45 protein-coding genes and 1 riboswitch (1 of these 46 running past the window's edge) are annotated in these 57,671 nt (G+C 39.8%); of the genes, 16 read left to right on the forward strand and 29 right to left on the reverse strand.

Going from position 1 to position 57,671, the window contains the following annotated elements:
• The 3 genes from CL42_RS04955 to CL42_RS04965 all read right to left on the reverse strand — a co-directional run.
• Positions 1 to 804: site-specific recombinase (locus CL42_RS04955; protein WP_035265761.1), on the reverse strand; the 804-nt coding region annotated here is incomplete at its 3' end.
• Positions 805 to 995: 191 nt separating this feature from the next.
• A complete protein-coding gene (locus CL42_RS04960) occupies positions 996 to 2,360 on the reverse strand; it encodes an MFS transporter (protein ID WP_035265762.1) in 1,365 nt (454 codons plus the stop codon).
• A gap of 173 nt (positions 2,361 to 2,533) precedes the next feature.
• Entirely contained in the window at positions 2,534 to 3,619 is a 1,086-nt protein-coding gene (locus CL42_RS04965; protein ID WP_035265763.1) for a DUF475 domain-containing protein, read from the reverse strand.
• A 316-nt stretch (positions 3,620 to 3,935) separates the two neighbouring features.
• On the opposite strand from CL42_RS04965, the gene tenA reads away from it, so the two are divergent.
• The 4 genes from tenA to CL42_RS04985 all read left to right on the forward strand — a co-directional run bounded on the left by tenA (position 3,936) and on the right by CL42_RS04985 (position 8,864).
• The gene (tenA, locus tag CL42_RS04970; RefSeq protein WP_035265765.1) at positions 3,936 to 4,610 is read left to right on the forward strand and encodes a thiaminase II; all 675 of its coding nucleotides are present in this window, start codon (positions 3,936 to 3,938) and stop codon (positions 4,608 to 4,610) included.
• 172 nt (positions 4,611 to 4,782) lie between these two features.
• Entirely contained in the window at positions 4,783 to 5,154 is a 372-nt protein-coding gene (locus tag CL42_RS04975; RefSeq protein ID WP_035265767.1) for a hypothetical protein, read from the forward strand.
• Positions 5,155 to 5,408: 254 nt separating this feature from the next.
• A complete protein-coding gene (gene uvrA, locus CL42_RS04980; RefSeq protein WP_035265769.1) occupies positions 5,409 to 8,240 on the forward strand; it encodes an excinuclease ABC subunit UvrA in 2,832 nt (943 codons plus the stop codon).
• Between the two features lie 111 nt (positions 8,241 to 8,351).
• Positions 8,352 to 8,864, forward strand: a complete 513-nt coding sequence (locus CL42_RS04985; protein ID WP_035265770.1) for a hypothetical protein — start codon at positions 8,352 to 8,354, stop codon at positions 8,862 to 8,864.
• A 194-nt stretch (positions 8,865 to 9,058) separates the two neighbouring features.
• Here the strand turns inward: CL42_RS04985 and CL42_RS04990 are convergent, their stop codons facing one another.
• Together CL42_RS04990 and blaOXA are read right to left on the reverse strand one after the other, a co-directional pair.
• The gene (locus CL42_RS04990; protein WP_035265771.1) at positions 9,059 to 10,765 is read right to left on the reverse strand and encodes a GGDEF domain-containing protein; all 1,707 of its coding nucleotides are present in this window, start codon (positions 10,763 to 10,765) and stop codon (positions 9,059 to 9,061) included.
• Between the two features lie 487 nt (positions 10,766 to 11,252).
• Positions 11,253 to 12,146 carry a class D beta-lactamase gene (blaOXA, locus tag CL42_RS04995; RefSeq protein ID WP_155756956.1) on the reverse strand — a complete coding sequence of 298 codons (894 nt, stop codon included), beginning with the start codon at positions 12,144 to 12,146 and terminating at the stop codon, positions 11,253 to 11,255.
• Between the two features lie 819 nt (positions 12,147 to 12,965).
• On the opposite strand from blaOXA, the gene omp33-36 reads away from it, so the two are divergent.
• Positions 12,966 to 13,913, forward strand: a complete 948-nt coding sequence (gene omp33-36 / locus CL42_RS05000; protein WP_035265773.1) for a porin Omp33-36 — start codon at positions 12,966 to 12,968, stop codon at positions 13,911 to 13,913.
• 63 nt (positions 13,914 to 13,976) lie between these two features.
• Here omp33-36 and CL42_RS05005 read toward each other — a convergent pair whose 3' ends face one another.
• The 4 genes from CL42_RS05005 to CL42_RS05020 all read right to left on the reverse strand — a co-directional run bounded on the left by CL42_RS05005 (position 13,977) and on the right by CL42_RS05020 (position 19,040).
• Complete coding sequence (locus tag CL42_RS05005; protein ID WP_035265775.1) at positions 13,977 to 15,947, reverse strand: BCCT family transporter; 1,971 nt, start codon at positions 15,945 to 15,947, stop codon at positions 13,977 to 13,979.
• A gap of 226 nt (positions 15,948 to 16,173) precedes the next feature.
• The gene (locus CL42_RS05010; RefSeq protein ID WP_051586527.1) at positions 16,174 to 16,863 is read right to left on the reverse strand and encodes an ion channel; all 690 of its coding nucleotides are present in this window, start codon (positions 16,861 to 16,863) and stop codon (positions 16,174 to 16,176) included.
• A gap of 136 nt (positions 16,864 to 16,999) precedes the next feature.
• Positions 17,000 to 18,706, reverse strand: coding sequence for a cation acetate symporter (locus tag CL42_RS05015; RefSeq protein ID WP_035265777.1), 1,707 nt, complete (start codon positions 18,704 to 18,706; stop codon positions 17,000 to 17,002).
• 1 nt (position 18,707) lies between these two features.
• On the reverse strand, positions 18,708 to 19,040 hold the full coding sequence (locus tag CL42_RS05020; RefSeq protein ID WP_035265779.1) for a DUF485 domain-containing protein: 333 nt from the start codon (positions 19,038 to 19,040) through the stop codon (positions 18,708 to 18,710).
• A 183-nt stretch (positions 19,041 to 19,223) separates the two neighbouring features.
• Here CL42_RS05020 and CL42_RS05025 point away from each other — a divergent pair, with 183 nt between their 5' ends.
• Positions 19,224 to 22,715 carry a PAS domain-containing hybrid sensor histidine kinase/response regulator gene (locus tag CL42_RS05025; RefSeq protein WP_035265782.1) on the forward strand — a complete coding sequence of 1,164 codons (3,492 nt, stop codon included), beginning with the start codon at positions 19,224 to 19,226 and terminating at the stop codon, positions 22,713 to 22,715.
• A 425-nt stretch (positions 22,716 to 23,140) separates the two neighbouring features.
• The gene (locus CL42_RS05035; RefSeq protein WP_035265786.1) at positions 23,141 to 23,908 is read left to right on the forward strand and encodes a hypothetical protein; all 768 of its coding nucleotides are present in this window, start codon (positions 23,141 to 23,143) and stop codon (positions 23,906 to 23,908) included.
• A gap of 61 nt (positions 23,909 to 23,969) precedes the next feature.
• Here CL42_RS05035 and CL42_RS05040 read toward each other — a convergent pair whose 3' ends face one another.
• On the reverse strand, positions 23,970 to 24,620 hold the full coding sequence (locus tag CL42_RS05040) for a response regulator (protein ID WP_035265788.1): 651 nt from the start codon (positions 24,618 to 24,620) through the stop codon (positions 23,970 to 23,972).
• Positions 24,621 to 24,996: 376 nt separating this feature from the next.
• Between CL42_RS05040 and msuE the strand changes: the two genes are divergently transcribed.
• The 4 genes from msuE (at position 24,997) to CL42_RS05060 (ending at position 29,023) form a co-directional block, all read left to right on the forward strand.
• On the forward strand, positions 24,997 to 25,734 hold the full coding sequence (gene msuE, locus CL42_RS05045) for an FMN reductase (protein ID WP_035265789.1): 738 nt from the start codon (positions 24,997 to 24,999) through the stop codon (positions 25,732 to 25,734).
• 29 nt (positions 25,735 to 25,763) lie between these two features.
• Positions 25,764 to 26,873, forward strand: a complete 1,110-nt coding sequence (gene sfnG / locus CL42_RS05050; protein WP_035265790.1) for a dimethylsulfone monooxygenase SfnG — start codon at positions 25,764 to 25,766, stop codon at positions 26,871 to 26,873.
• Between the two features lie 308 nt (positions 26,874 to 27,181).
• A complete protein-coding gene (locus CL42_RS05055) occupies positions 27,182 to 28,330 on the forward strand; it encodes an MFS transporter (RefSeq protein WP_322840068.1) in 1,149 nt (382 codons plus the stop codon).
• A 78-nt stretch (positions 28,331 to 28,408) separates the two neighbouring features.
• Complete coding sequence (locus tag CL42_RS05060) at positions 28,409 to 29,023, forward strand: riboflavin synthase (protein ID WP_035265791.1); 615 nt, start codon at positions 28,409 to 28,411, stop codon at positions 29,021 to 29,023.
• 44 nt (positions 29,024 to 29,067) lie between these two features.
• Here the strand turns inward: CL42_RS05060 and CL42_RS05065 are convergent, their stop codons facing one another.
• Together CL42_RS05065 and acs are read right to left on the reverse strand one after the other, a co-directional pair.
• Positions 29,068 to 30,249 carry an acyl-CoA dehydrogenase family protein gene (locus tag CL42_RS05065; protein WP_035265792.1) on the reverse strand — a complete coding sequence of 394 codons (1,182 nt, stop codon included), beginning with the start codon at positions 30,247 to 30,249 and terminating at the stop codon, positions 29,068 to 29,070.
• Between the two features lie 149 nt (positions 30,250 to 30,398).
• A complete protein-coding gene (acs, locus tag CL42_RS05070; RefSeq protein ID WP_035265794.1) occupies positions 30,399 to 32,342 on the reverse strand; it encodes an acetate--CoA ligase in 1,944 nt (647 codons plus the stop codon).
• Between the two features lie 454 nt (positions 32,343 to 32,796).
• Here acs and CL42_RS05075 point away from each other — a divergent pair, with 454 nt between their 5' ends.
• Positions 32,797 to 33,780, forward strand: a complete 984-nt coding sequence (locus CL42_RS05075; protein ID WP_035265796.1) for a mechanosensitive ion channel family protein — start codon at positions 32,797 to 32,799, stop codon at positions 33,778 to 33,780.
• Here CL42_RS05075 and CL42_RS05080 read toward each other — a convergent pair.
• The 5 genes from CL42_RS05080 to prfB form a co-directional block, all read right to left on the reverse strand.
• Positions 33,754 to 34,467, reverse strand: a complete 714-nt coding sequence (locus CL42_RS05080; protein WP_035265798.1) for a 16S rRNA (uracil(1498)-N(3))-methyltransferase — start codon at positions 34,465 to 34,467, stop codon at positions 33,754 to 33,756. The genes CL42_RS05075 and CL42_RS05080 overlap by 27 nt on opposite strands.
• 11 nt (positions 34,468 to 34,478) lie before the next feature.
• The gene (locus CL42_RS05085; protein ID WP_035265800.1) at positions 34,479 to 35,759 is read right to left on the reverse strand and encodes a 3-deoxy-D-manno-octulosonic acid transferase; all 1,281 of its coding nucleotides are present in this window, start codon (positions 35,757 to 35,759) and stop codon (positions 34,479 to 34,481) included.
• A 98-nt stretch (positions 35,760 to 35,857) separates the two neighbouring features.
• On the reverse strand, positions 35,858 to 36,922 hold the full coding sequence (locus CL42_RS05090; RefSeq protein ID WP_035265802.1) for an alkene reductase: 1,065 nt from the start codon (positions 36,920 to 36,922) through the stop codon (positions 35,858 to 35,860).
• Positions 36,923 to 36,948: 26 nt separating this feature from the next.
• Positions 36,949 to 37,251, reverse strand: coding sequence for an ArsR/SmtB family transcription factor (locus CL42_RS05095; protein WP_035265803.1), 303 nt, complete (start codon positions 37,249 to 37,251; stop codon positions 36,949 to 36,951).
• Positions 37,252 to 37,467: 216 nt separating this feature from the next.
• A protein-coding gene (prfB, locus tag CL42_RS05100; protein WP_143047395.1) for a peptide chain release factor 2 occupies positions 37,468 to 38,563 on the reverse strand; the annotation gives its coding sequence in 2 pieces (ribosomal slippage) (positions 37,468 to 38,490 and positions 38,492 to 38,563; 1,095 coding nt in all).
• 177 nt (positions 38,564 to 38,740) lie between these two features.
• Between prfB and CL42_RS05105 the strand changes: the two genes are divergently transcribed.
• The 3 genes from CL42_RS05105 (at position 38,741) to CL42_RS05115 (ending at position 41,599) form a co-directional block, all read left to right on the forward strand.
• On the forward strand, positions 38,741 to 39,592 hold the full coding sequence (locus tag CL42_RS05105) for a putative porin (RefSeq protein ID WP_051586529.1): 852 nt from the start codon (positions 38,741 to 38,743) through the stop codon (positions 39,590 to 39,592).
• 289 nt (positions 39,593 to 39,881) lie between these two features.
• A complete protein-coding gene (locus CL42_RS05110) occupies positions 39,882 to 40,664 on the forward strand; it encodes a putative porin (RefSeq protein WP_035265806.1) in 783 nt (260 codons plus the stop codon).
• Between the two features lie 173 nt (positions 40,665 to 40,837).
• The gene (locus CL42_RS05115; RefSeq protein WP_035265808.1) at positions 40,838 to 41,599 is read left to right on the forward strand and encodes a putative porin; all 762 of its coding nucleotides are present in this window, start codon (positions 40,838 to 40,840) and stop codon (positions 41,597 to 41,599) included.
• 38 nt (positions 41,600 to 41,637) lie between these two features.
• Here CL42_RS05115 and recJ read toward each other — a convergent pair whose 3' ends face one another.
• The 9 genes from recJ to CL42_RS05160 all read right to left on the reverse strand — a co-directional run bounded on the left by recJ (position 41,638) and on the right by CL42_RS05160 (position 54,275).
• On the reverse strand, positions 41,638 to 43,341 hold the full coding sequence (gene recJ / locus CL42_RS05120) for a single-stranded-DNA-specific exonuclease RecJ (RefSeq protein WP_035265810.1): 1,704 nt from the start codon (positions 43,339 to 43,341) through the stop codon (positions 41,638 to 41,640).
• A complete protein-coding gene (gene pdxH / locus CL42_RS05125; protein WP_035265812.1) occupies positions 43,342 to 43,998 on the reverse strand; it encodes a pyridoxamine 5'-phosphate oxidase in 657 nt (218 codons plus the stop codon). It abuts the gene before it with no gap.
• 14 nt (positions 43,999 to 44,012) lie between these two features.
• Positions 44,013 to 45,347 carry a phosphoglucosamine mutase gene (glmM, locus tag CL42_RS05130; RefSeq protein ID WP_035265813.1) on the reverse strand — a complete coding sequence of 445 codons (1,335 nt, stop codon included), beginning with the start codon at positions 45,345 to 45,347 and terminating at the stop codon, positions 44,013 to 44,015.
• Positions 45,348 to 45,473: 126 nt separating this feature from the next.
• Positions 45,474 to 46,940 carry an IMP dehydrogenase gene (guaB, locus tag CL42_RS05135; RefSeq protein ID WP_035265814.1) on the reverse strand — a complete coding sequence of 489 codons (1,467 nt, stop codon included), beginning with the start codon at positions 46,938 to 46,940 and terminating at the stop codon, positions 45,474 to 45,476.
• A gap of 177 nt (positions 46,941 to 47,117) precedes the next feature.
• Entirely contained in the window at positions 47,118 to 47,483 is a 366-nt protein-coding gene (locus CL42_RS05140) for a YkgJ family cysteine cluster protein (RefSeq protein ID WP_035265816.1), read from the reverse strand.
• A 212-nt stretch (positions 47,484 to 47,695) separates the two neighbouring features.
• A complete protein-coding gene (locus tag CL42_RS05145; protein ID WP_035265818.1) occupies positions 47,696 to 48,271 on the reverse strand; it encodes a TMEM165/GDT1 family protein in 576 nt (191 codons plus the stop codon).
• Positions 48,272 to 48,347: 76 nt separating this feature from the next.
• A riboswitch (yybP-ykoY riboswitch) is annotated at positions 48,348 to 48,489 on the reverse strand.
• An 88-nt stretch (positions 48,490 to 48,577) separates the two neighbouring features.
• Entirely contained in the window at positions 48,578 to 50,560 is a 1,983-nt protein-coding gene (locus CL42_RS05150) for a 2-oxo acid dehydrogenase subunit E2 (protein ID WP_035265819.1), read from the reverse strand.
• A gap of 2 nt (positions 50,561 to 50,562) precedes the next feature.
• On the reverse strand, positions 50,563 to 53,265 hold the full coding sequence (gene aceE / locus CL42_RS05155) for a pyruvate dehydrogenase (acetyl-transferring), homodimeric type (protein ID WP_035265822.1): 2,703 nt from the start codon (positions 53,263 to 53,265) through the stop codon (positions 50,563 to 50,565).
• 302 nt (positions 53,266 to 53,567) lie between these two features.
• Positions 53,568 to 54,275 (reverse strand): M23 family metallopeptidase, encoded by a 708-nt coding sequence (locus CL42_RS05160; RefSeq protein ID WP_035265824.1) that lies wholly within the window; start codon positions 54,273 to 54,275, stop codon positions 53,568 to 53,570.
• A 107-nt stretch (positions 54,276 to 54,382) separates the two neighbouring features.
• Here CL42_RS05160 and CL42_RS05165 point away from each other — a divergent pair, with 107 nt between their 5' ends.
• Complete coding sequence (locus CL42_RS05165) at positions 54,383 to 54,826, forward strand: hypothetical protein (protein WP_035265826.1); 444 nt, start codon at positions 54,383 to 54,385, stop codon at positions 54,824 to 54,826.
• A gap of 97 nt (positions 54,827 to 54,923) precedes the next feature.
• On the opposite strand, the gene lpxC is transcribed toward CL42_RS05165, so the two are convergent.
• From lpxC to ftsA, 3 genes are all read right to left on the reverse strand, one after another.
• On the reverse strand, positions 54,924 to 55,826 hold the full coding sequence (gene lpxC, locus CL42_RS05170; protein ID WP_035265828.1) for a UDP-3-O-acyl-N-acetylglucosamine deacetylase: 903 nt from the start codon (positions 55,824 to 55,826) through the stop codon (positions 54,924 to 54,926).
• A gap of 123 nt (positions 55,827 to 55,949) precedes the next feature.
• Positions 55,950 to 57,128 (reverse strand): cell division protein FtsZ, encoded by a 1,179-nt coding sequence (ftsZ, locus tag CL42_RS05175; protein WP_035265829.1) that lies wholly within the window; start codon positions 57,126 to 57,128, stop codon positions 55,950 to 55,952.
• Positions 57,129 to 57,291: 163 nt separating this feature from the next.
• On the reverse strand, positions 57,292 to 57,671 hold the end of the coding sequence (gene ftsA / locus CL42_RS05180; protein ID WP_035265831.1) for a cell division protein FtsA. The gene runs 883 nt beyond the window's last position; the window shows 380 of its 1,263 coding nt (coding positions 884–1,263); its start codon lies beyond the right edge, outside the window — the gene reads right to left on this strand; it ends in the stop codon at positions 57,292 to 57,294.

A 57,671-nucleotide genomic window follows, 5' to 3' on the forward strand; every position in this document is an offset into this window, starting at 1 on the left:
TTTCTTCTTAAAGTTTCTTATTAACTGAGTTCGTTCAGATTCAATATAATCCAGAGTTTGTTTTAATAAAATTCCACTTACTGGAATTCGTGCCTTCTTCATTCCTTTGGTTAATGTTAATTCAATAAAAGTATTCTTTTTCGCTATAATGCTTTGCTCCAGCGTCTCCCTTAACGGTATTTGATAAATGGTTAACTCACATATCTCATGTGCCCTTAATCCACAACTACGTCCCCATTCAACCATCAAGTTAAAGCGTTTTTCTAAATCTTTACAACTAAATTGCTCTTGGCTCAGTAATTTTTCTATCCATTCATCTCTAGGCGCTATTTTGGGAGGAGATTTCTGTTTTTCATAATATTTAATTAAATTATGAGTAAAACCGTTTTTAGTTTTAAAAACTTTTATTCTATAATTAGTATTAAACCCTATAAGATTACTAGAATACTTATTATTCTCACACCAAAATAAGAAATGAATCACAGTAGATAATAATTGTGATATGTACTTACCTCCTATTGATTTTACATTCCTGCTAGAAATATTGTATGCATAAGCATCTAACCAATTATCATTTATGTGATCAAATGTACATTCTTGATTCTCAACTTCTAACTGAGAAATAAAATCACATATATGTTTAGTATAAGTGTATAAAGTTCTATCACCCCACAATACTCTTTGAGACAGAAAATATTTGAGAGTAAGTCTATTTATATTATGATTATTATCTAAAATTATGGGAAATTTTTGATAAGATTTTCCAGCAAAGACTACCTTACTAGAATAATCAATATATGCCATATATCCACCTCAATTGTTTGAATCAACCATGTTTCATAACATAGCACCCAAACAATTCTAAGTGAACACATAGCATACTTAGAGTAAAACATTAGAGTAGTCTATTAGTGAGCAAGAATAACTTTATTCACGCCGCGCATGTGCTCTAATCTTCCTATTCGATTCTATGTTTTACTTTATAAGAGTTATGATTAAATGGCTACCTCTTTACCCAACAAGTGCGTTAAATGTTGTCGCGCAGTGTCATCTAACTGCTGCTTATCAACTTTGACATAGACCACTTGTTGATCAGTCATCACCACGACCTCTTCAATACCACGAATTGCCAGTAACTGAGAAGTCCATTCATCTGTTTCTTGGACTTTGGGCAAACTCAAAATCAGTGATGATAAATAACGTGGCTGCTTTAATCCAAAACTAATCAACAGCCAAAGAATGGCAATTCCTGTCAGTACCCCCCAGCCTAGAGCAGTGTTATTTAACATCAGCAATTGCCCACCCAGTATACCGCCAAAAAAAGCACCTAAGAATTGACCACTGGCATTCACACCCATTGCTGTCGCTTTGGATTGGATAGGTGCTGCCTTCGATAACCAAGATGGCAGTAGTGCTTCCATCACATTAAAGGCAATAAAGAAAAGACCTAAACCAAGCAACAAAATGTATTTCGATTCAAATCCAAAAATCATCACGATCAAACCGGCGATGATCCCAGCAATCGCAGTCAGAAAAATACCTCGCATTTTTCGATATTTTTCAGCAAGAATGATACTAGGAAAAGCAAAAAATAAACTGATTACCAATAAGGGAAGATAGATCAAACCATGCTGAGCTAAAGGAATATCTGCAAAGTCAATCAATTGAGAAGGCACATAGATGAACATCGCCGTCAGCAATAAATGCAAAGCAAACACAGAAACATGTAAGCGATTTAAATCGCCCATTTTCAAAACTTGTTTTAGCTGAGTGAGATAACCTTGCTGAAAATTTTTATGATGACGTGTTGTTTTGGGAACAAGAAATAGCATTGCAATGGCAAGTAATCCCATGAGTGTGGTCACCCAGAATAAGCCTGAAATACCCACCACGCTGGTCAACCATGGCCCTAAACTAAATGCAATAACGAAAGAGAGACCAATACTCATCCCCATCATTGCCATCGCCTTCATACGATTTTCTTCACGCGTAACATCTGCCAATAACGCCATGACGACAGCAGAGACAGCTCCACCCCCAGCTATTGCACGCCCTATAATCACACCATAGATTGTGTCTGACATTGCTGCGATTGCACCACCCAAGGCAAACAACAATAAACCCAATACGATCAGCGGCTTTCGGCTATAACGGTCTGCAATCAAACTAAAAGGAATTTGTAGTATTGCCTGAGTCAAACCATACACACCTACGGCCAAACCAATCAAAGCAGGTGTTGCATATTCATAAGCCTGTCCCGCAACAGAAAAGACCGGGACAATCATAAACAGACCTAACATTCGCAATGCAAAAATGCTGCTCAATGCAAATGTGGAACGGCGTTCTAAGGCATTCATCATAAAATTTAGGTAATCGCGTGATTTCTATGTCTACTTTGATTATAGAATATTCGGATGATGAACAGGCATGAATTTTATTTGAAATAAAGATCAACACCATCTGTTTTCCCTAGGGCAAAAGCCTTAAGCCAAAAAAAGCACAGCTTGTGCTGTGCTTTTTTCGATGTGTTCATCTAGCCTTGTAGCGCTTGACGCTTCTTATATTGAATAGATGCAATCACTGCCCAAACAATAAATGCTACACCAATCAGACCTGTAACCACTTCAGGAACATGTACGCCTGTACCACTCGCAATCATAATGAAAGCCAATGCACCAATTGCATAGTGCGCACCATGTTCTAAATAGATGTAAGCATCTAAAGTGCCTTTCTCAACGAGATAGATGGTAATAGAACGAACAAAGATAGCACCAATCGCAAGACCTAACATAATCACCACAACATCTGAGGTAATCGCAAAAGCACCAATCACACCATCAAAACTAAATGATGCATCCAATACTTCTAAATACAAGAACCCGCCGATACCTGCTTTGACTACGCCTGTTGGCACACCATTACTATCGTGACCAATTGCATTACCATTTTCATCAATTTCAGGCTCACCACCCAGCAAATGGCTCAGTACTTGTACCCCAATATAAATGACGATGCCCCAAATACCCGCCATAGTCACGACTAAGCGTTTAGCTTCATCAACATTAGCAGCCATGATCAGTAAAGCCACTAAAGCAACAAATACAGATAGTGCAGGTACAGATGCCAATTTCGCTAAACGACGCTCAATCCATTTGAACCAATGCGTGTCTTTACCATCATCCAAGAAAAAGTTAAGGAATACCATCAATAAGAATGCACCACCAAATGCTGCAATTTCAGGATGATGATTCATCAGTCGTGCCGAATATTCTTTAGGGTCATTTAATGCCAAATCGACAACTTCCATCATGCCCATATCCGCTGTGACCGCGACGATCACAATTGGGAAGATTAAACGCATACCAAATACTGCAATGAGAATACCTACAGTCAGGAAAAGCATTTTCCAAAAGTGATCCCAATGACGAAGCACTGAAGCATTCACGACAGCATTATCAAAAGAAAGTGAAACCTCCATCACAGCTAAAATTGCAGTGATGGTCAGTACGGTGAACATGGTCTTGAGGCCAGCTTCTGGACCATGGGTATAACCCCAATAGGCAGACAGCGCAAGACACACGATCGTGAATACGATTGAGAAACCAAAATGTTTCCACATAATCTAGCGACCTTATAAAAATGATGTGAATCAATAAAAATTTTACAAAACATAAACTTAGAGTTTTTATATGACGATTATTAAACGAAGTCTGTGCTTAGTGATTTGTAAAAATTCTAAAAATTGAATGTCTGATTTCTAGCGCTAAAAGACACTCAATTAAACTGTGCTAATTATGACGAGTTTTCAAAATTTATCCAAAGTTCTTCGTATGATTTTTTTGTTGAAGATGATGTATCGCTCAAGCTAGTTTTGTAACGACAAATTGATATGATCTTAGATGATACCTAGAGATGATTTTATTCAGGATGGATTTATGCGTTTTTCAGAAGCCGTTTGGCAACGAAACTACGATTTATATCAAAAAACATTAGCACTCCCTTTTAACCAAGAACTGGCGCTTGGAACACTGAATCAAGAAGCTTTTTGCCATTACGTCATTCAGGATGCGCATTATTTGGTTGCCTATGGTCGAGCATTGGCTATTTGTGGTGCTAAAGCATATGACTCCGATGCCATTATTCAATTTACGCAAGGTGCTAATGAAGCAATTGTGGTTGAGCGTGAACTGCACAATGGTTTTATGCACGAATTTGGCATCACTAAAGCTGATTTTGAAAATACACCTTTGACTGCTGCTTGCCATCATTACACCTCATTTCTGACAGCTACTGCATGGTCAGAGAGTTATCCTGTCGTTTTAGCTTCATTACTGCCGTGCTATTGGATTTATGCGGAAGTGGGCAAAGACATTCTTAAACGTAATATTGCAAATAATCCTTATCAAGCGTGGATTGACACTTATGCTGGCGAGCATTTCAACGAAGAAGTACGAAAAGTCATTGAAATTATTGACCGTGTTGCGGCAGAAAGCGATCAACATACCATTGAAAAAATGCATCAAGCTTACACACGGGGAGCTGAACTCGAATATTTATTCTGGGATAGTGCCTATCATCAACGTCAATGGTTAAGCCTAGATCACTCATGATGCTATTACCTGCATAACCAAATTAAAGGTCGGTGATCTAAACTGCATTGCCGACTTTCAGGCTCATTTCGATTTAAATGGATTTAAGACTGGATTTTAAAGCAAACTTCAAGCACAATTATTATTGATAATAATTATCATTATCATAAATAAAATTTACTTGAGGTTTTCTATGCAACATTCACTGGGAACAGAAGCAATCCGTGCATATTTCACTTTACAATGCTGTTGGTTAAATAATGAAGAAGTTTATTTAGACAAAGGATGTACACACTGTGGATCTGCTGCCACATATCTCATTTATTTTACCAATCATCATATTCAAAATTTAATGCTCGACTTCATTGCACAATACTCTTGTTCAAGCTCTATACGTTTTGATTTTCTAGATTTACAACATTTCGAAGCCGAATATAACGATTTTCTTCAACACTTAGAAAAAGAAGTAAATTTTTACGCACGTCAACATCATGCTATTGAAAGACATATATGTTTTGAACAGGTGGACTCTATTTTCGAACGTCACTATTCACGTGCTTGCTGATCAATATTCACCCGAAATTACTTATATTTAATATCCTATGGCTCATCATGACATCAAATTTGCGAATTGATTATGTCTTGTTCATCTATTTAAAATCAGATTACAGGAACTCTCAAAGCACTTTACATTGGACTTTTGCTGTTCAATGAAATTTTACCGACATAATTTGTCGTGTTTTATTTTTCATTTGTGCTTGAACAAAATTAAATCGCTATCATATATCACCTTCACTCAGCATATTTTCGAGATGTTTTATGAGCCAAAGTCATATCCGTATTCGAGGCGCACGCACCCATAACTTAAAAAATGTGAACCTTGATATTCCACGCGATAAGTTCGTGGTGATTACGGGACTTTCAGGTTCAGGTAAATCTTCACTGGCTTTCGACACCTTATATGCAGAAGGTCAACGTCGCTATGTGGAATCTTTATCTGCCTATGCACGCCAATTCCTATCCCAAATGGAAAAACCTGAAGTCGATTCGATTGAAGGTTTAAGCCCAGCTATTGCCATCGAGCAGAAATCAACCAGTCATAACCCACGTTCAACGGTCGGTACGATTACTGAAATTTATGACTATTTACGTTTGTTGTATGCTCGAGTGGGTACACCCTACTGCCCTGAGCATGACTTGCCGATGGTGGCACAAACCGTGTCGGAAATGGTTGATGCGGTTAAAGCACTTGAAGAAGGTACGGCTTTATTGTTACTTGCTCCTGTTGTACGTGAGCGCAAAGGTGAATACACCAATTTATTTGAGCAATTACAAAGCCAAGGTTTCGTCCGTGCACGTGTAGACGGTGAAATTATGGAAATTGATCCACCGCCTGAACTGGATAAGAAGAAAAAACATACCATTGAAGTCGTGGTCGACCGTTTTAAAGTCCGCGATGACCTAGGCAACCGTATTGCAGAAAGTTTTGAAACCGCACTGCGTTTAGGTGGCGATATTGCCATTTTGTCATGGATGAAAGGCGAACAATCTGATCGTGTGTTTTCAGCAAAACACTCATGTCCTGAATGTGACCGTGCCGTTGCCGAATTAGAACCTCGTCTGTTTTCTTTTAATAACCCATTTGGTGCTTGTCCGGTCTGTGATGGTTTAGGGACACGCAGCCATTTTAGTTCTGACAAACTCATTCCAAACCCTGAAGTCAGCATCAGTCAAGGAGCAATTCGTGGTTGGGATCGTCAGCGTCCATACTATTACAGCATGATTGAAAAAGTCGCTGCACATTTCGACTTTTCTCTTGATACGCCGTGGAATGAACTTGATGCGGAAACCAAAAAGAAATTCCTTTACGGTACAGGCAAAGAAAAAATTGATTTAAGCTATATCGATGAACGTGGTCGCCGTCATAACCGTGTGATGGCTTTCGAAGGGGTTTTACCACATTTAGAACGTCGTTACCGTGAAACTGAATCAAACTATGTACGTGATGATTTAGCTCAGTATTTATCGAATGCTGCATGTGACGCTTGTGGCGGTTCACGTCTCAATGAAATTTCACGTCATGTGCGTGTCAAAGACAAAACCATTGCCGAAATCACCAAAATGTCGATTGGCGATGCTGAAAGCTATTATCAAGATCTCAATCTTGAAGGCGCCAAAGGTGAAATTGCCGATAAGATTTTTAAAGAAATTCGTGAGCGTTTGCACTTCCTTGTATCAGTCGGCTTGAACTATTTAAGTCTATCTCGTTCAGCCGAAACCTTATCAGGCGGTGAAGCACAGCGTATTCGTTTAGCTTCGCAAATTGGTGCTGGCTTAATGGGCGTGATGTATGTGCTGGATGAGCCATCGATTGGTTTGCATCAACGTGACAATGACCGTTTGCTTGAGACTTTGGTTCGTTTACGTGATCTCGGCAATACCGTTTTAGTGGTTGAGCATGATGAAGATGCCATTCGCGCAGCGGATCATATTATTGATATTGGTCCTGGTGCAGGTGTGCATGGTGGTCATGTCATTGCCGAGGGGACTTATGATGAATTGGCAGCCAATGAGGATTCTCTGACAGGCAAATACCTTTCAGGTAAGTTAAAAATTGAGGTGCCGAAAACGCGTGTACAACCACCTAAACCTGATGAGCAAATTAAGCTGATGGGTGCATGTGGTCACAACTTAAAGAATGTTGATCTCACCATTCCTTTAGGTGTTATGACCTGTGTGACGGGTGTATCGGGTTCAGGTAAATCGACTTTAATTAACCGTACTTTATTGCCACTTGCTGCAACACAATTGAATGGTGCAACGACGTTAACGGCAGAAAAATTTGATTCGATTGATGGCTTACAATTCCTCGATAAAGTCGTGGATATTGACCAAAGCCCAATTGGACGTACACCGCGCTCAAACCCTGCAACCTATACAGGTTTGTTTACGCCAATTCGTGAACTCTTTGCTCAAACCCCAGAAGCCAAAGCACGTGGGTATGCCGCAGGTCGTTTCTCGTTTAACGTGAAAGGTGGTCGCTGTGAGGCTTGTGAAGGCGACGGTATGATTAAAGTGGCGATGCATTTCTTACCGGATATGTATGTGCCATGTGATGCCTGCCATGGCAAGCGTTATAACCGTGAAACTTTGGAAGTCGGCTATAAAGGCAAAAATATTTCTGACGTACTTGAGATGACCGTTGAAGATGCGATGCATTTCTTTGATGCGATTCCTGTCATTCATCGTCGTTTAGAAACTTTACATCAAGTTGGTTTAGGTTATATCCGTTTGGGTCAGTCGGCAACCACGCTTTCAGGTGGTGAAGCACAGCGTGTGAAACTTGCACGTGAGTTGGCGAAGCGTGATACAGGTAAAACCCTGTATGTGCTTGATGAGCCAACCACAGGTTTACATTTCCACGATATTGCGAAACTTTTGGATATTCTTCATGAGCTACGCAATAAAGGTAATACCATTGTGGTGATTGAGCATAACTTAGATGTGATTAAAACTGCCGACTGGATTGTGGACTTAGGTCCTGAAGGTGGTGCTGGTGGCGGTATGATTATTGCTGAAGGTACGCCTGAAGAAGTAGCGAAAAATAAGGTTTCGCATACTGCACGTTTCTTAAAACCAATGTTGAAATAATCTCCCCCTTACGGATTAATGCTCCTCATCTTTGAAAAGGAGGGTTAGGGAGGTTTCAAAATAATAATTTATTATGCTAAAACGGTGATTCATTCACCGTTTTTTATTCTTATGACTTTATTAGAAATATTAGATACAGCTATTAAAATTGGTTTAGGTGCGCTCATTACAGGGATCATTACTTATTTCAATCAAAAGGCAAATTTGAAGGCACAACAAAATAAGGAAAACAAAGAATTTAATCGTAATCTTTTAACAAAAATTTCTTCTGATATAGAGGAAATAAATCATTTAATTTTAAAAATTTGGGCTATATTTGATTTTGAAATTAAAAAGCCTGTATTAGATAAAGAAGTAATTAGCGACAGACTCTCTCCTCTGCGAGAAAACCTATTTGATGACTTTAATCTATTAAGTAAAAATGAAGGGCTTTTACTTTTATATGACTATAAAGATCAACAAGAAATATTGAGAAGATACGGTGAACTTGTAGGTGCTTTTAATTCCTATACATGTTTTCGTAAAGAATCTGTTTCAATTGAGAAAACTGCTGAATATAAAGCAAGTATATTAGAGACTAGAAAACAACTTTATCAAAGTTTAAATAAAGCCATTCCTAAATAATTTTTAACTGAAATCCAATCACATGAAAGCGACCTGGATGTCGCCCGTTTGATTAAGATATAAGGATGTATCCTCAATCAAACAAAAGCATTTTGCCTACTTTTTTCTTTCAAAAGTAGGAAACTACTACGCAAATTTAATAAAAAATCTAACTGACAATTGAGGACGTGATTACAGCCAATATTCACATAATCTTAGCTTGAAACCGTATTGCGTCCCTGCGCTTTCGCTCTAAATAATGCTTGGTCTGCCTTAGCAAATAAAGCTTTCCAAGAATCAGCACCTACCGTAACACCCACACTGATCGAAACCGTAAATGATTGACCTTGCTCATCTGTAAATTGTAAATCACCAATACCCTTACGCATCTTTTCTGCAGCACGTAACCCATGTTCAAGATCTAAATTTTCAATCAACACCAAAAATTCATCCCCACCAAAGCGAACGACTAAATCAGTTGATCGAACATTATGACTTAAACAATTTGCCACCTGCTGAATGACCTGATCCCCTGCCACATGACCATATTGATCATTGACCTGTTTAAAATAATCAATATCTACAATCATCAAACACGTTTGGGTAAACTTATTGGGCTGAGCTTCCATAAGTTTGGTATAGGCTTCTAAAGCAAAACGATTTGAAACACCTGTTAATTTATCGGTATTGGCAATATTCTTTAATTCAAACTCAAATTCATCACGTTGATGCAACATTTTCTGAAGTTTTTGCATCGCTTCATGTAATGAATGTACTTGCTTCTGCTGATCTTCTATAAAATGACTATCGACCAAAGCATTGGCATACGACAATTCAACTAATTTATCTCTCACCATAATAAGCGGCGAAATAACTTTACGTTGAACATAAATCATCGTAAATAAAGCAGCCAATAGTGAAATTAAAGAGACAATCAATGTGAGTATAAAATTGAGTTGATTCGCATCTTTTTCTGACTTTGCGATTTCAACGCTCTTATTGAGCAAATAGTCTTGTAAATCGATAACTGTTAAGAATTTACCAGATACAGCTACACTTAATTCAGTCCCTGATAAAAAATAAGGTTGTCCCTTTCGGCTTTCATCAATTAATCGCATGATGATAGGTAAACCTTGATCAATAAACTGAGTTTTCACTTCTTGGTGTAAGCGAGCGAATTCAGCTGTACGATGGCGTTCGGGTTGGATGGTATTCACTAAATCCCACAAATAGCGAACTTGTTTTTGCGTTTGTAATGCGCGTGCAATATTGTCACTTGGTAACGGCTGCTGAAATGTCACATGTGCAGTTACATTTGAAGCAACACGTCCAGCCTGATCTCGCAAATCAGCCAACACCAAAATCATGGTGTAATAATGCCCCATCGAACTGTCTTTACTTTTAGACTGCATTACCAGTTTTTTCAGTAAATCATGGCTGCTATCCCACGCATTAAACATTGTAAGAATAGCTTGATCTAAAGCTTCAGGCGTACGCTCTGCAAATGGCAACGAAATATAGTGATCGACTTGTTTGCGACCTTCCGCTAATTTTGGATTTAGGTATTGAGCGACGTACTCTTCTAACCCATCATATCCAGACTGATCTAATCGATGAATCGAGACCTTAATTTGTTCATCTACTCCCGCGCGATACTCAATAAGCGCTTGTTTATTTTTTTCAAACTCTTCTTGTGAACTCGACATTGCCATGTTCGCAGGGCCACGCTCGCGTGAAATACGATTCGCTAGAGCAGCAACGGCACGAAGATTTTCTATTTCAATCAATGCTGTTTGTGATTTCTGATATTCGCGATAATGGCTAATGACCAATGGGATTGAAATACAGAGGATAGATAAGACGATAATTATCACGAACACAAATAGGCGGCGACCAATTTGCTCGGAATGTGATTTTAACATCCAAACTACCTCTAAAATAAAAGACCGTATGAAGCGGTGAGATTTATAAAATTTCTTTGAACTTGGTTATATTTTACAATATAACCATGCTTAAAAAGCACTTAAAGCACAAGTTTTTATTTAAGAAACAACGTGATAAATATCACACTATTGTAATGCCGTAAATTTTTTTGTTTAATATTTAAATTATTTTTCCACCAATATACAAGTGATATATTTCGCAGTATTTACTTTTTTTGAATTAAAATCAGATGATTATTTTGATCACTTAATCAGCATCGAAAAAATAGATCACGCGCATAATATTTAATCATTATACAAACTTCATCCTTTAAACCATAATACTTACATCGCAAAGACACTGATTCATATCAGATTTGCTTAATGAATTTTGCTCTACCCTCGGATGTTTCTCCCACATATAGAACATCCTTTTTCAGCCCAGCCATCCCAATCGGCTGGGTTTTTTTTATCTTTTATATGACTTTTAACGTAAATAATGAAATAAACCGAGTCGATCTAAAATATCTAAAGTGATTTCCTTCCGTTGCTGAATTTTATCACCATTTTTCATTTCTAAATTTAATGTAAAGGCAGTGACTTGACCGCTGGCTTGTTCTACAAAACCCACATACCAGCCCACCTGAGGCTCAATATCCATTCCCCAACCACTTTTGGCATATAACTTATTCGCACCACGTGATTCGACATACATCATGTCTCTTACATCTTGTTGTACATCTCTACGAAACGGCAATGACAACTGCGCCAATCTATAAAAAAATTTAACTTGTTGATCAGGTGTAATCTCTATAGGACCTTTTAACCAAAATTGATCTATCTCATCCCCGACTTTTGCATTTCCATACTGAATTCGACTTAATTCCTGCTGCATCAATGTTGGTCCAATACGGTGTGCTAAGGCTTGATACACAGGTACAACAGATGCTTGTAAGGCCTCACCAAGCGTAAAATCACGTTGCCAACTATCAAATGAACGTTTATTTCCATCCCATTTAAACACTTCATACCGAGTTGATTTATGATGTTCTAATCCAATCAAAGCATTCACTATTTTAAAAGTAGATGCAGGGATAAAATTTTCTTTTGCTCTTGTTCGATCAGAACCATAGGTTTTAACGTGTTCGCCATCATAGGTGATCAATACACCTTGAATATTTTGCTGATTAAATAGGGTCTCAATATGATGCTGATTCTTTGATTCACTGCTATTCAGCATTGAATCATCTTTTAAATCGTATGCTTTTGTTCTCGGATTAATATGATCTAAGGCCTGGCAGGCAGATAAAAAAACAGACGTTAAAACAAGTGCAACAACGTAGATTCCTTTCAATTCAATGTTCCAACTTGACCAATACATTTAATTCAATTTTGACAGATTATTTCCAATTTTTTTGTCTATTTTTACCACTTTTTTTAAAAATATTATTTACATGTGCAATATGCTGGTGCATAATGCCCCACATTAGGGCGAGATAGAAATATACCTCAGCAGAATTTCTGTATTTCCCTCAAGTTTTGGCGAAAAAACCTAGTTTTCTATGAAAACTAGGTTTTTTTTTGCTCAATATTGATAAAGAATACACCCAATTATGCACTATAATAGTGCAATAAATATAAGTTAAAAAAAACCCAGCCTTGGGGAAAGCTGGGTATATAAGAGAAATAACCACTATAATATTTAGTAAATCTAAAAGGTAAAACTCAATTTATTTAAATATAAAAAAAAACTTAGTTAACGAGCATGTAATTATGTGAAAATTAACTTAAATTGCAAACATCGTAACCCTTTGAAATTCCGAATCGACCTAACACTTTACAGCCAAGTAGGTGAAAAAAGTCACATTATTTATTTTCAAATGAGTTAAAATTAAACGAAAATCTTAAATTTCATGTAAATTAACATTTTCTTTATACGTTTTATCCGATTCTAATAATCTTTTTTTTGTATAATTTCGATGCAATTTTTTAGCTTAATCGACCTTGAAAATCTCCTTATCACATTGTTATTTTTGAATAAAATGTTCAAAAATTCATGTTCTTAATCTTCTTGTATCAAGACATAACACACAAAATAAATTTAGACCAGCAGACTATTACCTTAAAGATCATTGACTTAATACATTGTTACAATACAATATTTACTGCATATTCATTCGACATTTATTTGGTAACTATTATGAAAAAAATTAGTTTAGCCACTGCTTTATTAGTAGCAATGACTGGGGCACACGCATATCAAGTTGAAGTACAAGGGGCTGCTGAGTACTTTGATGACTCATTGAACAATGATAACTACACTGGTTCTGTACAAGGTACTTATTACTTCAAGAATGTAGACTCAACTAAAGGTCCTTTAGCTGAAGCGGCTTTCTTAAATCAAGCATCTAATGTTTCTGTTGCTTATAACTTCGGTGAATATTCTGCTGATGTTAAAGTACCTGCTTACGGTATTAATGAAGAAGTTAAAGCAGAACAACATAACTACGGTGCTAAAGCTGAAGCTTACATCCCAACTAAACTTATTCCTTTATATGCAAGCGCGTCATATAGCCATTCAAAAACTGATGCTAAAAATGACTTCACTGCAAACAACCCATTAAACCACCCACAAGTTGCTAAATTAGCAGATGGTAACGGCGATCGTTATGCTTTAGAACTTGGTGCAATGTTACTTCCAAACTTCTTAGTTGCTGTAGGTTATACAAGCGTTGCTGATCAATACTCTTTTGATGTCTTTAAAGCAATCAACAACGGCAGCGTATTCTCAGCACTTGAAACAGGTACTATTGCTGAAGATCAAGATGCGATCACAGCTCGTACTAAATATGTAGGCGGCATCACTGATACAAATATGTCTGTTGGCTTTGAAGCTGGTTTAGTATACGGTGAAGATACACTTTACCAATTAAAATCTGACCTTTACTTCAATCCACAGTTAAGCGCAGGCGTTTCTTATACTGAATCAAGCTTTAATGACACTCCAAGCTCAGCTATCGGTGCTAACGTAAACTACTTCATCACTCCAGCTGTAGCTGTTGGTGCAAGTTATGTAAATGCTAACGCTGAAAATGGTTCTAGCCGTGATACTGAAACTGTTGGCTTAAATGCTAAATTCCGTTTCTAATAAATTATTAGATACAGAATCAAAAAAGGACGCATAATGCGTCCTTTTTTAATCATTCACTATTTACTCAGGGCTACGAATTACACTTAAGAAATGTAAATGTCTTTCGTATTGATCAATAACATCTTGAATTAAGTCTTCTTGTGTCCAGTCCATTACATCATAGGCCTGTCCACCCTCTCTTAAAAACACTTCGGCCTGATAATAATCCTGCTCAGTCACCATTGTATCTGGCATAAAGCTCGGTGGCGTTGTTCTTTGTGACATCACTTGATATACAAAATTCAACTCGTCATGGTGATCTACCCTCAACTCTACCCCTTCACCCAATCGATTTACACTAACCTTAAACTGTCTTCTCTTGAACTCTTTCTGCACTTGCTCTAATGCTTGAGATACTTGAGATTCAATAAATACATCAACCTCTTCCTTAGAATGAGGATAGTGCATAATCAATCCTAAGCGTTTTTGCCAACTCCGTGGTTGATGAATTGCTCGAGGTGTAATTCTCGCCTCTTGCAGAGCATTCATTTTAATTAAATCTACTTTTAAGGCTTTGAGTAATCCCCAACAAATAAAAAGCATAATGACGGAGAATGGCAACGCACTCATGATGGTCGCAGATTGTAAAGCACCAAGCCCACCGACCAATAATAATACAATTGCCAATACCGCCATAAGCACAGTCCAAAAGAGTCGTTGCCATGTCGGTGAACCTTCACCTTTAGCCGTCAAATAGTCTGTAACTAATGCACCTGAATCCGCTGAAGTGACAAAGAATAAAATAACCAGCGATGTTGCTACTACACTCATGATTGAAGCGAGTGGTAAGCTATTTAAAAATTCGAATAATGCAACGGAAGAATCCTTCTGTACGGCTAGCATCAGTGCTTCATTGCCTTCTTGCATAATACTGAAGAGCGCAGCATTCCCCATAAAGCCCATCCAAATGAGTGTAAATCCAGTAGGAATCAACATAACTCCAACGATAAACTCTCGAATAGTTCTTCCATGTGACACACGTGCGATAAACATCCCGACAAATGGTGACCATGAGATCCACCATGCCCAATACATAATCGTCCAACCACCAATCCAACCATTCGGTTGATAAGCATATAAATTAAATGTCATGGTAAAGAGATTAGAAACATACTGACCCATGTTCTGAATTGTGGTTTGCAAAAGATAAATGGTAGAACTCGCGAAGAATACAAAGAGCAATAAACTTATTGCCAATACCAAATTCAACTCAGACAACCGTTTAATTCCTTTTTCTAAACCTAGAAAAACGGACAATGATGCCAATGAACTGACGATAATGATCAGTATCACTTGAGTACTTGCTGATTGAGGAACATCAAATAAATAATTCAAGCCTGAGTTAATTTGCGTTACACCAAAACCCAACGTTGTCGCCACACCAAATACTGTTCCAATCGTGGCAAATGTGTCTACGGCATCCCCCATGGGACCATGAATTTTTTTTCCAATGATCGGATAAAGCGCGGAACGTACTTTTAAAGGCAATTGATGTCGATAAGCAAAATACGCCAAAGACAATCCAATCAATGCATAGATTCCCCATGCATGAAGTCCCCAGTGGAAGAAAGTCACTCGCATCGCTTGCTGCGCTGCCAAAACCGTTTCTCCATCACCGACTGGCGGAGAGACATAATGCATTACAGGTTCTGCTACCCCAAAAAACATCAGGCCAATCCCCATACCTGCGGTAAAGAGCATTGCAAACCAAGAGCCATTACTGTAACTCGGTTGGCTATGATCTGGACCGAGCCTGATTTTGCCGTAGTCAGAAATTGCGATATAAGCCAGCACGATCAGAAATATGGCAACTGCTAAAACATAAAACCAACTAAAAGAATCCGTAATCCATTGGTTCAGTTGCTGAGTAACTAATTCAAAACCATGAGGAGATAACACCACAGTGGCCAAAAATACAAAAATAATGAGTACCGTGCTGATAAAAACACGTGGATTCACATTTGAATACCATGAAGGATGCTGAGAAGACATAATTCCCCTATATATTTATTTTTCGGTGAAACGCTTCAAACTGGATAAAACGCTATATGAAATGAGATCATTTATCCTCAACCTCATACAAAGCCGAGTTAGTTTCATCAAAGACGGAATAGAAAAATCGGCTCAATATAGAGCATCGGAGACTGTTTTTTGATCTAAGTACTTATTATTCATGATTTTGCAGATGAATGCCGTTAGCAAGATGTAACGTTCTGTTTTAATCATCCTGATGCTTTGGCAAATGAGCAATGTATTGCAATGCAATTAAGCGCGAAACAATCAAAGCCAGATACATGACTCCACTAAACATTTGAATCATAGCAATCAGTCTCGCCAGCGGACTCAAGGGCATAATATCTGAAAGACCTGTTGCCGACTGAATACTAAAACTGAGAAACAACAAATCTAACCAACTATGTTGAATAGATTGTTCAGGCGTTATGCTAAAACTCAGTGGGTCATATAGCTGGCAGATGCTATATAAAAATGCGAAGCTCCATGCAATTAAAGTAAAAACAGCTGCTGCCGCAAATAATTCATCTTTGGTCAAATAGCGGTCTTCGAACATATATCGAATCAAACCATAAGCCGCTGTCGTATACGCGATAACTTCAAATATATGCGCTGTAATTTGAATATAGGCTTGATGGTATCCAATCAGAATCAAGAAAGAAAAAATGAGAGCCCCTAATACCCCCAATAAACCTACAGCACTAAAAATTGGGGTCATTTTGATGACTTTAGCAATAATGAGAAGGACTAAAGCGCCGAGAATCCAAGTTATGGAGCGATAAGCCAAATCATGACTTGATACCACTGCGAGGAATAAAATCAGCAGCTGTAAAATCAGTAGACAAGCGGATGGTAAACGTACGAGATCACGTATCGCGCGGCATATTAAACTCATCTCAACTCCAACTATTTTTATTGTTTTGTTTGAATGAAAGCATAGCGGACAGTTGATGAATTGTATGTCATTTAAAATAGAAATTTGGTAAAGAAAAAAGCCCCTTAAAGGGGCTTTTTATCATGATCAGTATAGCTTAGTGGTCTGACGCACCAGAAATACCAATACCTGTTTGTGAGCGTACAAACTGTGCATCAAATGCTTTACGTTCTGCTTGCGCTTGTACAGAATTGTCTGTCACAGAGAACAACCAGCAGAAGAAGAATGCTAAAGGCATCGCAAATAATGCAGGACCGTTATATGGATTAATTGGTGTATCAGAAATACCAAGCGTATCTACCCAAACTGCTTTAGAAAGTACGATGAGTACAACCGCTAAAACTAATCCAACAACACCACCGGCAACTGCACCACGCGTTGTTAAACCTTTCCAGAACATTGAAAGTACAAGCACTGGGAAGTTTGCACATGCAGCAACAGAGAATGCTAAACCTACCATGAAGGCAACGTTTTGTTTCTCGAACAAGATACCCAAGATCATCGCAAAGATCGCAAGACCTAAAGTCGCGATTTTAGACATACGAAGTTCAGATTCAGGTGTAGTTTGTCCTTTCTTCAATACGTTCGCATATAAGTCATGTGAAATTGCTGAAGCACCTGACAACGTTAAACCTGCAACAACTGCGAGAATCGTGGCAAATGCAACCGCTGAGATGAAGCCCATGAACAAATCACCGCCTAAAGCATCAGACAAGTGAACCGCAGCCATGTTATTACCACCAACAAGCTCTAGCTTGCCAGTCACTGCCATTTTCGCAATATCAAGGAATTGCGGGTTGTTCGATACATAGAGAATCGCACCGAAACCAATGATGAAAGTTAAAAGATAGAAGTAACCGATAAAGCCTGTTGCAACAACAACTGATTTACGTGCTTCTTTCGCATCTTTTACTGTGAAGAAACGCATGAGGATATGTGGTAAACCAGCTGTACCAAACATCAATGCTAAACCAAGAGAAATCGCATCAATTGGGTTTGATGCCAGACTACCTGGTCCCATGATTTTGGTTGCATCATCTAAGGTTAAATCATGTACTTTAGAGAAGACTTGAATCGATTGCTCGAACATATTGGTGAAGCTAAAGCCAACGCCTTTCATCACCATAAATGCCATGAAGGTAGCACCTGACAACAACATCACTGCCTTAATGATTTGCACCCATGTTGTCGCTAACATACCGCCAAACATAACGTATGCCATCATGAGCAGACCGACGATGACGACAGCAATGTTATAGTTCAAGCCAAACAGAAGCTTGATCAACTGACCAGCGCCGACCATTTGGGCAATCAAGTAGAATGCAACAACAACAAGCGAGCTTAACGCTGCCAGTGTGCGTACAGGTTTTTCTTGTAAACGGAATGATACAACGTCAGATAAATTGTATTTACCCAAGTTACGCAAACGCTCTGCTATCAAGAAAAGTACGATAGGCCAACCTACCATGAAACCAAGTGAATAGAGTAAGCCATCGAAACCTGACAGGAAAACCATCGCAGAAATACCAAGGAACGATGCTGCGGACATATAGTCACCAGCAATGGCTAAACCATTTTGGAAACCAGAAATTCCACCGCCTGCGGTATAGAAATCTTTGGTGTTTGTGGTTTGTTTAGCTGCCCATTTGGTAATCCCCAGCGTTGCACCGACGAAAATCAAGAACATGATAATCGCAGGCCAATTTGTTGCTTGTTGTTCTGCTGCACCTAAATCAGGACCTGCGAATGCCAATCCAGATAGCATTGCAGTCCCTGCAAATGTGAGTAAAGAATTCCATTTCATCTTAGTGTAGTCCCTTCTCGTGAGTGATGGCTTCAACTTCGCGCATAGCTTCTTCGTTTAATTGATCGAGCTTATTGTTGGCAATGTACGAATACACACCACATAACAAGAAAGACAGCACGATGATGCCTAATCCTAGAGGGATACCCCAAGTGGTTACACCACCTGAAAGCGATGACAATAAAAATTCTTTGTTATAGCCAACTAAAAGCATAAAACCAACGTAGACAAACAGCATAATGCCTGTCAATGTCCAGCTCAGTGTGCTTTTCTTTTTGACCATTTCTTTGAATTTGGGATTCTGTAGAATTTGCTCTACTTGTCTCTCATCCATAAACAAGACTCCATATGAGACCCAACCGTAGGTCATTTTTTTTATTTAAATTATTCCGATTTTTAAATTAGCAAGATTTTGCATTGGTTGTAATTTAGACTTTGGTCGCTAAATTTTGATCAATTTGAACGTGACAGTTCATGGATGCGTTATCATTACACGAGATTCTCAAGTGTAAGTCCTATGAACAGTTGGTTGATTATTGGGGTACTCGCCCTCTACATCCTCATCCTTTTTATTTGCGCCTTTTTTGGTGAAAAACATGCCAGTCGGCTCAGCCCACGTGGACGCATGTTATTGTTTAGTTTGACCTTAGGCGTGTACTGTTCGTCTTGGACATTCTACGGCGCAACGGGTGCTGCTGTTCGTGAAGGGATCATTTTCCTTCCAATCTACTTAGGCCCACTTCTGTTTGTCTGGTTTGGTTATGATATTTGGCGTCGCTTAGGTCGAGTACGTCAGCACCATGCTATTTCCTCAATTGCTGACTTTGTGGCAGCACGTTATGGCAAAAGCGGACCTCTCGCCTCACTCGTCACCATTTTAGCCGTGATCGCCATCATTCCTTATCTTGCCTTACAACTGAGAGCCATTGCACTCAGTGCATCCGTGATGTTGCAACAAGATTCAGAAGTGATGAATCTGACCACCAATGGTGTTCTTACACTTACAGGGGTTCTCGCAATTTTGGCTATGATGTTTGGTACACGTCAGATTGCCAACACCGAACAGCATGGCGGTTTAATGCTGGCAGTCGCTTTTGAATCCTTTGTTAAATTATTTGCACTCCTCTGTGTCGCTTTTTTCTTTTTATTTGAACGCCCCGAAAACCTCATTCAAGTTTCCGCAGACGTATCCAAAACCTTCCATGAAATTCAACTGATGGGCGTGCCAGATACCTTTTGGATTCAAACACTTTTAGCAGCATTAGCGATTATATGTTTGCCACGCCAGTTTCATGTTGCTGTAGTTGAATTACGTGATGAAAAACATATTCGTGGTGCGCGCAGATGGTTTGCCGCTTACATCATTTTAACCGTTGTCGCGATTATTCCGATTGCAAGTTGGGCACTTCATGCTGCACCAGAATACATGGCAGTCCCTGATGTTGCCGTGCTGTCACTGCCTTTGAGCTATAACCAAGAATGGCTGACGCTCTTAGCATTCCTTGGAGGATTTTCGGCTTCAACTGGTATGCTTTTAGTCTCTTCAGTCGCACTCTCAATCATGCTCAGTAACGACTTGATTATGCCTGCGCTATGGCGCTTGGGTTGGATTTCTCGTCATGACAAGCGTTTACCTCGAATGCTGAAATTCACACGTCGCGTATGTATTTTGGCGGTCATGCTACTTGGATTCTTATTCTTCCATTTCTTTAATGACATTGATCAGCTGTCAGTATTTGGTCTTTTGGCATTTAGTGCTGTTGCACAGTTTGCACCTGCACTTATTGGGGGGTTGTACTGGCGTGGTGGAAGTAAACAAGGGGTCTATGCAGGTCTCATCGTTGGTTTTGTGATGTGGAGTTACACACTGCTCTTACCAACAATTTTAAGAAGTTTACCAGATGAATATTATCAATTTACCTATTCGTTTCTGATGTTTGGCCCTCTGGGATTTGACTTATTAAAGCCTGAAGCATTACTTGGTTTTGAATCATTTGCGCCATTAACACATGGTGTAATTTGGTCACTTGGCTTAAATATCGTGCTCTACATCTGGATCTCACGAATTTATCGTCCAAGTATTGCTGAGCAAATACAGGCAGAAAGTTTCTTCTATTACGAAACTAAACCCCTACAAACGCAACAAACCTCAAATGAAGTTAATTATTTACATCATGATGTCGCACGATTAAAAGTGGGTGACCTGATCACGCTTGCCAAACGGATTACGGGTGAAGGTCCGACCATGCATGCGTTTAATCAATTCTGCTTATCCAATAATGTGATATTAAACGAAAACAGCAGTGCCAATGGAATGTGGTGGCGTTTCACTGAACAATATCTTGCTGGCACAATTGGAGCTGCATCGGCACGTACCCTACTCACTACAGCCATGGTTAACAATGGATTAGCACTTGGACAGGTCGCTAATATTCTAGACCAAGCATCACAATGGCAACGCTTTAACCAAAATCTAATTATGACCATGATCGACCACATGACCCAAGGGGTAAGTGTTGTCGATGAAAACATGTGTTTAGTCGCATGGAATAATCAATATCTCGTTTTATTCGATTATCCAAAAGATTTGGTATATGTGGGCTGCCCGATTGCAGACTTGATCCGATACAACGCAGAGCGCGGTGAATGTGGACCTGGTTCCGTTGAAGAGCACGTACGTAAACGTATTCATTGGATGAAAGTAGGTAGCGCTCATGAGTTTGAACGTATTCGTAAAGATGGTCGTGTTATCCAAATGCGAGGAAATCCAATCGAAGGCGGTGGCTTCGTGACGACATTTGCTGATATTACGGCATTCCGAGAAACTGAAGCACTACTTGAAGGACGCGTTCAAGATCGCACTCAACAACTTGCCAATGCCTTGGCAGAACAACAATTGGCACGTGAACAAGCTGACAAAGCCAATATGTCAAAAAGTCGATTCATTGCTGCAGCAAGTCATGATTTACTTCAACCTATGCACGCTGCACGGTTATTCAGTACGGCATTAGAACAAAGCATTCAAAATGAAGAAGATGCTAAAACGCTACAGCAACTCGATCGTGCCTTACATGGTGCAGAGAGTATGCTTTCTGCATTATTAGACATTGCACGTTTAGAAGGTGGAACAATACAACCTAAACGACAAGCCTATCCATTACATGACCTATTGAGTGACTTAGAACTACAATTTAAATCAATTGCAGCACAACGAGCGATCTCCTTCCGAGTGCATGACGTGAAATTCTGGATTGATACAGATCCTCAATGGATTCGCCGTATTATTCAAAACTTTGTCAGTAATGCCCTAAGATACACAGCAAAAGGTCGTGTAATTGTTGGGGTGTTACGTTCAGCAGAAAGAGCAAACCATATTCGTATTGGTGTTTGGGATACTGGTCCAGGGATTGCTGAACAACAACGTATTAAACTCTTCCAAGAGTTTGAACGTTGTGGACATACCTCGCCATGGGGTGAACAAGGTTTAGGTCTTGGACTCGCCATCGTTCAGAGAATGACCAGCATGTTGGGTTATCCTGTGCATGTGTATTCCGAGTTGGGTAAGGGTTCATGTTTTATGATTGAAGTCCCACTCATCGATGCACCAAAGGTTGTGACCGCACCAGTTCAAGCCACACCATTAAAATCTGCAGCGTATAAAATTTTATGTTTAGACAATGATGAAACTATTTTAGAAGGCATGGCAACTTTGCTTACTAAATGGGGTTATCAAGTGTTTAAAGCCACAGAACCTGAACAAGCGCTTGAGATTATTCAACAAGAGAACATTCAAGTTTGGTTGGTCGATCAACACCTGAATTCAAATAAAATAGGATTAGATTTTATTGTAGAACATCGTCAAGAAAATGTGCCTGTGGCATTGATTACAGCTGATTCAGATCCTGAGCTTCCGCAAAGACTCAAAGAGCTGAATATTGTCCTATTGAAAAAACCTCTCAAACCTGCCTCTCTACGTTCATGGTTATCAGGTTTAAAAATTTCAAAATAAGATTCGAAATAGTCATATTTTGATACATTCATCACCCAGTTTTTCCAAGAAAATCTGGGTGATTTTTATACATATTCACACCGTACTTTACAATGATTGGCAGATCTCAGCTTTAGAGGTGGCAAAAGAGAACAAAATAAAGCTAAAAAGAGCATTGGCAATTGACCAAAAAAATCAAAGTCCGATTTTCTATGGCAAAACACATCAAAAGTTGAAATATCATTTAAAACAAATAGTTACAAGTTTACCAACATCATGTTTTTAGATGAAAAATTTACTCATCAATTAAAAATTAATACTTTAGTCTTATTCTTATTGCAATCAACATAATTCTAAATCTAGCCATCAGCACATCTTCTTTCGATTAAAGAAATCAAAGTGCCTCAAATTTTCTCGAGAATAAAAGTATCAAATGGAGTCTTGCAATGAACATTTCAGAAGCTATGCCACATGGTTTAGATCGTAATCACGAATTTCATCGCCAATATGGTGCCAATGCAATTTTGCCTGAAATCAAGTGGCAAGAAATTTTTCCATCTACATCCTTAAAAAATGTACATGTACGTGCCTTGGAACAGATTTACCAAACTGCAGTACCTTTGGCTTTACAGGTTTTTGAACAATTAAAATTTGATGTATTTACACCAGCAGCTTATCACCCTCAAGGCTTAGGTTTATTTGATAAATTGGCACAACAAGAAAATCAACTTATTCAACGTTTAGCATCAGAATGCCGAGATTTAGATGAACATACGCGTCATCAAGTGTGGAGTATGTTGTTGCGTGGTGGTGCCGTTTTGGTCTTTAAAGCTTGGCTTGGTAAAGTGAAAACTGGTGAAAATACGCTTGATACCACGCAGTTTGATGAAATTTCAGATTTACTCTTTATCAAAACACCGCCGCTTGCACTCGCAGAACAATTAGGCATCGATGCATATGCAGATTTCGATCATATTTTTCTCATGTATGGCAATGAGGTGTTTTTAGATCGTTTTAATGGACTTGAAACGGCTGCACTCTTTGTTGATCTGAAAGTTTATGATGCCGCTTTTTTAAGTCTTAGAGATGATCGCGTTGCAGAATATTTAAAACGCAAGGGCTATGTAACACAAGATCAAATTGATGAACTTCAATGTGCACTCAATCCTCTATATTGTAATGAGTTGACACCTAAACAGGACTGTTTAGCCTAAAGTAGATACACATCGAAAAAAAGACCTTTGATTAGGTCTTTTTTTCAAATCTAAGAATCAATTAAACACGTTTTTCTTCGATGTTTAATGCATTAATCGCTAATACAGCCTGAGTACGATTTTGAACGCCTAATTTACGGAAAATCGCGGTCACATGCGCTTTAATCGTTGCTTCAGAAACATCAAGTTCGTATGCGATCTGTTTATTCAACAAACCTTCCGCAACCATCATTAACACTCGGAATTGTTGTGGTGTTAGAGATTGAATACGTTCTGCTAAAGCTGTTTCATCTGCAGCACGTGGATCAAAGTTTAAATTCGCAGGCAGATTTGGCGGTAACCACATATCCCCTTCTAATACCTGACGAATCGCTTCACCAATGTGACTTGGATGCGCTGATTTTGGAATATAGCCCATTGCACCATGTGCAATCGAGCGTTGAATAATTGAAACTTCTTCATGCGCTGATACGACAATAATTGGTAACGATGGATACTGTGCACGCACATGCACCAACGCTGAGAAGCCTGATGCACCTGGAAGATTCAAATCTAAAAGTACTAAATCTGGTTCAGGACCTTTTTCTAAACGTTCATAAAATTCATTAACAGCAGCTGTTTCATGGATTTGGGCTTGCGGTAAGCTGTAACGAACTGCTTGAATTAAAGCATGACGAAACAGTGGATGATCATCAACGATTAAAATATTCATAAGCGAGGCGAGAGATCTCAAACACAATCAATATACTAACTGTGCTATAGCTGTTAAGGATATATAAATATTAACGAATTTTTGCAGAAAATGTCGGGCTAAATCTTACAAACGCGATTTTTTTATGTAATTTTGAAAATTCGATAAGCACATCACTTTTAAATATAAAATTTATTCAAATACTGAAATAGCTTATTCATAATCATAAATATAAGTTTATTCAGTTATTTATCACTAATTTATATCTCAAGAAGATTAAATTCCCGCTATATACGCAAAAATGATATTTATTATTATTTTGCTTATTTTACAGAATAAGCATTAATCCACATAAATAGTGCATCCGAGATTAATTTTAAATTTTTAGGTTTGTACTATGTCTACTGCTCAACAAAAACCATTAAATATCGTTGCTGTCTCTGGCGGTCTAAATAATCCTTCAAAAACTGAAGCGCTTGTTCAAGCGATTTTGGATGAGTTAGGTGAAGCAACACCTATTAATGTGCATTTTATTAAATTTAGCGAAATCGGTCATTTATTAGGTGGTGCCATTTATCGCAATCAGCTGCCGCAACGTGTTCAAGATGATCTTGCTGCTGTTGAAGCCGCGGATGCATTGATTGTGGGAACGCCCGTATATCGCGCATCTTTCACAGGTTTATTTAAACATTTCTTTGACTTTGTAGAACAAACTGCGCTGGTTGATGTGCCTGTATTACTAGCTGCATCAGGGGGCAGTGATCGCCATGCCTTAGTACTTGAGCATCAATTGCGTCCTTTATTTAGCTTCTTCCAAGCACAGACTTTGCCAATTGGAGTTTATGCAACTGATCGTGATTTTACGCCTGAATACACCATTCACAGTGAACTATTACGTGCGCGCATTACCTTAGCCATTGCTCGTGCTTTACCAATTTTAGAGTGGGCACCAGCCAAAGGTAAACGTGCTGAGGTTGTGAAAGATAAAACCCAACAAGCCAATCAAAACTTGGGCATTAACAAACAAATCGAACAAGAAGAAGTATTGCCTTCAGCAGCAGTACCAAGTTTAGATGCAGCAGAGTCACGCTTGCATCACAAGAATAATGCTGCCCCAAAAATTGAAGTGGCATAAATATAATTGAATCAATGAGGGTATAAGCCATGTCTAATGCAGAAAAACAAGCGATTAAATTTGCCTATTGGGTTCCAAATGTCAGTGGTGGTCTTGTCGTCAGTAATGTTGAACAACGAACAGACTGGAGCTACGACTACAATGTTCGACTCGCGCAAGCTGCTGAAAAAAGTGGATTTGAATATGCTTTGACACAGATTCGATTCACGGCAGGATACGGTGCTGAGAATCAGCATGAATCTGTAAGCTTTAGTCATGGCTTATTGGCAAAAACTGAAAAGTTACGTGTAATCGCAGCAATTTTACCAGGCCCTTGGAAACCCGCGCTGGCGGCTAAACAGCTCGCGACAATTGATCATTTAACCAATGGTCGTATCGCTATTAATGTTGTGAGCGGATGGTTCCGTGGTGAATTTGATGCCATCGGTGAAGAATGGCCTGAACACGATCAACGATATGCACGTTCAGAGGAGTTTATTCGTAGCTTAAAAGGTATTTGGACGCAGGATAACTTTAGTTTTGATGGAAAATATTATCAATTTAAAGACTACACCTTGAAGCCAAAACCTGTTCAAAGCCCACATATTGAAATTTTCCAAGGGGGTAGCTCGCGTGCCGCACGTGATATGGCATCTCGTGTTTCTGATTGGTATTTCACCAATGGAAACACGCCTGCTGAAATTAAAAAGCAGATTGATGACATCCGTGAAAAAGCCAAGCTGAATCACCATCAAGTCAAAATTGGGGTGAATGCCTTTATCATTGCTCGTGATACTGAAGAGGAAGCAAAAGCTGTACTTCAAGAAATCATTGACAATGCAAATGTAGAAGCAGTCAATGCTTTTGGTGATGCAACTCGTGAAGCAGGTGCCGCAACTCAAGAAGGTGAAGGTAACTGGGCAAAATCAACATTTGAAGATCTTGTCCAATACAACGACGGGTTCAGAACAAATCTCATCGGTACACCGCAACAAATTGCTGAACGTATCGTTGAATTAAAATCAGTTGGTGTGGATCTGATCTTATCTGGCTTCTTACATTTTATAGAGGAAGTTGAATATTTTGGTGAAAAAGTACTGCCTTTAGTTCGAAAACTCGAAGCTGAACAGCAACAACACATCACCGCTAAATCAGCTTAATTGGTCTTAGATTAATTAACAACGATCTGAATGAAATCAGCGCTTTGTTCAGTCTTGTTTTGACCCTGATAACTATAATAATAGCGTCATGCAGTAGCAACTTAACCCCCAAGGCTCGGCTTGGGGGCTTTTTATTGGATAGTTCATATAATCTGATCAGCAACAGTACATCGAAAATTGAATAAATCGTACATTGTTCCGCTGTTGCACGGTTATAATCACCTCAAAAATGAAGACAGCACAGCCTTATGGGTTCAATTCAATCAATAGAACATTCAAACAATTCCTCTGGTGCTTCAGCGAATAAAATGGCGGTTCATATTATTTTCGCTATTGCATTAGCGCATGGATTACATGATCTGATCCAGTCTTGCTTACCAGCCATTTATCCCATGCTGAAACTCAATTTTGACTTGAGCTTTACCCAAATCGGGATTATTTCTTTGGTCTATCAAATGACTGCATCTATTCTGCAACCTTGGGTTGGACTCTACACTGATAAGCATCCTAAGCCCTACCTCCTCCCTTTGGGTATGTGCGTTACACTGCTAGGTATCGTTTTGCTGGCATTTGCATGGACTTTTCCAATCTTACTGATTTCAGCAGCACTCATCGGTGTGGGCTCATCTGCCTTTCACCCAGAAGCCTCACGAGTAGCGAGAACAGCATCAGGTGGTCGCTTCGGAACTGCTCAATCCGCTTTTCAAGTGGGTGGTAATAGCGGCTCTGCCGTTGGGCCACTGTTGGCCGCAGCAATCATTGTACCGAACGGCCAAGCCTCAGTTGCTTGGCTCATGATATTTGCCATTTTCGCTATTTATCTGCTTTACAGAATAAGTCGATGGACCATTCAATATGGTGTTCAAGCTGCTTCAGCAGTAAAAGCCAAGCAATCAACACCGTTGAAAGGTTCTAAACTTGTACAGGGAATTGTGATTATCTGTGCGTTAATGTTTGCAAAATTCACGTACATTGCAAGTATTGGAAATTACTATACCTTCTATTTGATCGAAAAGTTTCAGGTCAGTATTCAACAAGCTCAGCTTTATTTATTTGCTTTTTTAGCCGCAGTAGCAATCGGTACTTTTGCTGGCGGCCCTATCGGTGACAAAATAGGTCGTAAAGCTGTCATTTGGATTTCCTTTATTGGCATGGCACCCTTTGCATTACTCATGCCACATGTGAATTTGATGTGGACGTGTATCTTTGCGATTCTTGCTGGATTGATTATGTCTTCCGCATTTTCAGCAATGGTTGTATATGCACAAGAAGCGATGCCAGGTCGTGTCGGCATGGTCTCTGGTTTGATGTTTGGTTTGATGTTTGGGATCAGCGGTATCGCGGCAGCAGCTTTGGGCTATGTAGCAGATCATCAAGGTATTCGTTGGGTATTTCACTTTAGCTCATACTTACCACTACTGGGTTTATTGACCTTCTTTTTACCTAGAACCAATTGATCTGCGTAAGATGATCATCTCTACGATCTCAGGTAGGATTAAAAGCAATTAAGATTTATTTTTAGGCAAAGGTTTATTATGTATACAGGTATCGTGCAAGGGTTAGAAAAAGTATTAGATATACAGCATAAAGAGGGATATCGGACTTTTGTTATTTCTAATGCGCTCAATCTTTTTCATGATGTATTTATCGGCGCCAGTGTTGCGATTAATGGTGTTTGCTTAACCGCTACACAAATTGATCTGATCGCTGGTCAAGTGCATTTTGATGTTTCAAATCTAACACTTGAATTAACCACTTTAGGTCAACTCAACGTCGGTGATGAGGTCAACATTGAACGCTCCGCTAAAGTAGGTGCTGAGAATGGTGGGCATAATTTATATGGTCATATTGAAGGCACTGCAACCGTAAAGCATTTAACCAAAAATGGTGAAACTGTTCATATCGACCTTGAAATTCCAAATGGCAATATCAAATATTTCTTCTTAAAGGGCTTTATCGGTTTAAATGGCTGCAGTTTGACAGTCAATCGGGTTGATCGTGCAAACAATCAAATCTCAATCGATCTTATTCCAGAAACTTTACGCTTAACCACATGGAAATATATTCAAGTCGGCGATCAAGTCAATTACGAAATTGATCAGATGACACGTACGCTTGTCGATACTTTAGAAAATATTCATCAAAAATAAATAAAAGCCTCTACGATAGAGGCTTTTTTCATAATCAATTCGATCTAAGAGTAGAAACTCGGATCTGGAACTTTTCCAGTTAATGCCCACTCTCCGACTTCCTGATATTTATAATCAATTGGATCATGCAGGGTTTGGGTTCGTACATTACGCCAGAATCGATCTAAATTCAGTTTTGCAGTAGTGGCGCGTGCGCCCATCACTTGAAAAATATTTTGTGTCACATAAAGTGAAGTATGAGTCGCTGCGATTTTGGCGGTAGCGATTGTAATTGAGACTTCACCACGTTGCTCCGCAGTTAATGTTTCCCCTTCATCCCACGCCTTTTGTAATGTATTGATCGCTTTTTCCGCGAGCAAGCGCACACCTTCAAGTTGCACATAAAATTCGGCGAAATGCTTTTGGGTAAATGGATCATTCACCGCTTGTTCAACCAGTGATTTCGACCAAGCTTTTTGTGTTTGAACTGTCTCTTTCGCAACATTGAACGCTCCCTCAGCAACACCTAAAAATAAATGCACGAAAATCAGTTGAGCAATTAGCGGTCTCAAACTTGAATAAGGTGTACTTAAAGGACCGGGATTGAGGAGTAATTCATCCTTGCGAATTTTGACCTGTTCAAAATGACTGGTACCACTATCCGTTTGACGTTGCCCCATATTATTCCAATCCCCAAGAAAGCTCACACCCTCTCGTGCTGTTGGAATCACGCCAATCAGTAACTTTCCATCTTCATTAAATCCCGAACAGAGCAGGATATCTGAATCAATTGATCCAGAACAAAAACTTTTATCACCATGGAAGATAAATTCTTCGTCAGAAACTTGTTTCGCGGTTGTTCTACGATCTAATGGATTTAACGTATTTCCCCAAAATAAGTTGTGTTTGGCGGTCTGTCTAAACCAATCTCCATATTGAGCTGGCTGTGCAAAAAGTTGTACCGTCGCTATAAGCAAATGATGAAAGCCATATACATGCGCAAGCGAACTATCGACTTGAGCAATGGTTTGAATGGTTTTAAAAATCGTGCTCCATGTTGCACCTTGCCCACCAAGTTCTTTTGGAATAGATAAAGACAATAAACCACTTTGTCGAATTAGATCTCGCTGAGCCTTTGGATTTCCACCCTGTTTGTCGCGTTCTGCTGCGGTCTTCGCAAACTCAGATGCAAGTATTTGCGCAGTCTCAAGTGGCGTTTCAGGGTTAAAATTTAGGGGAGAATTCATTGTTATGTTCCGTATCGCATCTGCTGATAAGCTTAGCAGATCAACATGATTTGACTTATCACAATGCCTGCTTTTCTTATCACTGAACTAAAAATACCGCTAGTTGAACTAACGGTATTTAAAACATGACTTCGTCTGTTTAATCGGGATTACTGCTGTGATTTCACTTCAGCAATTAATTGATCCACGACCTGTGGATCTGCCAAAGTTGAGGTATCCCCCAAACTATCTAGCTCATTAGCAGCAATTTTTCTCAAAATTCGGCGCATAATCTTGCCTGAACGTGTTTTTGGCAATGCTGGCGCCCAATAAATTGCATCTGGTGTAGCCACAGGTCCTAAAACTTTTCTTACCCAACCTACTAGCTCTTTCCTGAGTTCTGCTGACTCTGGCGTATCTGCCTGTAAAGTTACATAGGCTGCAATCCCTTGACCTTTGATGTCATGTGGCATACCCACAACGGCTGCTTCTGCAACATGTTCATGTGCAACCAATGCACTTTCAATCTCTGCAGTCCCCAAGCGGTGTCCCGAAACGTTCAGAACATCATCCACTCGCCCCGTAATCCAGTAATAACCATCTTTATCACGGCGTGCACCATCTCCCGTGAAATAATTCCCTGGATAAGTTGAGAAATATGCCTCGATAAAACGATCTGGATCACCCCAAATGGTACGCATTTGTCCTGGCCAAGAATCTTTGATCACCAAATTACCTTCAGCCTCTCCTTCTAGCTCTTTACCATCAGCATCAACCAAAGCAGGTTGTACACCAAAGAATGGGCGTGTTGCAGAACCAGGTTTAAGTGCAGTTGCGCCCGGTAAAGGCGAAATCATGAAGCCACCTGTTTCAGTTTGCCACCATGTATCTACAATTGGACAACGACTTTCACCAACTACGGTGTAGTACCAGTTCCAAGCTTCAGGATTAATTGGCTCTCCGACGGAGCCCAACAAGCGTAAACTACTACGGTCACTTTCACGGATAAATGCATCACCTTCACGCATCATCGCTCGGATCGCCGTTGGTGCCGTATATAAAATTGTGACGTTGTGCTTATCTACAATATGTCCTGTGCGTGCCCAAGTTGGATATTGTGGAACACCCTCAAACATCAATGTTGTCGTCCCATTTGAAAGCGGACCATACAACACATAAGAGTGACCAGTAATCCAACCGACGTCAGCGGTACACCAGAAAATATCGTCTTGTTTTAAATCAAATACTTCCCTAAAGGTAAAGTTCGCGTAAGTCAGATAACCGCCTGTAGTATGTAGCACACCTTTAGGTTTACCCGTTGAGCCTGAAGTATATAAAATAAACAGCGGATCCTCTGAATTCATTGGTTCAGGTGGACAGATATCTGTGACTGTCATGATTTCCATGTGATACCACAGGTCACGACCTTCATGCATTGTGATTGGGTTACCAGTACGATGCACCACAATGACATTTTGTACAGAGCTCGTCCCTTCAAGCTCCATCGCTGCATCAACGTTTTCTTTCAGTGGAATTGGCTTACCACCCCGCATGCCCGAGTCTGCTGTAATGATGACTTTTGCTTGGCTATCATCAATACGACTTGCTAAAGAATCTGGTGAAAAACCTCCAAACACCACGCAATGTACTGCGCCAATACGCGTACATGCCAACATCGCAATGGCTGCTTCAGGGACCATTGGCATATACAGAACAACACGGTCGCCTTTGGTCACGCCATGCTTCTTGAGAACATTGGCAAAACGACAAACTTCATCGTGTAATTCTTCAAATGAAATAATTTTATGGCGTGATGGATGATCACCTTCCCAAATAATCGCAGGTTTATGTGGGTGTTCTTTTAAATGTCGATCGAGACAGTTTTCACTGACATTTAATTGGCCATCTGCAAACCATTCAACTTTGTAATTCTCTTTATCAAAGTTGGTATTTTTGACTTGTGTAAAAGGCTTAATCCAGTCTAGTTTCTTGGCTGCTTCGGTCCAAAATGCTTCGGGGTTTTCAATAGATGCTTTATACCGCTCGAAATATTGCTCTTCATTGGTTCGTGCAGTTTTTTTAAAAACTTCGGGTACTGGATATATTTCATTCATAATTCGCATCCTTGATTTATGTTTCTCATCTCGAGAGTTGTCTTGATCATACTGATCATTTTTTGTCTTATATCTTGAGTATGACTATACTTTAAAATTTCAAACAATCATGCTTTGGTCGTAGACTGAGCATTCATTTATTTCAAAAGTTATCCGTATCTTCTTGCCAATTGAACAACCTAAAATATCTAACAATCAATGATCCGAATCATTGCTGATCATCATTCCTAAGCAAGTAAAATCTGTCGTTGTCAAAAAACTCCATTTTTTTTATCAATAAATACCATTTCGATTTTTTTGTTGGACAAGGTGCTGAATGTTTATAAAAACATGCAATTTTTTTGTTATTTTCAGTTTATTCAATGAATAAAAATGACGATAAAACCTGCGAACGTGATTTTTATTCACTGTATTTTCAGGCAAAATGTAAACATTCAATACATTTGGAACACTCGTGGCTGAACAACAAAATTCTTTGAGTCAGGTGGCTCAAGGTACGACTCAACTTCTACAAGATGCAAGTGAGAAAACGGCTCAAACCGTCATTGCACATACTGCGAAATACAATGATGCATATACCACCATTGATAAAATCATGGATGGCTTTTGGGAACGAATCCCTTATATCTGTATTGCTTTGATTGTATTTACCTTATTTTGGTTGTTGTCTAAGCTGTTCAAATTATTTGTCAGAAAAGCACTTTCAGAGCGTTCATATACCAAACAAAATTTAGTGCTCGTCCTCAACCGCGTCGGTAGCTCTTTTATTATTTTCTTTGGCTTCTTAATTGCGATGGTTATTGCAATTCCAGGGTTTACACCTGGACAGCTGATGAGTGCACTGGGGATCGGATCTGTCGCAATTGGTTTTGCATTTAAAGATATTTTTCAAAACCTGCTCTCTGGTATCTTAATTCTACTCGGTGAACCCTTCAAAATTGGCGACGATATCATTGTGAATGGTTTAGAAGGGACCGTTGAAGATATTCAAATTCGTGCAACCTACTTACGTTCACCTGATGGTCGTCGTATCGTCATTCCCAATGCAACGGTCTATACCAATGCAGTGACCGTCAATACAGCTTATCCACGTCGTCGTTGTGAATTCGTGGTCGGTATTGGTTACGAAGATGATGTTCAAAAAGCGAAAGATATTATTTTGAGTATTTTAGACCGCGATCAACAAATCCTCAGTCAACCTGGATTTAGCGTGAATGTCTCTGCCTTAGCTGATTTCTCAATCAACCTCACTGTACGTTGGTGGGTGAATACGGGTGAAACTGCGACATCTACATCTATCAGTTTAGTTCAAGAAAAAGTGATTCAAGCTTTTGCTGAACATGAAATTTCGATTCCATATCCAGTTCAAGAGGTTAAAGTCTATCGCGGAGATTCTTCACAAGAAGATGAGTCACCACGTGCTAAACAGACGACCTAACACATAAGGAATCACCGTTTCAGTACGGATAATTCGGTTGCCTAAGCTGACAGCTTGGCAGCCGTTTTTTATGAGTAAATCAATCTCATAAGGAATATAACCACCTTCAGGCCCAATCAATATCGTACACGGGTGCTCAATCGCATGAGGCATACTTTGGGTTGCATAAGGATGTGCTACATAAGCTGGTCGTTCAACGGAAATCATTTGAGGAAGAACATCTTCCACAAAAGGTTTAAAGCGTTTATATATTTCGATTTCAGGTGGACATGTATCACCCGCTTGCTCTAAGCCCAGTTGAACATAGTGATCAATTTGCTGTAAAAATGGTGTTTGCCAATAGCTTTTATCGACCCGATAGCTGTGCAGCAAAATGATTTTTTCTACGCCTAGAGTTACAGCATCTTGAATCAATCGTCTCAATACTTTCGGTCTAGGCATAGCAACGATTAACGTTACAGGTAGTTTCTTCGGCACAGGCTCTTCATAAAGTGGCTGAATTAAGATTTTCCTTTCAGAAATTTCTATGACCTCAGCTGTATATCGACCAGCACCTCTAATACCAACCTTTAAAGTATCTCCAATTTTAATATCAAGTTGATGCTTCAGATGCTCAATTTGGCGTGCTGATTGAATCGTCCAGAGGTCATCCTGTGCTGATGCAGGATCAAGCAATACAATATTCATATATTTAAAAACTAAAGGTATTGATTCAGGACATGAATATGTTTTTGCAACGACCCTGTATTCCGTTGCATGATCTGTTGAGCCTGATTTTGTACTGCTAAAATCGTTTCATCCTGAGATAAGCACTGAATAAGATGATTCACCACCTCTTCCGTAGTTTGACCGATTAGAATCCCTTTTTCTTCCACAAATTCATCGACAATGGTTTGAAAGTTAAAGTAGTTCGGTCCAATCACAGTCGGGACATTGAGTGATATTGGCTCTAAGATATTATGTCCACCGCCAGGTTCATTTAATGATCCACCCACAAAACTTGCTTGGCTCAATGCATACCAAATCCACATTTCACCCATACTATCAGCAAGATAAACTTGTGTATCAGCCTCAATGATTTCACCTAAACTACGTCGATGCATTTTTAACTCATGACTTTGAATGGCTTGTGCAACTTCATCAAAACGTTCTGGATGACGTGGTACAATAATCAGCAAGACGGCAGGATGATCATGTACATAATCTTTAAACTTAGATAACAGATTTTTCTCTTCAGGATGATGTGTGCTTGCAATCGTAATAATTTGGCGTGCTTGCAAATCCCAATCTTGATGAATTTGTTGCGCTTTCAATAGCATTTCTTCGGGCGCATGAATATCAAACTTAATACTACCCACTGTTTGACTATGCGCTGTAGCAGCACCTAAAGCCCTAAATCGATTGAGTGAAGCTTCATCTTGAGCCAAAAGTTGAGTCAGACCGCTGAGCATAGGCTGAGTAATACTTGGTACTTTGGCGTATCCTTTTGCTGACTTTTTAGATAAACGTGCGTTCACCAAAAAAGTGGGTATTTTACTAATTTTCGCCTGATCAATTAAATTGGGCCATAGTTCTGTTTCAACCAAAACCAACATTTTAGGTTGATATTTTTTAAAAAAAGCACTGACTAATTTTTTTTGATCTGCAGGTAAATATACTGCTTGAAAAAGATCTACATATGGTGCTTTTGCAAATAAGGATTTAGCTCGTGCCTGACCTGTTTTGGTGGTATTCGTAACCAACACAGCATACCCAAGCTTTAAATAATGTTCTATCAGAGGTTGTGCAGCATTGGTTTCTCCAACTGAAACCACATGAAACCATATCGCATTAAGATTTTTTGGAGATTGAAACGGACCGAAGCGCTCTAAGCACTCTTGATGAAATTGCTCAATATTGTCTGCTCGCTTTTTTATACGCCATTTATAAATTGGCTTTAATAAAGCCAATGCTGCATTATACCAAAATGGAGTTGTCAAAACGTAAGACCTCGAGCTTTCTTAAAAAAATAGGGCATGACCACGAAGTTGAGATCATACCCTGCGAATTTTTTCGGTTCAAATACTTATCTTAAATTTCAATTTCCTTGTAAAAAAGGATAATCGATATAGCCTTCAGCCACATTCGTCCCGATCATATTTTCTAACTTTAATTCATTCAAAGGAGCATTCTGTACCAAACGCTCATATAAATCAGGATTGGCGATATAATCTTTACCAAAAGACACTGCATCAGCTTGACCTGAAGTGAGAAGTTGTAAAGCATCCTCTCGACTTAAACGCATATTGGCAATAAAAGGAATACCTTGTCCACGCGCTTTTAATTCTTGACTAATACTGTCTTCTGCCAAATATTCACGTGTAAAGAAAAATGCAATGTGTCTTTGACCGAGTTGTTCTAACACATAACCAAAAGTTTCACGTGGATCATCATCACCCATATCGTGTTCATCACCACGAGGAGCTAAATGTACACCTACTCGACCAGCACCCCAAACTTCAATTAGCTCATCCACGACTTCTAACAAGAAACGCGCACGATTTTCCACCGAGCCGCCATATTCATCTTCACGCTGATTGGTTTTCGATTGCAAGAATTGATCAATTAAATAACCATTCGCCGCATGCAATTCCACACCATCAAATCCTGCCTCTTTAGCACGAATTGCTGCTTGTTTATATTGCGCTGTAATCGCGTGAATTTCAGAAATTTCTAATGGACGTGGCAAGACATAAGGACGTTTCGGACGCAACAAACTGACATGTCCGGCTTGTTGAACAGCACTCGCCGAAACGGGTATATCACCCTTCAGTAAATCTGGATGTGACACACGTCCAACATGCCAAAGCTGAGCGACAATTAAGCCATCTTTGTCATGAACAGCTTGGGTTACTTTCTTCCACCCTTCCACTTGAGCATCAGTGAATAATCCTGGCGTATTTAAATAGCCATTCGCCTCCTCAGAAATTACGGTCGCTTCTGAGATAATTAATCCACTACTTGCACGTTGCGCATAATACTCAGCCATCATTTCTGTTGGTACACGATCATCTGTCGCACGACTACGCGTTAAAGGTGCCATAACCACGCGATTTTTGAGCTTTAATTCACCAAAGACTACTGGGCTACTAAAATCAGTCATTCATTTATCCTCTTCACTCATTATCGTTAGAGTGATTGTTGAAGGTGTTCTGCAAAACTTTTTATCAGTGCTTCATTACGAGAAAAATAAGACCATTGACCATGCTTAGTAACATGAACCAAACCTGCTTGTTGTAAAACAGATAAATGATTAGACATGGTTGACTGAGATACATCTGCAATTTTTTCAATCTGTCCTGCACATACGCCACGACTAAAATCTTGCACGCACTCATCTTGTGGAATAAAGCGCTCTGGATCTTTTAAACATTGTAAAATTTGGCGGCGTATCGGGTTCGATAAGGCTTTAAAAATTGCTTCAGTATCCATCTCATTTCACTCAAGTTAATGATCTGCACTGTGCTGAACTCATTATATCGATTTTTATAGATATTAATATCGAATTATTACGATATTTAACAAATCGAGTTTATGAATGACTGTGCCGAATAATTCTGATTCTAACATTGAACTGATTTAATCTAGCAAGCTTCGTGCTAGAACAAAAAAAAGCAGGGCTTTTGCCCTGCTTTTTTTTAAAAATGATTAAAGCCCTTGTTTCAAACTAGCTTCAATAAATTTATCAAGATCACCATCTAACACGGCACCCGTGTTTGAGTTTTCAACGCCAGTACGTAAGTCCTTAATACGTGAATCATCCAACACATAAGATCGAATTTGGCTCCCCCACCCAATATCCGATTTAGAATCTTCTAGTGCTTGAGCTGCTTCATTACGCTTATTCATTTCCAATTCGTACAATTTAGCACGAAGCTGTTTCCAAGCATGATCACGGTTAGCGTGTTGTGAACGCTGGTTCTGACAAGCCACCACAATTCCAGTTGGTGCATGGGTTAAACGCACGGCAGAATCTGTTTTGTTAATGTGCTGACCACCTGCACCTGAAGCGCGGTATGTATCCGTACGGACATCTGCTGGATTGATCTCAATTTCAATGTTGTCATCAATTTCTGGAGACACAAAAACCGCTGAGAATGAAGTGTGACGACGGTTGCCTGAGTCAAAAGGTGATTTACGAACTAAGCGATGTACACCTGATTCAGTACGTAACCAACCATAAGCATATTCGCCTTCTACACGAATTGTTGCCGATTTAATCCCAGCCACATCACCGTCAGATTCTTCCATTAACTCAGCTTTAAAGCCATGACGCTCAATCCAACGTAAGTACATACGTAATAGCATAGATGCCCAATCTTGAGCTTCAGTACCACCTGACCCCGCTTGAATTTCGACATAGCAAGGATTTGGATCCATTGGATTACTAAACATACGTCTGAATTCAAGTTTAGCCAGTTCAGCCTCAGCTGAATCAAGTTCTGCTTGAACATCTGCAAGCATTTCTTCTTCATCCGCTTCTACAGCAAGATCAAGCATCGCTTGTGCATCATCAAGTTGTGTTGCTAAACCATCTAAAACATTTAAAACGTTTTCGAGCTCACCTTTTTCTTTCGCCATCGCTTGGGCACGATTTTGATCATTCCAAATTGCTGGATCTTCAAGTTCGCGGAGAACCTCCTCTAAACGCTCTTTCTTTAGATCGTAGTCAAAGATACCCCCGTAGTGTTTGACCACGTTCGCTCAAGTCTTTTAGCTGGAGAAGATAAGGATTAATTTCCACGGTGTAGATCCTAAATATGTCTATATCAAAATTGCCAATATTTTAACACAGCCAAGTAAAACTTGAGAGTTTGCTTTTTTATTCAATATTCTCTTGACCATTGTTTAGTTATTATTAACAATACATTTAATTATTAAAAAATACTTACTTTATTTTTACAACAATAAGTAGAGACTTATGAAAATGAACAAAACCTATTTGGCTTTGGCCATCCTCCCTTTGACAACTTCAGCCATGGCCTACCAAGCTCAAATTGATGCTGGATATACCTATTTTGACCATGATAGTCTCAAGGTTGATTATCACGGTGTATTTGAAACAGAAGGTACTTATTACTTCAAAGCAGTTGATACTGAAAATAAACCACTTAATGAGGCTGCATTTCTTGGCCACCATAATCGCGTTTCAGCGAAATATAGTTTTCAGCATATTAAAGACGATAAATTGTATATAAATGAAACAGTTGCGCAAAGCAAACAAGAGCTGCACGGCTATTCAATAGGGGGAGAATATTATATTGATCAACTGTACTTCACAGGTGAGGTCGGTCGTCAACATTATAAAGTGGAGTCACGCTCAAGCTCACTAAACGGTTCATCTCATGCTAAGCAGCGTTTCGATCTAACCACCTATAGAGCTCTCGTTGGTTATACTCCTATTCAAAATTTACTGATAGCAGCAGGTATTAATGCTTATAAAGGTGAAGGCTTTGATGAAAATGCTTTTGCTTTAAAAGCCAAATATGTCACCCCATTAGACCAAAATGGTCAATATCTCAATTTAGAATTGGATGGTAGCTTTGGACATGATATTGATTCGATTACATTTGGTGGGGATTATTATTTAACTCAACGCTTAAGCCTAGGTAGTGCTTATACGCGAGATACGAATAGCACTAGTAAAATTCATAAAGACGAATACCAATTACGTGGCAAATACTTTATCAATAATAACCTCTCTCTTGGGAGTATTTTAAGATTCAGTGATGATGAAGATAAGTTTAATATAAACGGAACATATCGATTCTAATTCCATTCAACATGGGGAAGTAGCAGTGCCAAAACTGCTACTTTCGTTCAAATTGCATACAATTCATATTGAAAAGCAACATAAAATGACTAAAACACCTTATCTTTCACATGAATTAACATGATTTTTTATTTTTTAAAATCAATAATTTAAAGTTTTATTTTTACATAAAAATTACACAAGATACATTACTGTTACTTTTGCTTGATTGATCCTTCATGATTTTCCCCTACACTGAACTTGTAACAAAAAATGTATTAACAACTAACTCTATTGAGGGGAAGTATCCATGAAAAAATTAGCAATCGCGTCTGCGCTTCTTTCTGCTTTAGCTGTAACTGGAACTGCAAATGCATATCAAGCTGAAGTAGGTGCTTCTGCAGGTCTTATCGATCCTGATAATGGTAGTACAAGTGGTTCATTTGGTGTTGATGGTACTTATTATTTCCAACCAGTTCAAACACGTAATGCTCCACTAGCTGAAGCTGCATTCCTTGATCGTGCAAGTAATGTAAATGCGAAATACCAATACAGCGAAGTTGGTGATGATGAAAGACATCAATACGGCGTAGGTGTTGAATACTTCGTACCTAATTCTGATTTTTATGTAAGCGGTAATGTTGGTCGTGATGATCGTAAATTTGATATTGGACCTGATTTTGATGAGACAGTTTATGGTGCTGAAGTAGGTTATTTGCCTGCACCTGGCTTATTAATTGCAGCAGGTCTTAAGGGTTACGATAACGACTATGATGATGGTGTTGACCCAACATTACGTGCTAAATATGTAACTACATTGTCTAACGGTAAAGATATCAACTTAGAAGCTGGCGCTGCATTTGGTGACCTTGATGAATATAATCTAGCTGCTGATTACTTCATCGATAAAACTTTAAGTGTTGGTGTAGATTACTATAGTAAAGATACTGGTCCTGCAGATACAAACGAGTTTGGTGTAAGCGCACGTAAATTCTTCACACCTCAAGTCAGCTTAGAAGGTCGTGTAGGTTTTGGTGAACTTGCGAATAATGATTACAACAAATTCGGTTTAGCTGCTAAATATCGCTTCTAATATCTTGATTAAGATTTAATGTTTCTTAAAAGCCCATCTTAATGATGGGCTTTTTTTGTGCAAAAACCTGATGGAATGTCATTTTATGTACATTGACTCATCCCCTTTTGTTCTTACAATAGAAACTAGCTGTCACAAAACAGTCATATTTCTATAACAAAGAGAGTCAATATATGTTTAAAAAAATTACACTTGCGACTGCACTTATTGCAAGCTTAGGAACTGCACATGCGTATCAAGCTGAAGTTGGGGCTACAGCCAAATTGATCGATCCTGATAATGGTAGCAATTCTGCAGGTTTTGCGCTTGATGGCACATATTATTTTAATCCTGTTCAAATCAAGAACTCTCCATTAAACGAAGCTGCATTTTTAAATCGTTCAAGCAACGTGAATGCACAAGTGTCTTATGACGACTTTGATGTAAACGAATATTGGAATTATGGTGTTGGAGTTGAATATTTTGTTCCAAACACTGATTTCTATCTAAATGCCAATATTTCTCAGGAAACTGAAAAAGCTCCGAATACTCCCGACTTTGATATAACTTTCTATAAAGTTGAAGCTGGTTATTTCTTAGCACCATCTTTATTGGTCGCAGCTGGTTTACGTGGTTGGGATCATGATTATGATGATGGCATTGACCCTACTATTCGAGCAAAATATGTCACTCAAATTGGCGCAAACGATGTGAATTTAGAGGCTGGTGCTGCATTTGGTGATTTAGACGAGTTCTCTTTAAGAGGCGATTATTACATTGATAAAACACTCAGCGTGGGTGTCGACTATTTCAATCAAGATTTCAACGGCGGATCTTTTGATGAATTTGGTGTAAATGCTAAAAAATTCTTCAATCAGCAAGTAAGTGTCGAAGGTCGAATTGGTTTTGCAGATGACGGTAATACCTTTGCTATACGTGGTGCATACCGCTTCTGATCTTTGAGTGCTAAAAACCGCTCTGATGAGCGGTTTTTTTATTGATGCATATGTACAATGCGCATTTGTAAACTGGTATTGCCATTAAAGGTATTTTTATCCAGCTCATAGACCAAGCGAATTTCATTGAGCATCGGATCAAACTGATATTTATCTGCTGCGTTAAAGGCGATTGCCTCTACCACTTGACCATTTTCTAAAGCTACACGCAGTTTCAAGTGCACATCCTTCAGCCAGCGATAATCCAAAATTTTAAATACTCCCTCGAATACAGGCGCAGGAAACTTTTGCCCCCAAGGACTTAAATTTTGTAATACGTCCACCGTTTCAATTTGGAAAGCTGAAGCTGGCAACTCCCCATCCGTCCATAAGGTTGCAGTAAACAGACTTTCATCTTGACTGGCAATCAACTGCTCAAATACCTGCTTAAACTCAGCAAAATGTTCTTTTTGAATGGTTAGACCTGCAGCTGCAGCATGCCCACCAAAGTGACTGACAATATGTGGATATTGCTCAGCCACACGCTCAATCGCATCCCGAATATGAATTCCCTCAATTGAACGCGCTGAACCTTTGATATGAATGCCATCTTCATCACGGGCAAAAACGATACTCGGACGATGGAACTGCTCTTTTAAGCGTCCTGCCACAATTCCAATCACGCCTTGATGCCAATGTGGCTCAAACATAATTAACGCTGCAGGTATTGCATCCTTATCTAGCTGAATTTGATCTAATGCAGTCAATGCTTCTTGCTTAATCTTACCTTCTACCTGACGACGTTCCACATTGAGTTGATTCAGCTGTTCCGCTAAAGGATATGCTGTAGCCAAGTCGGATGCCAAGAGACATTCGATGCCAATGTCCATGGTTTCCATACGCCCTGCCGCATTAATTCGCGGTCCAATCACAAAACCTAAGTCTTGCGCTTTCAGTCCTGCAGGATCACGTTTGGCAATATCTAATAAGGCTGAAATCCCAGGGCGACATAATCCTTGTTTAATCCGCTTTAGACCACTGTCGATTAAGATTCGGTTGTTATAGTCCAAACTGGCAACATCGGCATAGGTCCCAAGCGCAACCAAATCCAAATAGCTGATCATTTGTGCAAAAGACTTGCCCATTTTTTTACGATGACTAGATAAATTCGCCAACACATAAAAGGCAACTCCTACTCCTGCCAAAGCTTTACTTGGAAACTCACAACCGAGTTGATTCGGATTCACCACTGCCTCAGCCATAGGCGTTGGCTTGGTTGTGAGATGGTGATCAGTAATAATCACTTGCATGCCATGATCTTGGGCTTGCTTAACTCCATCATGACTTGAAATACCATTGTCAACCGTAATCAACAAATCAGGCGTAAAGTTGGCAAACGCAAGATCTGCTATAGCAGGTGTCAAACCATAGCCATACTTAAAGCGATCAGGGACTAAATAATCAACATCTGCCCCCATGTCACATAGTGCAAGCATCATCAATGTTGTACTGGTCGCACCGTCAGCATCATAGTCCCCGACAATCACAATTTTTTTGTGTTGATCAATGGCTTGGTCGATCAACTGAATTGCAGCATCCAAACCCTTCATGGTTGGCGCTAATAAGTATTTTAATTTCAGTTCTAGTTCTTGTTCAGATTCAACGCCTCGACGTGCCAAAATTTCGGCAACAAATGAAGGCACACCCTGAAAGTTTTCAGGGCGTGTTAAAAATGGACGTTGCTTGATTTCAAGTTTTGGCATTTAGGGCATCAATCGTTGTAATTTCCACGCACCGTCGATTTTTTCATAACACAAACGGTCGTGCAAACGGTTTGGGCGACCTTGCCAGAACTCATAATAATCTGGCTCTATACGGTAACCACCCCAGAAATCAGGCTTATCTAAAGTCTGTTGATCTGCCACACGCTCATGCAATTCATTAAAGCGTTGCTGTAGCTCGTCACGGCTCGCAATCACACCACTTTGTGGGGTACTAATATGCGCTGCAATTTGGCTATCACGCGGGCGCTTATGGTAATAATCAGCGGATTCTTGTTCTGAAATTTTTACCACTCGACCTGAAATGCGAACTTGGCGTTCTTGTTCAGCCCAATAAAACAGAATTTGCGCATAAGGATTGGCTACTAAGTCGAGTCCTTTTTGGCTGTCATAATTGGTATAAAACGCATAACCATTTTCATCCGCACCTCGAAGTAATACGGTACGTACGTGCGGTCTACCCTCAGCATTTGCCGTAGCCAATGACATGGCATACGGTTCGTGAAGCTGAGCTTCTAACGCATGGTTAAACCACAATAGAAACTGTTCATGTGGATCAGCATTCACTTGATCCTCATGTAATTCGCCTTTTTGATAATTTAGGCGCAGTTCACTGAGATCTTTAATCAAATCACTCATGAGTCAATCCCCGATTAAGCTGCTGCATTAGCACGTACAGCATCTGCCAAAGCATGTGCCAGTGCAGTCACTTCTTGAAGATTATCACCTTCAACCATCACACGAATTACAGGTTCAGTCCCTGACTTACGAATCAGTAATCGACCACGACCTTTAAGTTGCGCTTCGGCTTTGGCAAATTCTGCAGCCAATGCAGGTACTGAGTATGGATCAAACATTGCATCTAAACGGACATTTACAAGCACGTTTGGCAGTAATTTAAAGTCAGCAACCAACTCATGCAATGCTTTCTTCTGTTCAACCATGACAGTTAAGACTTGTAGGGCTGCAATAATCGCATCACCTGTGGTGCTCTTGTCTAGAGTTAAAATGTGACCTGAAGGTTCACCACCAATAACCCAACCGTTTTCCTCTAAACCTTGCAATACATAACGGTCACCAACTTTGGCACGTAGCAGTGGAACTTCTGCTTTTTCAAGTGCTAATTCAAGTGCCATATTGCTCATGAGCGTACCGACAATACCGGCTGGTTTATTGGCACTTTGTGTCGCCAAGATATATAGAATATGATCGCCATCAATCAGCTTTCCATTCTGATCCACTAGAATGACACGATCTGCATCGCCATCAAATGCAATACCCAAATCTGCTTGATGCTCAACAACAGCAGCTTGCAAACTCTCAGGATGAGTTGAGCCACAGCCTTGGTTAATATTCAAACCATTCGGTTCATTATGAATCGCAATCACTTTGGCACCGAGCTCACGGAATACCGCAGGACCCACGTTATATGCTGCTCCATTGGCACAGTCGACGACAATCTTTAAATTGTTTAAATCATAATGGTATGGGAACGTTGATTTACAAAATTCAATATAACGACCTGGAGCATCATCAACACGCACACTTTTTCCTAGACTCGCAATATCATCAATGACAATATCTTTCTCGAGTTCAGCATTAATCTCATCTTGAAACTCGTCTGGTAATTTTTTTCCTTCTGAAGAAAAAAACTTAATGCCATTATCATGATAAGGGTTATGTGAAGCTGAGATGACAATCCCTAAACTGGCATGCAAAGCACGAGTTAAATGAGCAATGGCAGGCGTAGGTAATGGACCCAATAAATGCACATAAACACCAGCTGCGTTTAAACCCGATTGTAAAGCCGCTTCTAAAATATAACCTGATAAACGAGGATCTTTGCCCATCACCACAATCGGTTTATTTCTTTTTGTTCTACGCTTAAGTACTTTACCCGCAGCAAACCCTAATTTGAGTGCAAACTCAGGTGTGATTGGAAATACACCGAATTTCCCACGAATACCATCAGTACCAAAATAACTCATTCATTCTCTCACTTCTTAGCGGGTGATTAACATCATCCTTTTTCAATGCGCACCACTTTACACCAAAATAAAAAAACCGTCATTTACATGACGGTTTTTTTTAAAAATTTGTTTTATAACAGGCAATTAACCAACACGGTAATTCGGTGCTTCTTTAGTAATGGTCACATCGTGAACGTGTGATTCAGACATACCCGCAGACGTGATTTTCACGAATTTCGCATTTTGACGAAGATCTTCAATCACTGCAGAGCCTGTATAACCCATAGATGAACGTAAACCACCCATCATTTGATGCACGATGTTGCCCATTGGCCCTTTGTAAGGTACGCGGCCTTCAATACCTTCTGGAACCAACTTCTCAGCACCTGCTTTAGAGTCTTGGAAATAACGATCCGCAGAACCTGTTGCACCCGCCATTGCACCCAATGAACCCATGCCACGGTAAGCTTTGTAATAACGACCTTGGAAGAATTCAACTTCACCTGGTGCTTCTTCAGTACCAGCAAGTAAAGAACCCACCATAATCGTACTTGCACCTGCACCGATCGCTTTTGCCATATCACCTGAGAAGCGGATACCACCGTCTGCGATCAATGGAATTTGATCTTTCAGTGCGTTAGCAACAGAATCGATCGCCGAAATTTGTGGCATACCAATACCTGCAACAATACGAGTCGTACAGATTGAACCAGGACCGATACCTACTTTCACAGCATCTGCGCCTGCATCAAGTAAAGCCAATGCAGCATCGCCAGTCGCAATGTTACCGCCAATGACTTGAACTTGTGGGTAGTTGGCTTTAACCCAACGTACGCGCTCGATAACACCAGCAGAGTGACCATGTGCAGTATCGACTACAATCACGTCAACACCCGCATCAACCAATGCTTCAACACGGCTTGGAGTTTCAACACCTGTACCAACTGCAGCACCCACACGTAAACGACCTAAGTCATCTTTACAGCTATTTGGATAAAGCTCAGCCTTATTAAAATCTGTTACAGTGATTAAACCTTTTAGTTCGTTGTTTTCGCCAACAACAATCACTTTCTCAATGCGATTTTTTTGGAGAAGTGCCTGAATGTTTTCTTTCGATTCACCTTCGCGAACGGTGACCAAACGATCTTGACCAGTCATGATGTTGCTTACTGGCTGTTCAAGATTAGTTTCAAAGCGTGTATCACGACCTGTCACAATACCAACTACTTTGCCATCTTTCACCACTGGCACACCGCTGATATTGTTCGCTTGCGTAATTGCGATTAACTCACGCACAGTCGTTTCAGGGGTTACTGTAATTGGATCTTTCACCATGCCTGCTTCGAATTTTTTCACACGGCGTACTTCAGCAGCTTGCGCTGCAATATCCATATTTTTATGAAGGATACCAATACCGCCATTTTGTGCCATTGCAATTGCCATACGGGATTCAGTCACCGTATCCATTGCTGCAGACACAAGAGGGATATTCAAATTAATGCCGCGAGTTAAACGTGTCTTTAGAGAGACATCTTTTGGGAGAACAGTAGAGTAGGCAGGGAGTAATAGGACATCATCAAAAGTTAACGCGTCTTGAACGATGGTCAACATAACAGTCTCACTGGTAATTTCCGTGCGCCATTATATACAAATTTTAAGGTAAATTTCATTTCTTATTATCGACAATTTTATGAAATTTACCCATCACTCCTATTTTCATGCAATTTATTATCCAAAAAAATCATAATAAGAGCATATAAAACAGAAGCATATTTTAAATCATTCAAATTAACTGACCTGATCGTAATCCTCATCATTCGACGATGGAACAATTTCAATATCAATTAATGGGATCAGATGATGGGCTTGTCGAGCTTTGGCACATTGCGCATCTCCGGCTTGGACCTCTCTACACGATGAACTGCGAACCGTATAGATCGAGCAAGAGACCTGCTTCCCTATTTCTCCTTCTAGAGCAACGCATCGCGGGTTAGTTTGATTCGTCCCCACCATACAAGCATATACAGGGTTAATATCCTCAACCATCTCGGTAGGGATGTTCATCGCTTCCGCACCATAAAATGAAACACGGAAATAGGCACAACAAGCACCACAACTTAAACACGCATCCTGTGCAGAAATCTGAGAGAGCATTTTTAAATCTCTTAAAAATAATTTTTTAGTGACGAAATCCTAAAAAACTTAATTTCAAAAACAAGATTTTTTTATTATATTTATTTACTAATCAATAACTTCCATTAAAAAAATGCACCATTATGAATCACTTTCATGGTGCATTATTTCAATACTATTTATAAATAAACTAAATCTTTTGAAGATTCAGATCTTTATGCGTATACAACCATTTATAAACAATAATGTTGCACTAAAGTGCCCACACCAATGACAAGGAAAATTATTGCGCCAATTTTGTGAATCAAGGAGATAGGTAATCGATTCGCCAATTTATCACCAATAAATACTGCCGGCGCATTAGCGATCATCATACCTAATGTCGTTCCAGCCATCACCCACCAGATACTGTCAAAACGTGCAGCAAGTGCCACTGTCGCAATCTGCGTTTTGTCGCCAATTTCAGCCAAGAAAAATAAAATAAACGTCGCTCCAAAAACGCCAAATTTTTGCCATTTTTGAATACTTCCTGACTCATCCTCTAGTTCATCAGGGACCAGCATCCAAGCAGCCATAGCAATAAATCCTATTGCTAGAATCCACATGAGGATCTCGGGACTTAAAATTGTTGTAACCCATTGTCCTAGAGCAGCGGAAACTCCATGATTGACAATTGTCGCTAACAAAATAGCAATTAAGATTGGAACGGGTTTACGAAAGCGTGCAGCAAGAAGTAAAGCTAACAATTGGGTTTTATCACCCATTTCAGCTAGTGCGACGATACCTGTAGACAGAAGGAATTCATACATGATGTCTTTCTCTGGCTAGCATAACAAATACCAATGACCCACCATCCCTGCTAGCCAAAAATCCGCAGAATGGTAAATCAAAGGTCTTGCCAACAAAAGAAAGCTCAAATAGAGCTCATTTGGTTCTTTGCTATGATGACCATGCTCGTTTTAGAGCAAATATGTTGACCATCACCTGTTCTATTGCAGAACAGCGGCTACTCCCCAATGAAGTTTATCCATTATAAGCCTGGCTTTTTGTTTTTACAAATAAAAACCCCACCGAAGTGAGGTTTTGATTCTGCAGACAAAATACGTTAAAAATATTTAAATGAGCAATGTACGAATATCTTTAACCAGCTTCGTCAGTTTATTAGTAAAGCGAGCAGCATCAGCACCATTAATGACACGATGGTCATAAGACAATGACAATGGAAGCATTAAACGTGGATCAAAACCTTGTCCATTCCACACAGGTTGCATCGTTGCAGGTGAAATACCCAAGATTGCCACTTGCGGCCAGTTGACAAGCGGAGTGAATGCCGTACCACCAATTGCGCCTAGGCTTGAAATCGTGAAGTTGGCACCTTGCAGATCTTTCGGTGACAATTTCTTATCACGTGCTTTTTGACCTAACTCACCGAGTTCAACTGCGATTTGCTTAATTGATTTTTGATCTGGATTACGTAGCACAGGCACTGTTAAACCATCTGGTGTGGCAACAGCAATGCCCATATGGATTTCTTTACGCAGTAATACGGTTTTGCCATCATCAGACAAGTGACCTGCAAACTCACGTTCTTCTTTTAGCAAATGCGCTACAGCTTTGATGATGAATGCCATAATGGTCAGGCTAATGCCTTCTTTCTTAAAGTTGCCTTTAAGCTCATTTCGCCATGTTTCAAGTTCCGTAATATCTGCCGCATCGAATTGGGTCACTTGCGGGATATAATTGTTCAATGACAACTGTGGAATAGACACTTGCTGTAAACGTGTTAACGCTTTTTCTTCTACACCACCAAAGGCATCAAAACTTGGTAATTTAGGCAATCCTGCTGGTGCAGCAACTGTCGGTGCAGCAGTTACAGGTGCTGGTGCAGTTAAACGTGTTTTCACATACGCAAAGATGTCTTCTTTCATTAAGCGTGCATGTGGACCAGAAGCTTTGACTTCTGCCAACACAACACCAAGCTCACGCGCCAACTTACGTACCGCAGGACCAGCATATACTTTGGCATTTGCTGCATTTTGCTCTTTGGTCAGTTTATCTGCTGAAGGGGCTGCTGTTTGTACAGGAGCAACCGCTGCTTGCGCAGGGGCAGCTTTTGGTGCTTCCGCTTTTGTAGTCACTGGTGCTGATACAGGGGCTTCTGTAACTGGGGTTGCTTGACCTTCAGCTTCAATCGTGACTAAAGCCACACCTTCAGACACATTTTGACCCAATTCAATATGAATTGCGGTAATCACACCTGTGGTGGTACTTGGTACTTCAACGGTCGCTTTATCTGATTCAACCACAATGATGCTTTGGTCTTTTTCAACCTTATCACCAACAGCCACTAAAATTTCAGCTACAGCAGCTTTGTCTACACCTAAGTCAGGGACAGCAATCTCAATTTTACCTGCTGGCGCTGAAGCAACTGTCGCTTTTGTTGATTCTGCAGGTGGTGCCTCTGCAGATGGAACAGTCGTCGGTGTAGTTTCTGCAGAAGATTGCGCCGCGGTTGATGCTGAAGCTGCTGTTTTCACTTTCAGAATCACAACACCTTCTTTCACTGTATCACCGACTGAAATTTCAATCGATTCAACTGTACCCGCAACAGCACTTGGAACTTCAACTGTCGCTTTGTCAGACTCAACGACAATGATACTTTGATCGGCATCAATTTCGTCGCCAACCGCAACCAAGATCTCACCCACAGTGGCTTTTTCAACACCAATGTCTGGTACTTGTACATCAACGGTTTCAGACGCCGTTGATGCTGCTTTAGGCGCTTCCGCTTGAGATTGGGCTACAGGTTCTGCGTGAGCTTGTGCTTTCGATTCTTCAACTTGTGCTGTAGGTGCTTCAGATGACGTTTGCCCCTCCGCTTCAAGCTCTACCAAAGCCGCACCTTCAGCAACTTCGTCACCAAGGCTCACCAGAATACTTTTCACCACACCTGCTGAAGTGCTTGGCACTTCAACAGATGCTTTGTCAGACTCCAACAAAACAATGCTGTCATCGACACTAATCGTATCACCCACTTTGACCAAAATTTCAGCCACTGTGGCTTTATCTACACCAATATCAGGAGTCGTAATTTGCATGCTTAGTTCTCCTCTTTGTAGTCAGCTACAGCGTGAAGTTCAGGCGTTGTTTGAGGTGCCCAAGCGACTGGACGGTCAGTATCTAATTCAAAGCTAGAAATCGCATCCTTAACTAGACGCGCATCTACTTCACCCTCGTCAGCAAGTTTCTTCAATGTCGCAACCACAATATGCGCAGCATCTACACCAAAGTAGCTACGAAGTTTTGCACGTGTATCTGAGCGACCATAACCGTCTGTACCTAATGCTACAAATGGACGATTATCTGGAAGGTAAGCGCGAATTTGCTCACTGTAAGCACGCATATGATCAGTTGCAGAAACGACGATACCTTTCGTACCACGCAACTGCTTCGACACCCATGCTTCTCTCACATCTTCAGTAAGTGGATGTAAACGATTATATTCTTCGCACGCCATACCATCACGTGCAAGCTCATTAAAGCTTGTTACGCTATAGACATTCGAATGAATTTGATATTCATCACGTAAGATTTGAGCCGCTTTAATCACTTCACGCAGAATTACACCTGAACCTAAAAGCTGAACTGTGGCTTTTTCATCTTCCTCAAGTAAATACATACCACGTTTAATGCCTTCTTCAGCACCTTGTGGCATCGCTGGATGCTCATAGTTCTCATTCATTACAGTTAAGTAATAGAACACACGCTCCTGATCCACATACATGCGTTTTAGACCGTCATGTACAATCACCGCAAGTTCATATCCGAAACATGGATCATAAGAAATACAATTTGGAATCGTATTCGCAAGAATATGTGAGTGACCATCTTGATGCTGTAGACCTTCACCATTCAGCGTAGTACGACCAGCAGTTGCACCCAATAAGAAACCTTGCGCCTGTGCATCACCTGCCGCCCATGCAATATCACCAATACGTTGGAAGCCAAACATTGAGTAATACATGTACATCGGGATCATAGGAAGGTTATTGGTTGAATAACTTGTTCCTAAAGCAGCCCAAGCACTCATCGCACCTGCTTCATTGATCCCCTCTTGAAGCATATGACCATCTTTCGCTTCACGGTAATGCATCAACTGCTCTTGATCTTCAGGGGTATATTTTTGACCGTGCGCGGCATAAATGCCCAATTGACGGAACATCCCTTCTAAACCGAAAGTACGCGCCTCATCTGGAACAATTGGTACCACACGGTCTTTAATTGCTTTTTCTTTCAGTAGTGCAGAGATTAAACGTACCATCACCATGGTCGTTGATTGTTGCTTACCATTAGAACCAGCTAACACTGCATCAAATACAGACAACTCAGGAATCGCTAAAGATTCGCTCTCTTTACGACGTGCTGGTAAGTAACCACCTAATGCCTCACGGCGAGCCTTCATATACTTAATTTCAGGCGAGTTTTCACTTGGGCGATAAAATGGAACTTCTTCAAGTTGCTCATCGGTAAATGGCAAGTTGAAACGATTACGTACATATTTAAGCGATTCAAGTTGCATTTTCTTGATTTGATGCGTTTTATTGACCGCTTCAATTTCTTCAGATAAGCCGTAACCTTTAACAGTTTTCGCGAGAATAACCGTTGGCTGACCTGTAGATTTCATGGCTTCTGCATAAGCAGCATATACTTTGTAAGGATCGTGACCGCCACGATTTAAATTATCGATATCTTCATCACTTAAGTGTTTAACTAACTCTTCAGCTTCAGGATATTTACCAAAGAAGTGTGCACGTGTATAAGCACCACCTTTCACTTGATAACGCTGATAATCACCATCTACAGCTTCTTCCATAATGGCTTTAAGCGCACTAGATTCATCTTTAGCAAGTAGTGGATCCCAATGACGACCCCATACTACTTTAATCACGCGCCAACCTGCACCACGGAATAAAGACTCAAGTTCTTGGATGATCTTACCATTACCACGAACTGGACCATCTAAACGTTGCAAGTTACAGTTTACAACCCAAACCAAGTTGTCTAGCTTTTCACGACCTGCCAACGAGATTGCACCAGTACTTTCTGGTTCATCCATCTCACCATCGCCGAGATAAGCCCAAACCTTACGATCTTCTTCTTTAATCAAACCGCGGTTCATCAAGTACTTTTGAATATGTGCTTGATAAATGGACATGATTGGACCTAGACCCATCGATACCGTTGGGAACTGCCAATAGTCTGGCATTAAGTACGGATGTGGGTACGAAGGTAAACCAATACCATCAACTTCACGACGGAAATTGTTCAGATGCTCTTCAGTTAAACGACCTTCCAAAAATGAACGCGCATAAATCCCTGGTGCACAGTGACCTTGATAATAAATCATGTCACCGCCGAAGTTATCACTGTTGGCACGGAAGAAATGGTTAAAGCCAACATCATATAAAGTTGCAGAAGATGCAAAGCTGGCTAAGTGACCACCAAGATCGTCGCCTGTTTTATTGGCGCGAAGCACCATTGCTAAAGCATTCCAACGAATCAAAGCACGAATTCGGCGCTCCATATCTGGATCACCAGGCATTGCAGGTTGCTCTTCTACTGAAATCGTATTTAAGTAAGGAGTATTTAGACGCTGAATGGGAACATGTTTCGCAATCGCACGTTGATACAGTTTTTCAAGAAGAAAGGCTGCTCTTTCCGTCCCCATATGCTGTAAAACAGAGTCAAAAGCGTCCTGCCACTCTTGGGTTTCTTGTGCGTCGGTATCACCGTAATACGCCATATTACACCTATATTCATGCCTATTTGTATGCCCTATATTTAACATATTTTCGCGATACGCAGTTATGGCTATAAATGAATACGACATTAGAATAATATTTCGATAATAAATAGTACTTGACCATTTATTACACAAATTAACACTAAAACGCCAATTCTGCTGTTTTTTTATACAAAGCTTTATTTTAATCTTGAATTTAGTCAGGTGACCTGACTGCAAAAACGAAAATCGCCAAGACTATGCTTGGCGATTTATTCAAATGACTTAACAATGGATGTGTATTAATGAGGTTTGATAATTAATTAAGGCAACATCGCTAGGTAAGTTGAAGGATTTTTACGCTGACCATCTTTGACCACTTCATAATGTAAGTGAGGACCAGTACAGCGTCCAGTACAACCTACATTGGCAATATGCTCACCAGCAGTGACTTTATCACCTACTTTAGCAATTAAGCGTGAAGCATGTGCATATCGTGTGATATACCCATTACCGTGGTTGATTTCGACATATTGACCATAACCTGTGCCCCAACCTGATTTAGTCACTATTCCTGGACCAGTTGCATATATTGGAGTTCCTGTTGGTGCCGCAAGATCCAAACCAGAATGGTTTTCAGCACGTCCGCCCATTGTTCGGCCGCCATAATTTGAACTGACACGACCACTTGGAAGTGGGTGGGTCACTAACCATGAATATGCATTATTTGAAGAGTAACGATTTGAACTTGTCGTCGTAGTTTTTTGAGCAGGGTATTTACTATTAAGCAGCGCATTATTTAATTCGATTGGATCCGCCTTTGCTCGAACTTTCACATCGACTTGTGCTGTCGCTGGAATGTCCATGTCATCAGGATGACTATAAGAACCTTGTGATAGTGTTCTTGTTAACTCTTCCAATCGATCAGAATTGGAGGCTTGTGTGGCATCTAATTGAACTAAATCTGCAAATGCAACCGAAGCTGCTGAAGCTGCTAAAGAAAACGCTAATAAAATACGTCGCGTATACATATAAACCTCATTAAACTGTTCTTACTCAAGTCTCTTGTGTGATCTCTTCCTTGATATCGAAAGAAACAAGCGTTTAAGATTAAGACAAAACAATGTAGGAACAATGTATGTCAGAACCAAAAAATATGTTTCAACAAACAAGACAACACATAAAAACAGGAAACTTATCGTTTCTCACAAAGCAAGTTGCTGACTGGCAGAGACTTACAAAATTAATTCAACCGCTATTGCCCAAAAATGAACAATGGCAAGTTGTCTGTTATCAATACGGTATTTTGACCATCACCGGTGAAAATCAAGCCATGATTAGTCAACTCGGTTACCTTCAAAAACAGTATATTTCTCAGTTATCACAAATCCCTGAACTCAAAGATTTACAAAAAATCCAAGTTCGTCTTCGAGCAAAAAAAGAAATTCCCCAAACACAAACTGAAAATTCCAAAACTTCTTTATGTCCGACAACGCAAGAAATGTTACTCAACGCTGCTAGTTTTGTGAACGATCCTAAGCTTAGCCAAGCTATGATACGTTTGGCAAGCAATAAAAAGTAACAGGACCATTTGATTTAAACGTCATTCACTATTTTAAAGGCAAATTAAGTCACACTTAACAATGTTACACTATAACATTTAACCTGAAGACAATGACTTAGATCACACTTACATATTGAATTGGACAAGACTTTTCGTCATCAAATGTTACAATTTCATAATTAGATGGATCACTCTGAACATTGCGAAGCAGTTGATTATTGAGTGCATGTCCAGATTTGTAACCATCAAACTTCGCAATAATTTGATGTCCGAGTAAATAAAGATCACCCACCGCATCTAATATTTTATGACGTACAAATTCATCAACAAATCGTAAGCCTTCTTCGTTCACGACACCTGAATCATCAACACCAATTGCATTCTCTAAACTAGCACCCAAAGCTAAATTATTCGCCTTAAGATAATCCAAATCTTTCATAAAGCCGAAAGTACGTGCCTCACTGACTTCATAAACAAATGTTTCCGTTGAGAAATCAATACTGGCAGACTGATATTCTTTGGCAAAGGCTGGGTGATCGAAATCAATCGTAAAATTAAGTTGAAAACCATCATGCGGATTAAAAATAGCGCGCTTATCGTCAATTAATGCTTCTACAGGCTTTAATATTTTTATAAATTTTTTAGGCGCTTCTTGCTCCATCAACTCACCTTGCATGAGTAAATAGATAAATGGACCGGCGCTTCCATCCATAATTGGAACTTCTGAAGCTGATACTTCAATAATCAGATTATCAATACCAAGACCTGCAATCGCACTCATAATATGTTCGATAGTCCCAACTTTGGCATTTTCTTGTACCAAATTTGAACACATAAATGCTTCTTGAATCAGCATCGCATTAGCAGGGATATCTACGGGCGGATTTAAATCAATACGACGAAAAACAATACCCCCATCAGCTACATGTGGTACAAAGTTAATCATTACTTTTTGCCCACTGTGTAATCCGATACCACTCGCTTTCACGACTCGTTTCAGGGTGCGTTGTTTCAACATGTTTCTTCAATATTCATCTAAAATCTAGTATACGTTAGCACATTTAGCCATTGATAAAAATCAAAAAGGTGGCATAAGCGCCACCTTTTCTGTTTGATCATCGTAAACACATTATGTTACATGTTATTTACGCTGTTGATTTTTAAGATAATCTTGAATGCTCATTGGTGCAGATCGAGGCGCTGCAGAAGGCTCAGGGGCTACACTCTCTTGATTCTGACGTTTACTGATTGCTGGAACATCATCTTCATCCAAAGCAGCAGCTTGTCCACCAACTGATGGGTTTACACTCACTGGCGCACGGCGCTTCACTTCTGTTTCATTCGCATTACGAGTTAAACCTGTCGCAATCACTGTAACACGGATTTCATCACGCGCATCTGGATCAAATACTGTACCAAAGAAGACTTCACCTTCATCCAGATCAACAATTTGATTGACAACATCTGTGATAATTTCAGTTTCACGCAAGGTAACATCATTACCGCCAGTGATATTAATTAAAACACCCTTCGCGTTCATAATATTTACGTTGTCAAGCAACGGACTGCGAATCGCAAGACGCGCTGCATCTTCAGCACGATCTGGACCGCTACTCTTACCTTCACCCATCATCGCATAACCGCGTGTGCTCATCGCTGTTTTTAAATCGGCGAAGTCAAGGTTGATATGACCAGGACGCACAACTAAATCAAAGATACTTCGTACCGCGTTAAGCAAGACATCATCCGCTTTGCGATAAGCATCTTGCATTGAGATATCACCATAAACGCTAAGTAGGCGTTGGTTTGGAATGATAATCAATGAGTCAACATGCTTTTCAAGTTCTTCGATCCCTTTTTCAGCAGAACGTTGACGACGACGACCCTCGAAGTTAAATGGAGTGGTGACAACACCAACCGTCAAAATACCCATTTCTTGTGCTATTTCAGCCACGACTGGTGCTGCACCAGTACCAGTACCACCACCCATGCCGGCAGTAACAAATACCATATCTGCACCTTCCAGATGCTGACGGATTAATTCGCGACTTTCTTCTGCTGCAATTTGACCGACATCAGGATTTGCTCCTGCACCTAGTCCACGCGTACTTTGTTGGCCCAATTGGATTTTGAATGGCGCATTCATACGATCCAAAGCTTGTTTATCTGTATTTGCACAAACAAATTTCACGCCTTTGATATCAGATTGCACCATGTGTTGTACGGCATTACCACCACCGCCACCAACACCAAACACAGTAAAACGGGCTTGACCGTTATTATCGGTTTGTTCATCTTCTAAAAATTCAAATGAAGCCATGACCTTAACTTTTCCTAATAAATTTGGCAGTCACTTAAGCCCGTATACTGCCTTGATCTTCAATAATAAAAATTTGTTTTTAGGATGCGTTGCAATCACATTCTTGTCAAGCACATGAAGTTGCTCTTACAAGTTGCAAACAATACTCCCTTAAAAACTAAACTTAAAAAATACCTTTCAATTTGTTATTAAACGCATTCCAACCATTCGCTATGCGCTCTAATAATGGACGCTTATTCACTTCTTCAGGTTGCTCAACCGATTCTTGTAAATCGCTTTGACTAAATAACAGCAGTCCTGTTGCGGTAGAATACATTGAACGTCTTAATGCAGGTAAATGTTGATCATCCGCATATACTTGTAGCGGAGGGTTGCCTAAATGAGCAGAAACACCCAACATACGACGTGATAATGTGATCATACCCTCAATCTGGCATGCATCACCACTTAAAACTACACCGTGATATAAACTTTGTAGCGCACCACGTTGTTGTAACTCATCACGCACCATAGAAAGAATTTCTTCGTAACGTGCAATAATAA

Origin of the sequence: Acinetobacter sp. Ver3, from assembly GCF_000632455.1 — a bacterium.
Classification (GTDB): Bacteria; Pseudomonadota; Gammaproteobacteria; order Pseudomonadales; family Moraxellaceae; genus Acinetobacter.

What these genes read in the sequence shown, in the direction of transcription:
- CL42_RS04960 (WP_035265762.1), bottom strand. Translation starts at nt 2,360, where the DNA reads ATGATGAATGCCTTAGAACGCCGTTCCACATTTGCATTGAGCAGCATT.
- CL42_RS04965 (WP_035265763.1), bottom strand. Translation starts at nt 3,619, where the DNA reads ATGTGGAAACATTTTGGTTTCTCAATCGTATTCACGATCGTGTGTCTT.
- tenA (WP_035265765.1), top strand. Translation starts at nt 3,936, where the DNA reads ATGCGTTTTTCAGAAGCCGTTTGGCAACGAAACTACGATTTATATCAA.
- CL42_RS04975 (WP_035265767.1), top strand. Translation starts at nt 4,783, where the DNA reads ATGCAACATTCACTGGGAACAGAAGCAATCCGTGCATATTTCACTTTA.
- uvrA (WP_035265769.1), top strand. Translation starts at nt 5,409, where the DNA reads ATGAGCCAAAGTCATATCCGTATTCGAGGCGCACGCACCCATAACTTA.
- CL42_RS04985 (WP_035265770.1), top strand. Translation starts at nt 8,352, where the DNA reads ATGACTTTATTAGAAATATTAGATACAGCTATTAAAATTGGTTTAGGT.
- CL42_RS04990 (WP_035265771.1), bottom strand. Translation starts at nt 10,765, where the DNA reads ATGTTAAAATCACATTCCGAGCAAATTGGTCGCCGCCTATTTGTGTTC.
- blaOXA (WP_155756956.1), bottom strand. Translation starts at nt 12,146, where the DNA reads ATGTATTGGTCAAGTTGGAACATTGAATTGAAAGGAATCTACGTTGTT.
- omp33-36 (WP_035265773.1), top strand. Translation starts at nt 12,966, where the DNA reads ATGAAAAAAATTAGTTTAGCCACTGCTTTATTAGTAGCAATGACTGGG.
- CL42_RS05005 (WP_035265775.1), bottom strand. Translation starts at nt 15,947, where the DNA reads ATGTCTTCTCAGCATCCTTCATGGTATTCAAATGTGAATCCACGTGTT.
- CL42_RS05010 (WP_051586527.1), bottom strand. Translation starts at nt 16,863, where the DNA reads ATGAGTTTAATATGCCGCGCGATACGTGATCTCGTACGTTTACCATCC.
- CL42_RS05015 (WP_035265777.1), bottom strand. Translation starts at nt 18,706, where the DNA reads ATGAAATGGAATTCTTTACTCACATTTGCAGGGACTGCAATGCTATCT.
- CL42_RS05020 (WP_035265779.1), bottom strand. Translation starts at nt 19,040, where the DNA reads ATGGATGAGAGACAAGTAGAGCAAATTCTACAGAATCCCAAATTCAAA.
- CL42_RS05025 (WP_035265782.1), top strand. Translation starts at nt 19,224, where the DNA reads ATGAACAGTTGGTTGATTATTGGGGTACTCGCCCTCTACATCCTCATC.
- CL42_RS05035 (WP_035265786.1), top strand. Translation starts at nt 23,141, where the DNA reads ATGAACATTTCAGAAGCTATGCCACATGGTTTAGATCGTAATCACGAA.
- CL42_RS05040 (WP_035265788.1), bottom strand. Translation starts at nt 24,620, where the DNA reads ATGAATATTTTAATCGTTGATGATCATCCACTGTTTCGTCATGCTTTA.
- msuE (WP_035265789.1), top strand. Translation starts at nt 24,997, where the DNA reads ATGTCTACTGCTCAACAAAAACCATTAAATATCGTTGCTGTCTCTGGC.
- sfnG (WP_035265790.1), top strand. Translation starts at nt 25,764, where the DNA reads ATGTCTAATGCAGAAAAACAAGCGATTAAATTTGCCTATTGGGTTCCA.
- CL42_RS05055 (WP_322840068.1), top strand. Translation starts at nt 27,182, where the DNA reads ATGGCGGTTCATATTATTTTCGCTATTGCATTAGCGCATGGATTACAT.
- CL42_RS05060 (WP_035265791.1), top strand. Translation starts at nt 28,409, where the DNA reads ATGTATACAGGTATCGTGCAAGGGTTAGAAAAAGTATTAGATATACAG.
- CL42_RS05065 (WP_035265792.1), bottom strand. Translation starts at nt 30,249, where the DNA reads ATGAATTCTCCCCTAAATTTTAACCCTGAAACGCCACTTGAGACTGCG.
- acs (WP_035265794.1), bottom strand. Translation starts at nt 32,342, where the DNA reads ATGAATGAAATATATCCAGTACCCGAAGTTTTTAAAAAAACTGCACGA.
- CL42_RS05080 (WP_035265798.1), bottom strand. Translation starts at nt 34,467, where the DNA reads ATGAATATTGTATTGCTTGATCCTGCATCAGCACAGGATGACCTCTGG.
- CL42_RS05090 (WP_035265802.1), bottom strand. Translation starts at nt 36,922, where the DNA reads ATGACTGATTTTAGTAGCCCAGTAGTCTTTGGTGAATTAAAGCTCAAA.
- CL42_RS05095 (WP_035265803.1), bottom strand. Translation starts at nt 37,251, where the DNA reads ATGGATACTGAAGCAATTTTTAAAGCCTTATCGAACCCGATACGCCGC.
- CL42_RS05105 (WP_051586529.1), top strand. Translation starts at nt 38,741, where the DNA reads ATGAAAATGAACAAAACCTATTTGGCTTTGGCCATCCTCCCTTTGACA.
- CL42_RS05110 (WP_035265806.1), top strand. Translation starts at nt 39,882, where the DNA reads ATGAAAAAATTAGCAATCGCGTCTGCGCTTCTTTCTGCTTTAGCTGTA.
- CL42_RS05115 (WP_035265808.1), top strand. Translation starts at nt 40,838, where the DNA reads ATGTTTAAAAAAATTACACTTGCGACTGCACTTATTGCAAGCTTAGGA.
- recJ (WP_035265810.1), bottom strand. Translation starts at nt 43,341, where the DNA reads ATGCCAAAACTTGAAATCAAGCAACGTCCATTTTTAACACGCCCTGAA.
- pdxH (WP_035265812.1), bottom strand. Translation starts at nt 43,998, where the DNA reads ATGAGTGATTTGATTAAAGATCTCAGTGAACTGCGCCTAAATTATCAA.
- glmM (WP_035265813.1), bottom strand. Translation starts at nt 45,347, where the DNA reads ATGAGTTATTTTGGTACTGATGGTATTCGTGGGAAATTCGGTGTATTT.
- guaB (WP_035265814.1), bottom strand. Translation starts at nt 46,940, where the DNA reads ATGTTGACCATCGTTCAAGACGCGTTAACTTTTGATGATGTCCTATTA.
- CL42_RS05140 (WP_035265816.1), bottom strand. Translation starts at nt 47,483, where the DNA reads ATGCTCTCTCAGATTTCTGCACAGGATGCGTGTTTAAGTTGTGGTGCT.
- CL42_RS05145 (WP_035265818.1), bottom strand. Translation starts at nt 48,271, where the DNA reads ATGTATGAATTCCTTCTGTCTACAGGTATCGTCGCACTAGCTGAAATG.
- CL42_RS05150 (WP_035265819.1), bottom strand. Translation starts at nt 50,560, where the DNA reads ATGCAAATTACGACTCCTGATATTGGTGTAGATAAAGCCACAGTGGCT.
- aceE (WP_035265822.1), bottom strand. Translation starts at nt 53,265, where the DNA reads ATGGCGTATTACGGTGATACCGACGCACAAGAAACCCAAGAGTGGCAG.
- CL42_RS05160 (WP_035265824.1), bottom strand. Translation starts at nt 54,275, where the DNA reads ATGTATACGCGACGTATTTTATTAGCGTTTTCTTTAGCAGCTTCAGCA.
- CL42_RS05165 (WP_035265826.1), top strand. Translation starts at nt 54,383, where the DNA reads ATGTCAGAACCAAAAAATATGTTTCAACAAACAAGACAACACATAAAA.
- lpxC (WP_035265828.1), bottom strand. Translation starts at nt 55,826, where the DNA reads ATGTTGAAACAACGCACCCTGAAACGAGTCGTGAAAGCGAGTGGTATC.
- ftsZ (WP_035265829.1), bottom strand. Translation starts at nt 57,128, where the DNA reads ATGGCTTCATTTGAATTTTTAGAAGATGAACAAACCGATAATAACGGT.